Annotated in this window: 65 protein-coding genes; 24 read left to right on the top strand and 41 right to left on the bottom strand. The window is 45.2% G+C overall.

What is annotated here, in order from left to right; all coding sequences use genetic code 11:
- The first annotated feature begins 155 nt into the window (after window positions 1–155).
- Together E8M12_RS13455 and E8M12_RS13450 are read left to right on the top strand one after the other, a co-directional pair.
- Window positions 156–338, top strand: coding sequence for a YodC family protein (locus E8M12_RS13455; RefSeq protein ID WP_136736779.1), 183 nt, complete (start codon window positions 156–158; stop codon window positions 336–338).
- 2 nt (window positions 339–340) lie between these two features.
- Window positions 341–607 (top strand): DUF6953 family protein, encoded by a 267-nt coding sequence (locus E8M12_RS13450; RefSeq protein WP_136736778.1) that lies wholly within the window; start codon window positions 341–343, stop codon window positions 605–607.
- 374 nt (window positions 608–981) lie between these two features.
- Here the strand turns inward: E8M12_RS13450 and E8M12_RS13445 are convergent, their stop codons facing one another.
- The 4 genes from E8M12_RS13445 to E8M12_RS13430 all read right to left on the bottom strand — a co-directional run bounded on the left by E8M12_RS13445 (window position 982) and on the right by E8M12_RS13430 (window position 4,290).
- Window positions 982–1,434: a hypothetical protein gene (locus E8M12_RS13445; protein WP_136736777.1), complete on the bottom strand. Its 453-nt coding sequence runs from the start codon at window positions 1,432–1,434 to the stop codon at window positions 982–984.
- Between the two features lie 166 nt (window positions 1,435–1,600).
- Window positions 1,601–3,250 carry a chaperonin GroEL gene (gene groL, locus E8M12_RS13440; protein ID WP_136736776.1) on the bottom strand — a complete coding sequence of 550 codons (1,650 nt, stop codon included), beginning with the start codon at window positions 3,248–3,250 and terminating at the stop codon, window positions 1,601–1,603.
- An 82-nt stretch (window positions 3,251–3,332) separates the two neighbouring features.
- Window positions 3,333–3,623 carry a co-chaperone GroES gene (locus E8M12_RS13435; RefSeq protein ID WP_136736775.1) on the bottom strand — a complete coding sequence of 97 codons (291 nt, stop codon included), beginning with the start codon at window positions 3,621–3,623 and terminating at the stop codon, window positions 3,333–3,335.
- Window positions 3,624–3,783: 160 nt separating this feature from the next.
- Entirely contained in the window at window positions 3,784–4,290 is a 507-nt protein-coding gene (locus E8M12_RS13430) for an FxsA family protein (protein WP_136736774.1), read from the bottom strand.
- A 357-nt stretch (window positions 4,291–4,647) separates the two neighbouring features.
- Here E8M12_RS13430 and cutA point away from each other — a divergent pair, with 357 nt between their 5' ends.
- The 9 genes from cutA to E8M12_RS13385 all read left to right on the top strand — a co-directional run bounded on the left by cutA (window position 4,648) and on the right by E8M12_RS13385 (window position 13,246).
- On the top strand, window positions 4,648–4,992 hold the full coding sequence (gene cutA / locus E8M12_RS13425) for a divalent-cation tolerance protein CutA (RefSeq protein ID WP_246034145.1): 345 nt from the start codon (window positions 4,648–4,650) through the stop codon (window positions 4,990–4,992).
- A complete protein-coding gene (locus tag E8M12_RS13420; protein WP_136736773.1) occupies window positions 4,992–6,830 on the top strand; it encodes a protein-disulfide reductase DsbD in 1,839 nt (612 codons plus the stop codon). Before cutA ends, E8M12_RS13420 begins: the two co-directional genes overlap by 1 nt.
- Window positions 6,831–7,123: 293 nt before the next feature.
- Window positions 7,124–7,576, top strand: a complete 453-nt coding sequence (gene aroQ, locus E8M12_RS13415) for a type II 3-dehydroquinate dehydratase (RefSeq protein ID WP_136736772.1) — start codon at window positions 7,124–7,126, stop codon at window positions 7,574–7,576.
- A gap of 19 nt (window positions 7,577–7,595) precedes the next feature.
- Window positions 7,596–8,042, top strand: a complete 447-nt coding sequence (gene accB, locus E8M12_RS13410) for an acetyl-CoA carboxylase biotin carboxyl carrier protein (RefSeq protein WP_136736771.1) — start codon at window positions 7,596–7,598, stop codon at window positions 8,040–8,042.
- A gap of 23 nt (window positions 8,043–8,065) precedes the next feature.
- Entirely contained in the window at window positions 8,066–9,412 is a 1,347-nt protein-coding gene (gene accC, locus E8M12_RS13405; RefSeq protein WP_136736770.1) for an acetyl-CoA carboxylase biotin carboxylase subunit, read from the top strand.
- Between the two features lie 165 nt (window positions 9,413–9,577).
- Window positions 9,578–9,742, top strand: coding sequence for an oxidoreductase-like domain-containing protein (locus E8M12_RS13400; protein ID WP_169303142.1), 165 nt, complete (start codon window positions 9,578–9,580; stop codon window positions 9,740–9,742).
- A gap of 287 nt (window positions 9,743–10,029) precedes the next feature.
- Window positions 10,030–10,758 carry a hypothetical protein gene (locus E8M12_RS13395; RefSeq protein WP_136736769.1) on the top strand — a complete coding sequence of 243 codons (729 nt, stop codon included), beginning with the start codon at window positions 10,030–10,032 and terminating at the stop codon, window positions 10,756–10,758.
- A 686-nt stretch (window positions 10,759–11,444) separates the two neighbouring features.
- Window positions 11,445–12,158: a PEP-CTERM sorting domain-containing protein gene (locus E8M12_RS13390; RefSeq protein ID WP_136736768.1), complete on the top strand. Its 714-nt coding sequence runs from the start codon at window positions 11,445–11,447 to the stop codon at window positions 12,156–12,158.
- A gap of 431 nt (window positions 12,159–12,589) precedes the next feature.
- The gene (locus E8M12_RS13385; protein ID WP_136736767.1) at window positions 12,590–13,246 is read left to right on the top strand and encodes a hypothetical protein; all 657 of its coding nucleotides are present in this window, start codon (window positions 12,590–12,592) and stop codon (window positions 13,244–13,246) included.
- 157 nt (window positions 13,247–13,403) lie between these two features.
- Here the strand turns inward: E8M12_RS13385 and E8M12_RS13380 are convergent, their stop codons facing one another.
- The gene (locus tag E8M12_RS13380; protein ID WP_136736766.1) at window positions 13,404–15,998 is read right to left on the bottom strand and encodes an Ig-like domain-containing protein; all 2,595 of its coding nucleotides are present in this window, start codon (window positions 15,996–15,998) and stop codon (window positions 13,404–13,406) included.
- A 762-nt stretch (window positions 15,999–16,760) separates the two neighbouring features.
- Window positions 16,761–17,957 carry a multidrug effflux MFS transporter gene (locus tag E8M12_RS13375; RefSeq protein WP_136736765.1) on the bottom strand — a complete coding sequence of 399 codons (1,197 nt, stop codon included), beginning with the start codon at window positions 17,955–17,957 and terminating at the stop codon, window positions 16,761–16,763.
- Between the two features lie 130 nt (window positions 17,958–18,087).
- Here E8M12_RS13375 and E8M12_RS13370 point away from each other — a divergent pair, with 130 nt between their 5' ends.
- From E8M12_RS13370 to E8M12_RS13335, 8 genes are all read left to right on the top strand, one after another.
- On the top strand, window positions 18,088–18,900 hold the full coding sequence (locus E8M12_RS13370) for an MOSC domain-containing protein (RefSeq protein WP_136736764.1): 813 nt from the start codon (window positions 18,088–18,090) through the stop codon (window positions 18,898–18,900).
- Between the two features lie 169 nt (window positions 18,901–19,069).
- On the top strand, window positions 19,070–19,663 hold the full coding sequence (locus E8M12_RS13365; RefSeq protein WP_136736763.1) for an anthranilate synthase component II: 594 nt from the start codon (window positions 19,070–19,072) through the stop codon (window positions 19,661–19,663).
- 191 nt (window positions 19,664–19,854) lie between these two features.
- Complete coding sequence (locus E8M12_RS13360) at window positions 19,855–20,205, top strand: PilZ domain-containing protein (RefSeq protein ID WP_136736762.1); 351 nt, start codon at window positions 19,855–19,857, stop codon at window positions 20,203–20,205.
- A 268-nt stretch (window positions 20,206–20,473) separates the two neighbouring features.
- Window positions 20,474–21,679, top strand: a complete 1,206-nt coding sequence (locus tag E8M12_RS13355) for an aspartate aminotransferase family protein (protein WP_136736810.1) — start codon at window positions 20,474–20,476, stop codon at window positions 21,677–21,679.
- Window positions 21,680–21,705: 26 nt separating this feature from the next.
- The gene (gene astA / locus E8M12_RS13350; RefSeq protein ID WP_136736761.1) at window positions 21,706–22,722 is read left to right on the top strand and encodes an arginine N-succinyltransferase; all 1,017 of its coding nucleotides are present in this window, start codon (window positions 21,706–21,708) and stop codon (window positions 22,720–22,722) included.
- A gap of 9 nt (window positions 22,723–22,731) precedes the next feature.
- Window positions 22,732–24,201, top strand: coding sequence for a succinylglutamate-semialdehyde dehydrogenase (gene astD / locus E8M12_RS13345; RefSeq protein ID WP_136736760.1), 1,470 nt, complete (start codon window positions 22,732–22,734; stop codon window positions 24,199–24,201).
- A gap of 34 nt (window positions 24,202–24,235) precedes the next feature.
- On the top strand, window positions 24,236–25,033 hold the full coding sequence (locus E8M12_RS13340) for a DUF1338 domain-containing protein (RefSeq protein ID WP_136736759.1): 798 nt from the start codon (window positions 24,236–24,238) through the stop codon (window positions 25,031–25,033).
- A gap of 92 nt (window positions 25,034–25,125) precedes the next feature.
- Window positions 25,126–25,533, top strand: a complete 408-nt coding sequence (locus E8M12_RS13335) for an OsmC family protein (RefSeq protein ID WP_136736758.1) — start codon at window positions 25,126–25,128, stop codon at window positions 25,531–25,533.
- A 38-nt stretch (window positions 25,534–25,571) separates the two neighbouring features.
- On the opposite strand, the gene E8M12_RS13330 is transcribed toward E8M12_RS13335, so the two are convergent.
- Window positions 25,572–26,471, bottom strand: a complete 900-nt coding sequence (locus tag E8M12_RS13330; protein WP_136736757.1) for a phosphoribulokinase — start codon at window positions 26,469–26,471, stop codon at window positions 25,572–25,574.
- A gap of 213 nt (window positions 26,472–26,684) precedes the next feature.
- Here E8M12_RS13330 and E8M12_RS13325 point away from each other — a divergent pair, with 213 nt between their 5' ends.
- Window positions 26,685–26,957, top strand: a complete 273-nt coding sequence (locus E8M12_RS13325; RefSeq protein WP_136736756.1) for a hypothetical protein — start codon at window positions 26,685–26,687, stop codon at window positions 26,955–26,957.
- Window positions 26,958–27,043: 86 nt separating this feature from the next.
- On the opposite strand, the gene rplQ is transcribed toward E8M12_RS13325, so the two are convergent.
- The 28 genes from rplQ to rpsJ form a co-directional block, all read right to left on the bottom strand.
- Window positions 27,044–27,451: a 50S ribosomal protein L17 gene (gene rplQ, locus E8M12_RS13320; RefSeq protein WP_136736755.1), complete on the bottom strand. Its 408-nt coding sequence runs from the start codon at window positions 27,449–27,451 to the stop codon at window positions 27,044–27,046.
- Between the two features lie 42 nt (window positions 27,452–27,493).
- Entirely contained in the window at window positions 27,494–28,483 is a 990-nt protein-coding gene (locus E8M12_RS13315; protein WP_136736754.1) for a DNA-directed RNA polymerase subunit alpha, read from the bottom strand.
- A gap of 25 nt (window positions 28,484–28,508) precedes the next feature.
- Window positions 28,509–29,129: a 30S ribosomal protein S4 gene (gene rpsD, locus E8M12_RS13310; protein ID WP_136736753.1), complete on the bottom strand. Its 621-nt coding sequence runs from the start codon at window positions 29,127–29,129 to the stop codon at window positions 28,509–28,511.
- A gap of 27 nt (window positions 29,130–29,156) precedes the next feature.
- Window positions 29,157–29,546: a 30S ribosomal protein S11 gene (gene rpsK, locus E8M12_RS13305; protein WP_136736752.1), complete on the bottom strand. Its 390-nt coding sequence runs from the start codon at window positions 29,544–29,546 to the stop codon at window positions 29,157–29,159.
- Between the two features lie 14 nt (window positions 29,547–29,560).
- Entirely contained in the window at window positions 29,561–29,917 is a 357-nt protein-coding gene (rpsM, locus tag E8M12_RS13300) for a 30S ribosomal protein S13 (RefSeq protein ID WP_136736751.1), read from the bottom strand.
- A 121-nt stretch (window positions 29,918–30,038) separates the two neighbouring features.
- Complete coding sequence (gene rpmJ, locus E8M12_RS13295) at window positions 30,039–30,152, bottom strand: 50S ribosomal protein L36 (protein ID WP_009839384.1); 114 nt, start codon at window positions 30,150–30,152, stop codon at window positions 30,039–30,041.
- A gap of 15 nt (window positions 30,153–30,167) precedes the next feature.
- Window positions 30,168–31,493, bottom strand: coding sequence for a preprotein translocase subunit SecY (secY, locus tag E8M12_RS13290; RefSeq protein ID WP_136736750.1), 1,326 nt, complete (start codon window positions 31,491–31,493; stop codon window positions 30,168–30,170).
- 7 nt (window positions 31,494–31,500) lie between these two features.
- On the bottom strand, window positions 31,501–31,935 hold the full coding sequence (rplO, locus tag E8M12_RS13285) for a 50S ribosomal protein L15 (protein WP_136736749.1): 435 nt from the start codon (window positions 31,933–31,935) through the stop codon (window positions 31,501–31,503).
- A gap of 3 nt (window positions 31,936–31,938) precedes the next feature.
- Window positions 31,939–32,118: a 50S ribosomal protein L30 gene (gene rpmD, locus E8M12_RS13280; RefSeq protein WP_136736748.1), complete on the bottom strand. Its 180-nt coding sequence runs from the start codon at window positions 32,116–32,118 to the stop codon at window positions 31,939–31,941.
- Window positions 32,119–32,124: 6 nt separating this feature from the next.
- On the bottom strand, window positions 32,125–32,628 hold the full coding sequence (rpsE, locus tag E8M12_RS13275; protein WP_136736747.1) for a 30S ribosomal protein S5: 504 nt from the start codon (window positions 32,626–32,628) through the stop codon (window positions 32,125–32,127).
- Window positions 32,629–32,637: 9 nt separating this feature from the next.
- Window positions 32,638–32,991 (bottom strand): 50S ribosomal protein L18, encoded by a 354-nt coding sequence (rplR, locus tag E8M12_RS13270; protein WP_136736746.1) that lies wholly within the window; start codon window positions 32,989–32,991, stop codon window positions 32,638–32,640.
- 9 nt (window positions 32,992–33,000) lie between these two features.
- Window positions 33,001–33,534: a 50S ribosomal protein L6 gene (gene rplF / locus E8M12_RS13265; RefSeq protein WP_136736745.1), complete on the bottom strand. Its 534-nt coding sequence runs from the start codon at window positions 33,532–33,534 to the stop codon at window positions 33,001–33,003.
- 11 nt (window positions 33,535–33,545) lie between these two features.
- Window positions 33,546–33,938, bottom strand: a complete 393-nt coding sequence (rpsH, locus tag E8M12_RS13260) for a 30S ribosomal protein S8 (protein WP_136736744.1) — start codon at window positions 33,936–33,938, stop codon at window positions 33,546–33,548.
- 11 nt (window positions 33,939–33,949) lie between these two features.
- Window positions 33,950–34,255, bottom strand: coding sequence for a 30S ribosomal protein S14 (gene rpsN / locus E8M12_RS13255; RefSeq protein ID WP_136736743.1), 306 nt, complete (start codon window positions 34,253–34,255; stop codon window positions 33,950–33,952).
- An 11-nt stretch (window positions 34,256–34,266) separates the two neighbouring features.
- Window positions 34,267–34,806 carry a 50S ribosomal protein L5 gene (rplE, locus tag E8M12_RS13250; protein ID WP_136736742.1) on the bottom strand — a complete coding sequence of 180 codons (540 nt, stop codon included), beginning with the start codon at window positions 34,804–34,806 and terminating at the stop codon, window positions 34,267–34,269.
- Window positions 34,807–34,819: 13 nt separating this feature from the next.
- On the bottom strand, window positions 34,820–35,134 hold the full coding sequence (gene rplX, locus E8M12_RS13245) for a 50S ribosomal protein L24 (protein ID WP_136736741.1): 315 nt from the start codon (window positions 35,132–35,134) through the stop codon (window positions 34,820–34,822).
- 11 nt (window positions 35,135–35,145) lie between these two features.
- Entirely contained in the window at window positions 35,146–35,514 is a 369-nt protein-coding gene (gene rplN, locus E8M12_RS13240; protein ID WP_136736739.1) for a 50S ribosomal protein L14, read from the bottom strand.
- 715 nt (window positions 35,515–36,229) lie between these two features.
- Window positions 36,230–36,478: a 30S ribosomal protein S17 gene (gene rpsQ / locus E8M12_RS13235; protein ID WP_136736737.1), complete on the bottom strand. Its 249-nt coding sequence runs from the start codon at window positions 36,476–36,478 to the stop codon at window positions 36,230–36,232.
- Window positions 36,478–36,669 (bottom strand): 50S ribosomal protein L29, encoded by a 192-nt coding sequence (gene rpmC / locus E8M12_RS13230; protein WP_136736735.1) that lies wholly within the window; start codon window positions 36,667–36,669, stop codon window positions 36,478–36,480. The genes rpsQ and rpmC overlap by 1 nt, the downstream gene beginning before the upstream one ends.
- A complete protein-coding gene (rplP, locus tag E8M12_RS13225) occupies window positions 36,669–37,082 on the bottom strand; it encodes a 50S ribosomal protein L16 (RefSeq protein WP_136736734.1) in 414 nt (137 codons plus the stop codon). The genes rpmC and rplP overlap by 1 nt, the downstream gene beginning before the upstream one ends.
- A gap of 11 nt (window positions 37,083–37,093) precedes the next feature.
- Entirely contained in the window at window positions 37,094–37,789 is a 696-nt protein-coding gene (rpsC, locus tag E8M12_RS13220) for a 30S ribosomal protein S3 (protein WP_136736732.1), read from the bottom strand.
- 12 nt (window positions 37,790–37,801) lie between these two features.
- Entirely contained in the window at window positions 37,802–38,134 is a 333-nt protein-coding gene (gene rplV, locus E8M12_RS13215) for a 50S ribosomal protein L22 (RefSeq protein WP_136736731.1), read from the bottom strand.
- 11 nt (window positions 38,135–38,145) lie between these two features.
- Window positions 38,146–38,424 carry a 30S ribosomal protein S19 gene (rpsS, locus tag E8M12_RS13210; protein WP_135438210.1) on the bottom strand — a complete coding sequence of 93 codons (279 nt, stop codon included), beginning with the start codon at window positions 38,422–38,424 and terminating at the stop codon, window positions 38,146–38,148.
- Between the two features lie 18 nt (window positions 38,425–38,442).
- Window positions 38,443–39,267, bottom strand: coding sequence for a 50S ribosomal protein L2 (gene rplB / locus E8M12_RS13205; RefSeq protein ID WP_136736729.1), 825 nt, complete (start codon window positions 39,265–39,267; stop codon window positions 38,443–38,445).
- Between the two features lie 17 nt (window positions 39,268–39,284).
- Complete coding sequence (gene rplW, locus E8M12_RS13200; RefSeq protein ID WP_136736727.1) at window positions 39,285–39,587, bottom strand: 50S ribosomal protein L23; 303 nt, start codon at window positions 39,585–39,587, stop codon at window positions 39,285–39,287.
- Window positions 39,584–40,189, bottom strand: a complete 606-nt coding sequence (gene rplD, locus E8M12_RS13195; RefSeq protein WP_136736725.1) for a 50S ribosomal protein L4 — start codon at window positions 40,187–40,189, stop codon at window positions 39,584–39,586. Before rplD ends, rplW begins: the two co-directional genes overlap by 4 nt.
- Window positions 40,190–40,207: 18 nt before the next feature.
- Window positions 40,208–40,846 carry a 50S ribosomal protein L3 gene (rplC, locus tag E8M12_RS13190; RefSeq protein ID WP_136736723.1) on the bottom strand — a complete coding sequence of 213 codons (639 nt, stop codon included), beginning with the start codon at window positions 40,844–40,846 and terminating at the stop codon, window positions 40,208–40,210.
- A 16-nt stretch (window positions 40,847–40,862) separates the two neighbouring features.
- On the bottom strand, window positions 40,863–41,174 hold the full coding sequence (rpsJ, locus tag E8M12_RS13185; protein ID WP_044833274.1) for a 30S ribosomal protein S10: 312 nt from the start codon (window positions 41,172–41,174) through the stop codon (window positions 40,863–40,865).
- A 461-nt stretch (window positions 41,175–41,635) separates the two neighbouring features.
- On the opposite strand from rpsJ, the gene uvrA reads away from it, so the two are divergent.
- Entirely contained in the window at window positions 41,636–44,464 is a 2,829-nt protein-coding gene (uvrA, locus tag E8M12_RS13180) for an excinuclease ABC subunit UvrA (RefSeq protein ID WP_136736809.1), read from the top strand.
- 32 nt (window positions 44,465–44,496) lie between these two features.
- On the opposite strand, the gene E8M12_RS13175 is transcribed toward uvrA, so the two are convergent.
- The 3 genes from E8M12_RS13175 to E8M12_RS13165 all read right to left on the bottom strand — a co-directional run bounded on the left by E8M12_RS13175 (window position 44,497) and on the right by E8M12_RS13165 (window position 51,004).
- On the bottom strand, window positions 44,497–47,661 hold the full coding sequence (locus E8M12_RS13175; RefSeq protein WP_136736721.1) for an efflux RND transporter permease subunit: 3,165 nt from the start codon (window positions 47,659–47,661) through the stop codon (window positions 44,497–44,499).
- A 9-nt stretch (window positions 47,662–47,670) separates the two neighbouring features.
- Window positions 47,671–48,774: an efflux RND transporter periplasmic adaptor subunit gene (locus E8M12_RS13170; protein WP_136736719.1), complete on the bottom strand. Its 1,104-nt coding sequence runs from the start codon at window positions 48,772–48,774 to the stop codon at window positions 47,671–47,673.
- 199 nt (window positions 48,775–48,973) lie between these two features.
- Window positions 48,974–51,004 (bottom strand): oxidoreductase, encoded by a 2,031-nt coding sequence (locus E8M12_RS13165; RefSeq protein ID WP_136736717.1) that lies wholly within the window; start codon window positions 51,002–51,004, stop codon window positions 48,974–48,976.
- A 737-nt stretch (window positions 51,005–51,741) separates the two neighbouring features.
- Between E8M12_RS13165 and trmA the strand changes: the two genes are divergently transcribed.
- Complete coding sequence (gene trmA, locus E8M12_RS13160) at window positions 51,742–52,839, top strand: tRNA (uridine(54)-C5)-methyltransferase TrmA (protein ID WP_136736715.1); 1,098 nt, start codon at window positions 51,742–51,744, stop codon at window positions 52,837–52,839.
- A gap of 76 nt (window positions 52,840–52,915) precedes the next feature.
- Here trmA and fabR read toward each other — a convergent pair whose 3' ends face one another.
- Window positions 52,916–53,539: an HTH-type transcriptional repressor FabR gene (gene fabR / locus E8M12_RS13155; protein WP_136736713.1), complete on the bottom strand. Its 624-nt coding sequence runs from the start codon at window positions 53,537–53,539 to the stop codon at window positions 52,916–52,918.
- Between the two features lie 126 nt (window positions 53,540–53,665).
- On the opposite strand from fabR, the gene E8M12_RS13150 reads away from it, so the two are divergent.
- Together E8M12_RS13150 and E8M12_RS13145 are read left to right on the top strand one after the other, a co-directional pair.
- A complete protein-coding gene (locus tag E8M12_RS13150) occupies window positions 53,666–54,778 on the top strand; it encodes a fatty acid desaturase (protein ID WP_136736711.1) in 1,113 nt (370 codons plus the stop codon).
- Window positions 54,771–55,316, top strand: a complete 546-nt coding sequence (locus E8M12_RS13145) for a phosphoglycerate mutase family protein (RefSeq protein ID WP_169303141.1) — start codon at window positions 54,771–54,773, stop codon at window positions 55,314–55,316. The genes E8M12_RS13150 and E8M12_RS13145 overlap by 8 nt, the downstream gene beginning before the upstream one ends.
- Here E8M12_RS13145 and E8M12_RS13140 read toward each other — a convergent pair.
- Together E8M12_RS13140 and E8M12_RS13135 are read right to left on the bottom strand one after the other, a co-directional pair.
- On the bottom strand, window positions 55,311–55,784 hold the full coding sequence (locus E8M12_RS13140) for a hypothetical protein (protein WP_136736708.1): 474 nt from the start codon (window positions 55,782–55,784) through the stop codon (window positions 55,311–55,313). The two genes, E8M12_RS13145 and E8M12_RS13140, sit on opposite strands and share 6 nt — an antisense overlap.
- A gap of 338 nt (window positions 55,785–56,122) precedes the next feature.
- Window positions 56,123–56,236 (bottom strand): EF-Tu C-terminal domain-related protein (locus tag E8M12_RS13135; RefSeq protein ID WP_136736706.1); only part of this gene is annotated, 114 nt, incomplete at its 5' end.

Raw genomic sequence — 56,236 nt, 5'->3', positions numbered from 1 at the left:
GTACGGGGGGAAACTGGCAGCTTTAATGGTCGAGGTATGGTCTCAGATTTTTCACCATTGATAGTTTTTCTTTAAAAATAATGAAAACCCACTTGAGTTTTTTCTCTACGCCCCAAGTTAATAAAATGTTAACAATAAAGACTCAAGGAGGTCATATGAGCAACACAATTAAGTTAAAATCAGGAGACATCGTAATGCTAAAATCAGGTGGTCCTGAAATGACAGTTAAAGAAGAAGTCTCCCCAAATAACTATAAATGCCAGTGGTTTGCCGGTAAAAAGCTTGACATGGGGGTGTTCCCATTTGATTCTTTAACTACTATAACTGCCGAAGGATAGATATGACAGAAGTAGATGTTTCTTTATGGATGAAGGAACAGCTAGATAAAGATGGCTGTTTATATCAGGACGACGTAGTTGACTATCTTGTCAAATCAAAGGCTGAAATTCACCTGAAAGAAAACGCTGACGGCAACTTAGCGATACAAAGAAAAGTTCTTAATCAATTCCGTAAACATACTGGAGAGAGCGTTGTTTGGGTAAAGCCCGATAAGTACTGGAGATTTCGGGTCGCAGAAGATGAACCTGGCCGTGAAGCCAGAGGTTAACATCTGAGTGAATCGAGCTGTTTGTTTTTCAATAATAGAAGGCATTCAGCTCGTTATAACGCAGTGTTTTCAGCCCTGACCATGTCGCGAAAGTTCTCCCTGAACACTCAATATCTCTGCGTAACTCTCAGCAGACTCCAAGCTCCCGAACAGTTCTATCAGCGCAGCTTTGCGCTTCAACCTGATATGCAGTGATACCTGATGTTGTTTCTGTAGATAGAGCCAAGTAGCGACAAGTGCTCTAGGTGGTAATGAACGATGATTCTTCATGAGTAGCAATCCTTTGCTGTTGTGGACTCTACTTGAGCCTAGTAGCGCTCGAACCAATGTCCAGATTATGTACATGATGAATTTTCACCTGTCAGCCAACAGAATTAGAAACCACCGAACCTAGAGCCACGAGCTTTCTTTCTTTGCACCATTTCACGGCGTGCTTGAATCTGTGCTTCATCTCTGGCAGCCAGATCTTCTTTCGAAACGTCATCAGTTGGAAGGGCTAAAGGAACTTTAAACGAAATATTATTAATAGCTTTGCTGCTTTTAGCTGAATCTCCGCCAGCACTGAGAGTTAGCAAACTAGCAACATTAAGTTTCGCTTTTGCATCAGTTTCAGCTTCTTCTACTACGGTTACAGAAACGTCAAAATCAACTAGGAAAATGTTTTGTCCATTTGGTAGCACACCGAAATGTGAATCACCTGTATTTTCGGCTTTCTCTCTGTGGGCTGGATTAACAACCCCTCCTGAGTTTCGGATTTCTTCTTGAGCATCTTTAATTCCCGCAGAAATCTGTATGAGGGTTTCTTTCACAAATTCTTTTAATTCCATTTGAGTTTTGTTCCTTTGTTATATGTGACATTCGATAAATGATTAGTCCAAAAAAAAGGGACGTACCTTAGACTGTCTAAAAAACTGTCTAGAATACTGTCCCTTTTACTGTCTAGATGGGTATGTAAGCGATTGATTTACAAGGACTTAAAAAAGCTCTTGTAGTTTACATCATACCGCCCATGCCACCCATACCGCCCATGCCGCCCATATCAGGCATACCAGCAGCTGGAGCATCTTCTTTCACTTCAGTAACCATAGCTTCAGTGGTTAGCATTAAGCCGGCAACAGAAGCAGCAAATTGCAGCGCACTACGGGTAACTTTAGTTGGATCCAGGATACCCATTTCCAGCATATCACCGTAGGTGCTGTTACCTGCGTTATAACCAAAGTTACCTTCGCCATTGCGAACCGCGTTTAACACAACAGAGGCTTCATCACCGCAGTTAGTTACGATTTGACGCAGTGGCGCTTCCATCGCACGCAATGCAACGTTGATACCATGAGTCTGGTCTTCGTTAGCACCTTCAAGCGATTTCAGTTTATCGGCAACACGTACCAGGGCTGTACCACCACCGGCAACCACACCTTCTTCAACCGCAGCACGGGTTGCGTGCAGAGCGTCTTCTACGCGAGCTTTCTTTTCTTTCATTTCTACTTCAGTGGCAGCACCAACTTTGATGACCGCAACACCGCCAGCAAGCTTAGCTAAACGCTCCTGAAGTTTTTCTTTATCGTAATCTGAACTTGACTCTTCAATCTGGCCACGGATTTGCGCAACACGAGCCTGAATTTCAGCCTCATCACCGATACCATCGATGATTGTGGTGTTGTCTTTAGAGATAACGACACGTTTAGCCTGACCTAAGTCTTCCAATGTCGCTTTCTCCAGCTCCATGCCGATTTCTTCAGAGATTACGGTACCAGCAGTCAGAGTTGCGATGTCTTGCAGCATGGCTTTACGACGATCGCCAAAGCCAGGGGCTTTAACCGCAGCAACTTTAACAATACCGCGCATGTTGTTTACCACTAACGTTGCTAAAGCTTCACCTTCAACATCTTCAGCGATGATAAGTAACGGCTTGCCCGCTTTCGCTACCGCTTCCAGCGTAGACAACAGTTCACGGATATTAGAAATTTTCTTATCAACCAATAGGATGAATGGATTGTCCAGCTCAACTGCACCGCTTTCCTGGTTGTTGATAAAGTACGGAGACAGGTAACCGCGGTCAAACTGCATACCTTCAACCACGTCCAGCTCGTCGGATAGAGCCTGACCTTCTTCAACCGTAATAACGCCTTCTGTACCCACTCGATCCATCGCTGTGGCAATGATTTCACCAACAGTTTTGTCTGAGTTTGCAGAGATAGTACCTACCTGCTCAATCGCTTTGTTGTCAGCACATTTTTGTGACAAGCCTTTTAGCTCTTCAACCGCTGCAGTTACCGCTTGATCGATACCGCGCTTCAGGTCCATTGGGTTCATGCCTGCGGCAATAGATTTTAAACCTTCGGTAACGATGGCTTGTGCCAGAACGGTCGCTGTAGTTGTACCGTCACCGGCTTCGTCATTGGCTTTAGAAGCAACTTCTTTAACCATCTGTGCGCCCATGTTCTCAAACTTGTCTGCAAGTTCAATTTCTTTAGCAACACTTACACCATCTTTGGTGATTGTTGGACCACCGAAGCTTTTGTCCAATACGACGTTACGACCTTTTGGTCCCAACGTTACTTTTACTGCGTCAGCAAGAATGTTGACACCTTTTAACATTTTTACGCGAGCATCATTTCCGAATAATACTTCTTTAGCTGCCATGATAAATTCCTTAAATTGGTTACCGCGCGATTGCACGCATGAGTATTCTGTTTACTGAATAAAAGTTTTTCGATCGAGGCTATTACTCAACGATAGCCAGAATATCGCTTTCACTTAGAATCAATACGTCTTCACCGTCCAGCTTTTCAGTTTTGACACCGTAGCCTTCGTTAAAGATTACCTGATCGCCGACTTTCACATCTAAGGCACGAACTTCACCATTTTCCAAAATACGGCCGTTACCTACTGCGATAACTTCACCGCGAGTAGATTTTTCAGCGGCACTGCCGGTTAACACGATTCCGCCAGCGGATTTTGCTTCAACTTCCTGGCGTTTGATGATCACACGATCATGTAAAGGACGAATGCTCATTAATCTCTCCTGATTTGGTATTTAATGATTAACATACAAGTTGTTTAAGTGTTCAAATGGGGGTAAAAATTTTACTCTCAAGTCACCAAGGGCAATTTTTTTTGCAAAATTTAAAAAAAATAAAAAATTTGCAGTCCCTGTCGTTCCCAGAAGAAATTCTTCAATCTTTGCGCTCGTATTCGCCTTCAAGCGTTGATGGCTGACGAGGTTGATTTGAATCCGGATTTCCCGCAAAAGGATCATTATCGGGTTCGCTTATATCTTGCTGGTACGAACCAAACCCTTGTTGAAAGCCAAAGTGCTGGCCTTGCCTGGCAACCATATGAGGTTTTATTTTATTGACCAGGAATTGTCGTGATACCGGCCACAACAACAGCAGGCCTAAGGCATCGGTAATAAAACCCGGGGTCAACAAGGTCACGCCGGAGACCAGCAATAACACAGACGCAATGATTTCGTCGGACGGCATTTGTCCGCTCGCCAGTTTCGCTTGCATCGACTGCATGGTCGACATACCCTGCTGTTTAACCAGGGTTGCACCAAGCCAGGCGGTTAAAATAACCAGAGCAACAGTGGGTAATGCGCCAAGCACACTGCCGACATTGATCAACAGCAAAATCTCCAGCACCGGCACAAAAATAAACAATAAAAATAGAATTCTAAACATGAAGTGAGACAAATTTAATGGTGGACTGAAACAGATATGGGGATTTTCTGGTCTATTTCAACCTGGTTTCTTCTGGGATAAACTGTAATACCAATCATATTAAGTTTGTGCACAACTCAGAGTTAGGGCAGAGGTTCATTTGCAACATAGATTTCATTGATATAGTCATTCTATATTACTGAATATCTACGGCCGGAAATGAACCTCTGGTAAACTCCCTACGGGTGAGTTTTAAAGGCGTTTATCCTGCGTTACTGATTTTGACAATGGAGTAACCATTCTCTGCAATCAAAGCCTTGCATAAATGCCTTTAAATTCTCACTGAGTGAGCAATAATTTAATGTGATTGGTATAACCATGATAAAACCAAACTCGAGTGACTGCATGCATCAAGTGATTTTGTGTACCTGCCCGGATAAAAGCAGTGCCTTGTCCATCGCCAATGCGCTAGTTGACGAAAGGCTCGCCGCTTGTGTAAATATCCAGGAATCGATAACCTCCATTTACCAGTGGCAGGGCGAACGTCAACAGGATCAGGAAGTGTTGCTGATTATTAAATCGCGACGCGATCGGTTTACCGCACTCGAAAAACGAATCACTGCGATGCATCCTTATGATGTCGCAGAAATCATTGCCATGGATATTCAGCAAGGCAATGAGGAATATTTAAACTGGATAGACTCAACGGTGACAAAACAATAATGCGCGCTTTTCTTCGATTATTTGTATTACTTTTTTGTGTCGTAGGCACAGTAGCCCAGGCTCAAAATTCGCCCTTCGACACGTCGATGGATTCCTTGTTCTCCAACCAGGACGAATTCTTACCGGTCGATCAGGCCTTCCAGTTTGACTTCAACCAGCAAGGTAATCAGGTTGAAGTGTATTTCAATATCGCCGATGGCTATTACCTGTACAAAAGTAAGCTGAAATTTGATAGTGACTCCGCCGAATTTCAATTGCCGCTGTTACCACAGGGTGAAGAACAGGAAGATGAATTCTTTGGTATTCAGGAAGTCTATTATCAACAGCTGAAATTTAACCTTGGCATCGATAAGGCAACCGATGACAGCAGTATTACCCTGACCTATCAGGGCTGTGCCGCTAAAGGTTTGTGTTATCCGCCAACCAAGAAAGTCATTTATCTGTCGGCAGTCAATCAAGACAATGACAGTGCCGCAATTTTAGGCGCCATTGGTGCCGCCGGTGATACCGCCAGCAAAGATACTCAATCTGAAAATATTACGGCAACGTCAGCAACCACCTCCGATAGCGAGCAGTTTGAGCTCGCCTCCCTGCTTTCGGGCGACAATTTGCTGTTGATCCTCCTAACCTTTTTTGGCCTGGGAATTTTACTGTCGTTTACTCCCTGCGTGTTTCCCATGTACCCAATTCTGACCGGAATCATTGTTGGTCACGGCGATAAGCTTTCGACTGCTAAGGCCGCTTCCCTGTCAATGGCGTATGTGCAGGGGATGGCAATTACTTACACCATCTTAGGTGTTGTTGTAGCACTGGCTGGTGCCCAATTTCAGGCAGCGTTCCAACATCCGGCCATTCTGATTGGCCTGAGTGTTCTGTTTGTTGTGCTGGCCTTATCCATGTTTGGTGTATTCAACCTGTCGATGCCAGCGTCCTGGCAACAAAAACTGAACCAACTGAGCAACTCGCAAAAAGGTGGCTCTATGGTATCTGTATTTGTGATGGGGGCGATTTCAGGATTAGTCGCTTCACCCTGTACCACAGCCCCCCTTACCGGCATCCTGATCTATATAGCCCAGTCTGGTGATATCGTTCTTGGCGCAACAGCCCTATATGCACTAAGCATGGGCATGGGCTTACCGCTGCTTATATTAGGCAGCTCTGGTGGCAAGCTACTGCCCAAAGCGGGCAATTGGATGAATGTGATTAAGAACGTATTTGGACTGCTGTTACTGGCGGTACCCATTTTCCTGTTAGAACGGTTAATTCCCGAAAGTATCGGCAACCTGTTATGGGCGGCCCTGTTGCTGGCAAGCGCGACTTACTTTTACGTCGTCAATAATGATAACCGTAAGTCACCAGCAGGATTTTTCTGGGGTTTGCGTTCGTTAATCATTTTCCTGATGTTATTTGCTGGCGGACAATTGGCCTATCAAACCTTGTTTAGTGCTCCGCAGCAACAGGCTGCGGCTCACAAGGAGTTTGTAAAAGTGGCAACCATTGATGAGTTGAATTCGCAAATCACCAAAGCGAATGCCAATGGCCAGACCGTGATGCTGGATCTCTATGCCGACTGGTGCATCGCCTGTAAAGAATTTGAGAAGTACACTTTCCCACAAGCGTCGGTGCAACAGGCACTGCATAATACCGTGATGCTACAAGCAGATCTCACCGATTTGGGCAAACCTGAAAACCTGGCATTTATGGAACAATACGATGTGTTCGGCCTGCCCTCAATTCTGTTTTTCGATGAAAACGGCCAGGAGCTCGATAAAAACAGAGTCACCGGATTTATGGAGGCCGATAAATTCGCCGCCCACATTAACCAGATTTTCAATTAACCCCCAGTAAATGGGACTTGTTGTCCCTCCATTTTTGCCGAAAGTGCATGGTATACCGTTGCACTTCGGCAATTAGCGGTCACAAAAAACACCGCCAACCCCGCGAATTCAAAGGTTAAATTACAGCGAACGTCGGTGATTAGACCAGTATTTTGATGCTATATTCTTCGAAATCTCTATAATGTGCAGATAAATGCAAATTCTGATGGTTTTTTCATCATTTTTCATGTTGAATGACGTTAAAGACCAAAAAGCTCGGTAAAGAGCTATGAATTTCAGGAAGTTAGAGAATAATGACAGCAAAACATAATGTGCTTGTAATCAATGGTCCCAATTTAAATCGCCTCGGTTTGCGACAGCCACATATTTATGGCTCCCAGACCCTGGACGAGATCATTGAATCTCTGACTCAGAAAGCGGAATCTTTGAATATTGCACTGGATCATTTTCAATCGAATGCGGAACACGAGTTGATTGATCGAATCCACCAGGCTTCTGAGAAAACGGACTTCATCATTATCAACCCGGCAGCGTTCACCCACACCAGCGTGGCATTGCGCGATGCCCTGTTGAGTATTGATGTTCCTTTTATCGAAGTTCATCTGTCCAATATTCATAGCCGCGAACCATTTAGACATCATTCCTACCTTTCGGATATTGCCGAAGGGGTTATTTGTGGATGTGGCCCCCAAGGATACGCCATGGCGCTGGATGCCGCCGCACACTTTTTAGCACAGAATAATTAAAGATATATAAGGTACTGTAATGGATATTCGTAAAATCAAAAAATTAATCGAGCTGGTTGAAGAATCAGGTATCAGTGAGTTGGAAATTTCTGAAGGTGAAGAGTCAGTACGCATCAGTCGTGCCAGCTCAGTTGCTGCGCCTGTTGCTCCGCAAGCGTTTGTTGCGCCTGCCGCAGCTCCTGCGGCTCCTGCGCCAGCAGCAGAATCAGCACCTGCAAGTGCAGAAATCACCGGTCACGTTGTACGTTCACCTATGGTTGGTACTTTCTATTCGTCACCATCTCCAGATGCGCCAGCATTCGTTGAAGTGGGTCAGCACGTTAATGCCGGTGATACGTTATGTATCGTTGAAGCGATGAAAATGATGAACCAAATCGAAGCGGATAAGTCTGGTGTTATCAAGCAAATCCTGGCACAGAACGAAGATACCATCGAATTCGACCAACCATTATTCGTAATCGAGTAAGCAGGCGAAGGAAGGCTGATTCCATGTTGAAAAAAGTAGTTATCGCCAACCGAGGCGAAATAGCTCTGCGTATTCTGCGAGCTTGTAAAGAACTGGGTATCGAAACCGTTGCCGTCCACTCGACTGCAGATAAAAACCTTAAGCACGTATTACTGGCTGACGAAACTATCTGTATCGGAAAGCCGGCAGCGACTGACAGTTATCTGAATATTCCTCGTATTATTACCGCAGCAGAAGTGACTAATGCCGATGGCATCCACCCAGGATATGGTTTCCTGGCAGAAAACGCGGATTTTGCTGAGCAGGTAGAAGATTCAGGTTTTAGCTTTATCGGCCCCATGGCGGATAGCATTCGCTTAATGGGTGATAAAGTTTCCGCAATCCAGGCAATGAAAGATGCCGGCGTTCCTTGCGTTCCAGGCTCAGATGGCCCGTTAACAGACGATGCAGAAGCGAATCTTGCCCACGGTCGTCGTATTGGCTACCCAGTGATCATCAAAGCCTCTGGTGGTGGCGGTGGCCGCGGTATGCGCGTCGTACGTGAAGAATCTAATCTGCTGGAAGCGATTCAGTTAACCAAAGCTGAAGCACGCGCAGCATTTAATAATGACATGGTTTACATGGAAAAATTCCTGGAAAACCCTCGTCATGTTGAAATTCAGGTACTGGCTGACGGCCAGGGTAATGCTATCCACTTGGGTGAGCGTGACTGTTCAATGCAGCGCCGTCATCAGAAAGTGGTAGAAGAAGCACCTGCCCCAGGTATTAGTGAAGAGCTGCGTGCGGAAATTGGTAAGCGTTGTTGTAATGCCTGTATCGAAATCAACTATCGTGGCGCTGGTACCTTTGAGTTCCTATACGAAAATGGTGAATTCTACTTCATTGAGATGAATACCCGTATCCAGGTAGAGCATCCGGTTACCGAGATGATCACTGGTGTTGATTTGATCAAAGAGCAATTACGCATTGCCAGCGGTATGCCATTAAGCATCAAGCAGGAAGATATCAAGGTTCACGGTCATGCGATTGAATGCCGTATTAATGCAGAAGACCCGCGTACCTTTATCCCATCCCCGGGCAAGATAACGCGCTTCCACCCACCAGGTGGATTAGGTGTTCGCTGGGATTCTCACGTATATACAGAGTATTCGGTACCACCACATTACGACTCGATGATAGGTAAACTGATCACTTATGGTGAGAGTCGAGAAGTAGCGATCGCGCGAATGAAAAATGCCTTGAATGAATTAGTGATTGATGGCATTAAAACCAATATCACCCTGCAGGAAGACATCATGAATGATGCTGGCTTTGCGCGTGGTGGTGCAAACATTCATTACCTTGAAAAGAAACTTGCGGATATCGAATAATCGATACCGCCCGTCTCCTGACACGGTCAGATTTCTGTGAAATTGACTGAAAACTGTAATGAGATTGAAAACCCTGCTTGCAGGGTTTTTTTATGTCTGTTCAAATAGACCCTTAACTATTAACGGCACAATAATTCCTAAAAATAATTTGAGATTGAGATTTTCATGACCCAATCAACAACGACTCAACTGGAAAAACCACAACCACCCGCTGAAGGTGAATGCTGCGAAAGCGGTGTCTGCGATCCCTGTGTCTGGGATTTCTACTACAAAGAATTGCAACAATGGCGAATTCAACAAAGTGAGCTGCAAGCAGTTCAGGAAAAGTAATTGCAACTTACGTCGGGTCATCCAACAATTAAGGTTGACCCTGATATACATCTTCCTGCTTTCTTCTCAACCCCTCACCTCGCACCTGTCGATACACAAGATTTCCGCCGCATTTTAAAAATTATTTCCATAACCTGCTAATATCAAAAAAATACTATACTCGAAAGTATCTGATTTTATGTTCCGCTGAGTTGTGGCCTGGAGCACCAACTTGATAGATCAGCAAAGGAATAAGATTTGTTTTTATGGAGGGACTGAAACAAACAAAAAGAAACTGAGGAACATAAATGAAATTGGTATCGCCATTCTTTAAAACCATCTTGCTTATTCCAATCTTGCTGACATTAGCTATGATAAGCAATCCCGCAGCCGCCGTCTTAGTATCCCTGGATTTTAATGGTAACGATTGCTCCGGCGTATTCGACCCACAATTTGAAGAAAGCTACTTTCTTCGCACCGATCTCCCGAAAGGAGAAAGAAGCTTTGATGACTGCTGGATTTTTGCTGCAGACTTCCCGGATGAACTTATATCCCCGGTAATTGGAAAGTTTGAACCTTCTCAAAATGGCGGCTTTAATCTGAGCGATGTATCTGGCAACTTCCCTGATGTAGACGGCGGTGAATGGGAGTTCATGCTTGATGCTGATGGCGATTTATCCCAGGGCAATTGGACTTATAACCCTGACGAGGGTGAAGATGACCCAGGTATCCGTTTCTGGGTAGCCAAAGCAGGAGATGGTTTTACCTTATACTGGGAAGTTTCCGATGAAGACTACGCCAATTTATGCGGTGGTGGCGCCTCGGTAAACACCCTTGCCTGTATGAGTGCTGCCGAAACAATAACGGCGGGAAGCTGGGATACAGGCATGCAGGACTTGTCCCATATCACCTTTTACAACACGGGATTAGAACCCCCATCACAAGTTTCTGAAGGAAACACAACCGCCTTGTTTACACTCGGCCTTATCGGCCTGTTAACCGCTCGGCGGCAATCCAAAATAAACCGCCAAACCTGAAAATCTCTCCTTCAAAGGTTGTTTGGCTGCCTATCGGCAGCCTTTGTCATTATTGACGATGCCAGAATACTGAAAATCCCAAGACTAGATCCGGGGTATCGTCAACTCGTTAGTAAAAAGGCAAAAAGTTAACGTGAAGATGTGTCAACAATGTTGACACTGTGCCATTAATACATCCTTCTAAGCCAGCCACCTTCACCTCGCTACCAATTAACACAATATCTGGTTCAGATTGCGTAACGCCTCACAGGTCGTTAATTATTAGCCCAATAGTTGTTAAAAAAATTGACTGTTTCATATGTTGCCACAGATGCCCCAAGTTTCATCCCATTAGGACGATTGTTTAGTCCCCGAGCAAGGCGCCGTAACCACGTACCAACAGCACACCTAACATTGTCACTATCAAATCCGAATATATTTTAAATAGGTCACTTTTATCAATATTGATAAAAATGTCAGGGATCTTTACAGAACTAGCTACCCTGGCACTGAGCGAAAAAATAACCCACTGTAACATAAGGGTTTTTACACATTGGCATATGGTTTGCCTTATTAGATTGCTCGCGCTTTGAGCATGGATGTATGCCGTAAACGCCCGGCAAATCGTTACTTAGCGATTTCCGGTGCCGGTTAAATTGGTAAGGCATAAAAGACTTTTAACAAAAATAAATTTAAGGATACTACACATGAGTTATTCAAAAACTCTTATCAAACTAGTTGTACCAATTATTACTTCCCTATTGTTTTTATCAACACCAGCAAAAGCGGAACTAATTTCGGTCTTCATTGATTTAAGCTCCTCAGCCGGTAATAAAAATGACTGTTCGGGCTATTATGGGATCCCCTTTGATACCTGTAATCTTTTCGCAACAAATGCAAACGGAGAGGATGTAGACATATCACCAATTATTTCAAAGTTTGAATATGAGCCTACATCAGGCTCCGCAACTATCAACTCTCTCTATAGTAGCACCGTTGACGGCTACGAATGGGAGTTCTCTGATGGTGGTGATGGAGACTGGAGCACAGGTTCGTTTAAATATAACCCAGATGATGCCGCCGATCCTGGCATTCGCTTCTACGTGGCCAAAGCCAGTACCGGCTTTACCGTGCACTTCGATGTCGATGCCAGCGTCTTAGCAGGAGACTGTGCGACCTATGGTAACAACAGTTGGGAATGTATGAGCCAGGCAAATGTACTTGCATCTGGCACATGGTACAGCTGGGTGACCCCACTGAACGATATGGGGGACCCTCGAGGGCTGTCGCATATTTCCTTTTATGATACCACTAGAGGGCCCAATGAGCCTCCTCAAGAAGTTCCTGAGCCAGAGTCATTAGCGCTATTTGGTTTAAGCTTGCTTGGCCTGGTTGGTGTGCGTCGCAAATATAATTGCTAAGCATACTACCCATAACACTACTCTTTTAATCATTTAATTGTTTAATTGTTTAATTGTTTAATGCCAATTTAACCAATATGTAATCGGCACGAGGGGCAACCCTCGTGCTTCCTTTACACTCACAACTGTGAACTCAACGCCTAAACACCTGTCATATTTACTTTAGCTTTATGGTCATTCCTTAACACACCCGCCCCGTTTTCACCTTAAGCATTGCATAGTTATTAAAAAAGCAGACTGTCATCTATTTGAACATCCCCTTACCCAAAAAACATTTTCCTCCTCTACAGCCGTTATAATTCCAGCCTTAAAACTTTGGAATGATTAATGCATCAAGACGCATACCCTTGACGAGTTGGTAACGTCAAACCACAACTATTCACGACGACACGATGTATCTGTCTTGTAATAACCTCAACCAGGACTTTGATATGTTATCCAGAAAATCCTCTTTACTAACGAATGCTCTTGCCATGTGTTGCTTGTTTTTACTCTCTACCCCGGCAAGCGCTGCCTTAATCACATTGTATATTGATGGTTACAATGACTGCGCCGGCTATTTCGGGCAAGGCTTTGATAGCTGCTCCATTTTTGCCGCCGACGCGCCAGAGATTGAAATTTCATCGGTCATTGCCAAGTTTGGCGATGGCAATGAAACCAACGCAAGTAAATACCCAAGCATTGATGGCAGTGAGTTCAGTTTCACGCCAGGAACCTCAGGTAACTGGAGTTACACGCCGGAAGGCGATGATCCAGGTGTGCGATTTTGGGTCGCCAAAGCTGGCAATGGTTTCAATCTGTTTTGGGAAGTGTCGGATGAAGATTTTAATGCGACAGATGTGTGTAATATGGGAACAAATGCCAATACCTATGCCTGCATGAATGCGGCGCTCACCGTGACTTCAGGTTACTGGATTACACCATTAAATCGAGGCGGGCAACGTGCTGATTTATCACACTTAACTTTTTATAATGGTGAGGGGGACGTGCCTCCCCAGGAAGTACCCGAGACAAATTCCTGGCTATTATTAGGTGTGGCGTTGCTAAGTCTTACTGTATATAGTCGCCGTCCATGCACTACCGATTAACAAAGTCACGACAAAGGTGTGCAGGCAAAGTAGCGCCAACCGTCTCAAATATTAGGGATTGACTGCTAGCTGGATGAGGCTGGCTTGGTTGTCGCCCTTAGCTAGTATTTTACAGACAAAAAAAAGCCCCTTGCGGGGCTTTTTTATTAAACGATAATTACTGTTCCGTGTAAATCGTCATCTCAGCAGTCTCTGCCTGGTTACCGTTTTTGTCATAAGCAATCGCTTTTAAAGACTTGGCACCGTCAGACAATTTTGAAATATTAATCGTATGGGTATACGGATATTCAGTTTTTGTCTTAACCAGACGGCCGCGGAAGTAAATTTCAACTTTCTCAATACCGTCATTGTCTTCAGCCATTACATCGATAAACAATTCACCACTGTGCGTTGAATCAGCATACGGAGCTAAGATTTCTACCGTTGGATTCACACCGTTATCAGGTACGCTTGGTACTTCTGGCTCCGGCTCTGGCTCAGGTTGTGGCTCTGGCTCAGGTTCAGTCGGTGTACCCGGCTCAGTACCTTCAATCGAGTTATCAACATAAATTGTATGCTCTCCAGTATCTGCTACGTTACCCGCTGCATCATAAGCAACTGCGCGTAGAGTTTTTTCACCTTCACTCAGTCGTGAGATATTAATGGTAAACTCATAAGGACCAGCCTCTTTTGTTTTTACCAGACGACCGCGGAAGTATAATTCAACTTTAGTTACCGCAACGTTATCCTGTGCATCAACTTCAATATTCAGTTCACCACCATTGGTACTACCAGCCTGTGGAGTCACAATTTGTACATATGGTGCTTCTGTATCTACACCTGGTACTTCTGGCTCCGGATCGGTTGGTACTTCCGGTTCTGGATCCGTTGGTTCTGGATCAGTCGGCTCAGGATTCGTTGGTACTTCTGGCTCTGGCTGAGTATTATCGACCATCACGTTCAGTACATCCGTCGCTGTTGAATTACCCTTGGTATCGTATGCAATCACTTGCAACGTTTTATAACCCGAACCTAATTTTGAAATATTAATGCTGTGATTATAAGGTGCAGCCGTCAACGTTTTCACTAATCGACCACGGAAATAAATTTCCACTTTCTCTACACCGTCGGAGTCAACCGCATCAACCATTACGTTCAGTTCCTGACTCTGAGTCACGCTAACATCAGGAGACAACAATGTCAGTTTCGGACCATTACCATCTACCGGTACTTCTGGCTCTGGATCAGGCGTTACTTCGATTTCTGCATTTTTCACCATTACATAGTGGTTAGACGTCTCTGTAACATTACCTGCCGTGTCAGTTGCAACCGCGGTTAATGCATGCTCACCATCAGCCACCGTCGATGAATTCACACTAAATGAATATGGTGAACTGAAATCGGCACCGATACGCTGACCAGCAAAGTACAGTTCTACCTTCTTCACAGCTTCATTATCGGTCGCATTAACGTTAACACTAAACTGACCTTTAACTTCAGTATCCTGTTTTGGTGACGTAATGTTCACTTCAGGCGCCGTCTGGTCTAACTCTGGCTCCGGCTCTGGTACGTAAACGCTATCACGTAAAGCTGCACCGGCGTCAATTCGACCATGACCATATTTGTTACTGAAGCTACCAGAGAACATAGAATTATCCGCATTGTTTTCTAACAGGCTTTCTAATTCTGAGTTCTTCATTGTCGGGTTTGCCGCTTTCAGTACTGCTAATACAGCAGCCGTTGATGGCGCAGCAAACGATGTACCACTGGCACTACCATAACTACCATTTTTCGTCGTTGTCTGCAGACCCTGACCTGGTGCAGCAACATCAATACATGGACCATAGTTTGAAAAACTTGCGATACCATCACTTGAAGTTGATGCCGATACCGTAACAATGTACTTGTTGTCGGTACAACTCATGCTTTTACCTGAGTTACCTGCAGCTGCTACTACCAAACCACCTTTCTCATAGAATGATTTAGCCGCACCAGATACCGTCGCACTGTCGGTGATCTGATAACTTACGTTAGCAATATCCGCACCGTTATCAGCAGCCCAGCTTAATGCACGAGCAATATCAAACAAAGATGCAACACCATCACTACGGTTTGAAATTTTTACCGGCAATACTTTTGCTTCAGCCGCAATCGAAGCAACACCTTTACTGTTGTTGCTTACCGCCGCCACAACACCGGCTACTTTAGTACCGTGACCATTGGTATCGGTAGTATCCGTATTCTTACTGACAATGTTATAACCTGGCAGTAAGTTTGCTTTTAAATCTTCATGAGATTTATTTACACCGGTATCCAATACCGCTACTACAACACCTTTACCTTTCGACTTGCTCCAGGCTTCCGGCATATTAATTTTGTTTAAATGCCATGATTGCTTAGGATCGTTCATGGTAACCGCTTCAATCGATACCAGACGGTTTACCTCAGCATATTCAATATGCGGGTTAGCAGCCAATGCCTTTAAAATCTTGTCTTGCTGACCTTTTGGTACTTTTACCAGGTTAGCGCGAAGCTTTTGTTTTAGCTTCTTAGATTGCTTATCTTCTTTTTTCTCTAATTTAGCACCCTGCTTTTCCAGGATAGCTGCGAACTGTTCATCAGACAGACCCGCTTTAGGAGCGATAATCAACTCTCCTTCAGATACAGTATTCGCTTGCTCAGCTAATGCCGGGGCTGAAATTGCACCCATCAATACTGCACCAGATAAAACTTTTGCGATTTGTTTATTTAGTAACGTTTTCTCGAACAACATGTCCTTAGACCTCCTAAAAACTATCGAGTCATTCCCTGGTTGCCTGTTATATAAAGCGGCAAATTTTCTTTGGGTGACTCGCTCCTCAATGACTAACTGAGGAAAGTAATCGAACTTAAGTTCGATATTCGAAGTAACCTTCGAATGTGAATTTATAGGTAAGAGTGCTTGCCTCTTTACCTGCTCAAATTTCAATAGTTGCTATTTTAGGGGTTTGAATCTGATATTGATACTAATGTTACATTTACTTAACACAGGATTAATATAAAAGACCCAAACCGCTTGTGTTTTCTTACTATATCTAAATGAAACGTACTGTCTGTAAACAGTGTGAGGGGATTTGTTTTCAATCGAAAACCATGAGTAAACCAATTGTTACCCGAGGGGTGTTTTTGACGAAAATAGAGGTATCTGAGGCCTGGAACGTATATCGAAATAGCGGTTCTATCGCTAAACCAACAAACAGCCAGCGCAATAAAATAAGCATATCTAACTGTATTTATTATATATTTCTAAAAACATTGGCTTACTGACAATATTATTTGTCAGGTTGGCTAATATTTTCACTGCTTATATAGCCTTTGTAAAAACACTAAAAGCTAATTAACAAGCAGCGTTTACTGCGCTATTGGTGAGATTAAATATATCGAAGTGATAACAACAAAGAAATGTAACTTTTGTAACCGAATTGTTATTTTGTGCAACTAATAGGCAAAATGTGTAATAACTATCATTTTACACAGTTTAAACAACATTAATCATTCATTTGTTATTAGAAAATTTTAAAGTGGCGATTAAAACAACAGATATAAACATCAGCGAGGTAAATGGAACTGCGGTGTTCGTCGCGAACAGGGAGAGTATTGGACCTGCAAGGGAACCAATACCAAATTTAGCGGTTCCGATAACCGCCGTTGCCGTTCCAGTTTGCTCGGAAAAACGAATCAGAGTTAACGAGTCGGCACTTACGGCAATCAGGGACAGACAGCTCATCAAGGGTAATAAAGTGAGAACCGTAAATATTAGTGGCGCCGCCAACCAGTTTACCAATAACAGTAAGCCGGCAAATAATACCGCCAGCACTATCGCTCGCTTCATTATCCAGGCAGAGCCTTTGCGTGAGACCAGGCGGGTATTGGTAAACTGTGCCAGCATTAACGCCAGCACATTGGCAGCAAACAACAAACTGAAGGTCATTTCTGAAACCTGATAAACCCCCAGGTACACGGCAGGAATCGCAGTCAGGTAACAAAAAAACGCAAAGGCAGCCAACATGCTACAAAGGATATTGTTGCGAGCCTTATGATTACCAAGCACCAGTAAGTAATTGCGCAGAAACTGGCCGATACCGATGCGCCTGCCTGTATGCTCCATCTCGGGCAAATAAAAATAAGCACAAAACCATAAGACAATGCCGTAAAGCGCCAGCAGATAAAACATCCATTGCCAGTTACTGATCAGAAGGATGGCACTACCCAACGTAGGTGCCAGCATGGGCGCCAGCATCATGATCATACTCACATAAGACATGCCCTTGGCAGTGTCTTTACCATAAAACTGGCGGATAGTACCCGGCACAATAACGGTTGCAGCGCTACCGAAGAATGCCTGCAATGCCCGACACAACATAAAACCAGTTATAGATGACTGCATCGGCAGGAGCACGCTGAAAACGACAAATCCGGCAATCCCTGCAAGCGCCAGTCGGCGCCGACCAATCATATCGGCCAGAGGGCCAAACACCAGCAAGCCGAGAGAATATCCGGCCAGGTAAATACTCAGGGTATTTTGAACGCGGGCGATCGAAGTATTCAGTTGATCAGCAATTATCAGCATGGCGGGAAGGTACAAATCTATCGCCAGTGGTGTGATCGCAACAACCGCCGCCAGCAGGCTCAGCAGAGGCAAAAGATTCACAGTTTGAATATTTTCAGCCTGCGGACGTTGATTAATAGACATTGCTGTGTCCGAATTAAAGGGAATAATCGATTATACTTTTAATCTTAAGAAAGTTAGAAAAATAATAAGAATAATTATAAGGTTAACTTTCATATAATTGGTACGCTGTGATCATTAAAAGGACGTGGATATGCGTTGTACGATAAAAGATTTGTTTATTTACCCGATCAAATCGACGCGGGGTATCCGTCTCGATCACAGTAACGTTCAGGAATGTGGCTTAGCCTTTGATCGTCATTTTGTCGTAACAGATAGCTCAGGAAAATTTATTACCGGGCGAAGTAAAGCAAAAATGGTGTTGATAACAACCGAGCTGAGCACAATCGGTATCAGGCTAAATGCACCAGGGATGAATACGTTAACCCTGTCTTACCTGAGTTTTTCTAATGATTATCATCCGGTCAAAGTCTGGCAGGATGAACTCAAAGGTCAACACTGCAGTGCTGACGCGGACACCTGGTTAAGCGAATACCTGGGCACTGACTGCCGACTGTATTATTTCGGTCCGAATTCTGTCCGACACGTGGCAAATACTGCTCACCCGGTTAGTTTTGCCGATGGCTACCCCTTGTTGCTACTCTCCAGGGCATCGCTACAGGACCTGAACCGACGTTGTCCTGATTTGGTCAGCATGCAACAGTTCCGCCCCAATATTGTCGTTGAAGGTTGTGCAGCTTTTGCTGAAGATAGCTGGCATAAGATTCGCATTGGCGACGTTGAGTTTTTGGTCAGTAAACCTTGCTCACGTTGCATATTTACCACCGTAGATCCAAATAGCGCAACCCGGCACCAGTTAAAAGAACCTCTGGCGACGTTAAGTGAGTATCGACGTGGAAACGATGGTCAGATTTACTTTGGGCAAAATATCATCCCCCTCAATTCCGGACATATTAAGGTTGACGATGAAGTTGAGGTCCTTGCCGTGCAAGCAACGATGTTTTGATCGGATAATCGAACAGTAATACCAATTCCACTAAGTGTTTTCCCACTCAGGGGAATTATTGTAAACCTCCAATCCGCGCAGATATTTCTTTTGCTTCGAGTATAATTTGAGTTTAACGATAGCTAATGAAATAATCGCTCCCCTTTAACCGGGGCGTTACACCAAAATCATGCTTTTAATGATCGACAATTACGACTCTTTTACCTTTAATCTGGTGCACTATTTTCAACAACTAGGTCAAAAGGTCGTCACCATAAGAAATGATGAAATATCTGTATCCCAGGTCGCGCAGCTGCAACCAGATTACATCGTCATATCGCCTGGCCCCGGCGATCCAGATAGTGCTGGTGTATCGTTAAAAATTATCGAACAATTTGCCGGTGATATTCCTTTATTAGGAGTATGTCTAGGCCATCAGTCGATTGCCCAGAGTTACGGTGGTAAGGTCTCCAGAGCCCGCAGTGTCATGCACGGTAAAACGTCGAAGATAACCCATCAACAAAAAGGTCTGTTCCGGGAGCTGAGCAACCCATTAACGGTAACCCGATACCATTCCTTGATTGTTGAGACGGAGAACTTTCCCGATGAGTTGGAAATCACTGCCTGGACCGAGTCAGATACAGGCGGTATCGATGAGATCATGGCACTTCAACATAAAACTTTACCCATTTACGGCGTTCAGTTTCATCCGGAATCGATTCTCACCCATCAGGGGCTTAGTCTTCTGGAAAACTTTTTAAACGCAAATAAACGCCCGGGCTAATTGACTTTGACCCGGGCTCTGGGCTAGTGTTGGTGACTTATAATAAGTAGAGTTATTTAAAATTTTACAACGAGTGGCAACTGTCGATAGACCTCCCCCAAGTCTTGGTGGTTTTACCCATACCCCCATCTAACGCTAACTCATTGAATTGATTTTCTTTCTGGATAAAAATTTCAGAACAAGGTAATAAAATGGTCGTAGATAGACGTTTTCATCCAAGACATATCATCCAAGTCCCGGTCAGATTGCAACTACCTGGCAGTGACGACACCTATACCGGCAACAGCCTGAATATTTCCATATCTGGTATGCAGTTGCAGGTTCCTCAATACGTTACCGATGCGATCAAACGTTATTGTTCGGTACCACAGGAACTGACTCTCCATATTGAGACAGACGGGCAATCAGAATCTCTCGCCCTTCCGGCGCGTGTTATCGTTAACCGCAGAACCTCAAGCAATGAATACTTAATTGGCGTTAAATTTCGATCCATGCCAGCAGCTACACAACAAACTCTGCAAAATATTCTCAACCGCGCATAATTAATACCAGTCAAAATCAAAGCCAGCCACCAAAGAATAAAATATTCTTTGCATAAAAATTATCTAGAATATATATTTATTCAACTAAGTTGAATAAAAACCGTGAAGCTATTGTTTTTACTGGCCTGCGACCAGATTTACCAAAGACAAACCCGGCCGATTCTGGCATAATATTGGCCAATTTCGGAGCAACGTCAGGGCTGGCAAAGCTCCAGACGTACCCAAGAATATGAATGAATTATTGAGGATATAGAGAATGACTGAACAAATTTCAGCAAATCGAGAGTTATTTGATCACGTAATGGTGCCTAACTATTCACCTTCTGCTGTCATCCCGGTGCGTGGTAAAGGGTCTCGCGTATGGGATCAAAACAACAATGAATTGATCGATTTTGCTGGTGGTATTGCAGTAAGTTGTTTAGGTCATTGTCACCCTACCTTAGTAAATGCGCTAAAAGAGCAAGGCGAAAAAATCTGGCATTTATCCAATGTAATGACCAATGAACCGGCATTGCGCCTGGCCAAAAAACTGGTCGACAATACCTTTGCTGAAAAAGTTTATTTTGCCAATTCAGGTGCGGAATCTAATGAAGCGGCGTTAAAACTGGCGCGCCGCTGGGCACTGGACAACTATGGTGAGCAAAAGAGCCAAATCATTGCCTTTAAACAAGGCTTCCACGGCAGAACATTCTTTACCGTAACCGTTGGTGGTCAAGCGGCCTATTCCGATGGTTTTGGTCCTAAGCCAGGTGACGTAGTTCATGCCGAGTACAATGATCTTGACTCCCTGAAAGCACTTATCAGTGACAATACCTGTGCCGTAGTCATGGAACCTCTGCAAGGCGAAGGCGGAATCGTATCTCCAACTGACGAATTTGCTAAGGGCGTGCGCGAACTGTGTGACCAGCACAATGCGTTGTTAATTTACGATGAAGTGCAAACCGGCGTTGGCCGTACGGGCGAGCTATATGCTTACATGGGCCTGGGTGTAACCCCGGATATTTTAACCACAGCCAAAGCGTTAGGCGGTGGTTTCCCAATCGGTGCAATGCTTACCACAACTGATATTGCCAAGCATCTGAAGATCGGTACCCATGGTAGTACCTATGGCGGTAACCCGCTGGCCTGTGCAGTGGCAGAGGCGGCATTTGATACGGTTAATGACGAGAGCGTGTTGCAGGGTGTGAAGCACCGTGAGCAGCTTTTAAAATCCGGCCTGGAAAAGATCAACGAAAAATATCAGGTTTTCAGTCAAATTCGTGGTAAAGGATTATTGATTGGTGCGGTTCTGAATGACAACTATCAGGGGCGAGCCAAAGAATTTTTAAATGCCGCGATGGTTCAGGGCTTAATGAGCCTGGTCGCTGGTGCTAATATCATTCGCTTTACTCCATCACTGGTGATCCCAGAAGAGGACATTGCTGAAGGCCTGGCTCGTTTTGAACGCGCCGTCGCAACCATTGTAAACGGTTAATCTGTCCCTTAAATAAGAGAAACAAAATGATTATCGTACGACCGATTCGTAGCAGTGATTATGAAGTTTTACATCAGATAGCCGTTGAATCCGGGCATGGTTTTACCTCCTTGCCCGTGAACGAAGAATTGCTGACCAACCGGATCAACCGAGCCACCCATTCGTTTCATTCGACGCCATTACAGGCCGGTAATGAAGGGTATCTGTTTGTGATGGAAAATACCGAAACCGGCGAAGTGGTCGGCACCAGCGGTATTGAAGCTGCGGTGGGCCTGGATGATGCGTTTTATCACTATCACCTGGGAAAAGTGGTTCATTCATCCAGAGAGCTGAATATTTATAACAACGTCGATATTTTGTCACTCAATAATGACTACACCGGCGCCACCGAAATTTGTACCTTATTTCTGAAAGCGCCATATCGAGTGAACAATAATGGCCGGTTTCTTTCCAAGTTCCGTTTCCTGTTTATGGCGGAACATCCGGAGCGATTTAATAACACCGTAATTGCTGAAATGCGTGGTGTTTCGGATGCCAATGGTCGTTCGCCATTCTGGCAGTGGCTGGAAGAGCACTTTTTCTCGATGGACTTTCCTACCGCGGATTATTTGTCAGGTATTGGTAACAAGGCCTTTATCGCCGAGCTAATGCCCAAGTATCCTATCTATGTGAGCTTATTGTCTAAACAAGCTCAGGAAGTCATTGGCAAAGTGCACGATAAAACCGTGCCAGCATTGCGATTACTGGAAAGCGAAGGCTTTGTTAATCGCGGCTATGTTGATATTTTTGACGCCGGTCCAACGGTGGAAGCCGAGCTAAACAGTATCAAAACGGTGAGAAATTCAAGACGACTCAAAGTGAAATTTGGTTCGGTAAAAAACACCAGAAAATACATTATTTGTAATACTCAGGTCGCTGAATTCAGGGCGGTTCAAATGCCCATTGATATCGATGAAGAGCAGGATATTGCCATCATCGACAGAAAGGCTGCTGACGCGATATTGGTCAGTGAAGGTGACTGGGTAAGAGTATCGCAAAATTAAGAGGTTAATATGACGCACCCTGTACAATTTATTCATGGTCAGTGGCTTGAAGGCAAAGGCGCCGCCATGGCTTCCCTGAATCCGGCCAAAAATGAAACCATTTGGACCGGAACAGCAGCGACTGCTGAACAAGTCGACGAGGCGGTAAAAAGTGCTCGTCAAGCCTATGATACATGGGCCATGAGCGATTACCAACAACGCTTACAGATTGTCGAAAGATTTGCTCAACAGCTTGCCGACAATAAAGAATCGTTGGCGACTGTCATCGCTGAAGAGACAGGCAAACCTCTGTGGGAAACATTAACCGAAGTCGCGGCGATGATTGGTAAAGTCGGGATTTCAGTGAAAGCTTACCAGGAACGTACCGGTACGGTGGAAAACCCAATGCCGGGTGCAAAAGCCTTTATACGCCATAAGCCTCACGGCGTTGTCGCGGTATTCGGCCCTTACAACTTCCCTGGCCACTTACCCAACGGACATATTGTACCGGCGCTACTGGCAGGCAACACGATTGTTTTCAAGCCAAGTGAGTTAACGCCGAAAGTTGCCGAAGAAACAATGAAACTGTGGCAACAGGCGGGCTTACCAGAGGGTGTTATCAATCTCGTTCAGGGTGAAGTCGAAACCGGTAAAGCACTGGCTTCTCATCCTGGCATTGATGGTTTGTTTTTCACCGGTAGTTCCACTACAGGTCACTTGCTGCACGAACAGTTTGCTGGTCAACCTGGCAAGATCCTGGCACTGGAGATGGGCGGTAATAATCCACTGATCATTAAAGATGTGAAAGATGTCGATGCGGCCGTACACGATATGGTGCAATCCGCATTTGTCACCTCAGGACAACGTTGCACCTGTTCTCGCCGCGTATTTATCGAAAACGGTGCTCAGGGCGATGCTATTTTGAAACGCTTTATCGAGGTGAGCAGTCGTATCAAGGTCGGATTTTACGACGATCAGGAGCAACCATTTATGGGTTCAATGATCTCCGAGAAAGCCGCTCTGGGCATGCTTGCAGCACAGCAGGAACTGGTTGAAAAAGGTGCTAAGGTCCTGTTAGAGATGAAACACCTGACTCCGGGAACAGGCTTTGTGACTCCGGGAATCATCGATGTTACCGGTGTTGAGGGTATCGCTGATGAAGAACATTTTGGCCCGCTGGTTAAAATTTATCGTTATCAGGATTTCGATCAGGCAATCAATGAAGCCAATAATACGTCATTCGGTTTGTCTGCGGGCTTATTAGCCGATGATGAACAGGACTACCAGCATTTTTATACCCGCATTCGAGCCGGTATTGTCAACTGGAACCGTCCGATTACCGGAGCAAGCAGTGCTGCGCCGTTTGGTGGTATTGGTGCATCGGGTAATCACCGAGCTAGTGCATACTACGCGGCGGATTATTGCGCATACCCAGTCGCTTCAGTTGAAAGTGAGACCGTAACTTTACCTGAAAAACTCAGCCCAGGCCTGAGTTTTTAATTGACTATACCTGGTTACTTTTTAGGGGAATAAAATGACTTTGGCAGTAACAGAATTATTTGAAAACATCTGGAAAAATTACCTGTCGGTAACACCCTCTGCAATTCGTGTACATGAATTACTGGGTGCCGGTGAAGAGCTTATCAATGATCATGTGGCATATCGTACGTTCAACCTGGAAAAAGTTGGCATCGATAAACTGGCGGCGCCGTTACTGGCGTTAGGCTATCAAGCTAAAGGTGAATATCACTTTGAAGCGAAAAAGCTCTATGCCCGTCATTATGAACATGCTGATCCGACGTTACCTAAAGTCTTTATCAGTGAACTGCTGGTAGAGAAAATGAGTAGCGACGTGCAGGCGATTATTCACAAGATTGTCGAGCAAATGGATGCGCAGGCGACCCAAGCCGAAAACTTCCTGTATTCAGGTACTCATTGGCAGATTAGCTACGATGAATACCTGACCTTACTTAAAGAAAGTGAATATGCGGCCTGGTTGGCAGCCTGGGGTTACCGTGCCAACCATTTCACAGTAAGCATTAACCACCTCGAGGGCATTGACTGTATTAACCAGGTTAATGATATCGTCAGGGATGGTGGCTTCCGCCTCAACAGCTCAGGTGGTGAAGTGAAAGGTAGCCCGGACGTTAAGCTTGAGCAATCTTCCACCATGGCGGATGTTCATCCTGTTGTCTTTAGTGATCGCACGGCAGAAATCCCCAGTTGCTTTTACGAGTTTGCCAAACGTTATCCAATGGATTGTGGCAATATCTACACAGGATTTGTCGCCGCATCGGCTGACAAAATCTTTGAAAGCACCAATCAGGATTAACCAATTCTGAATAGCTCAAAGCCCGCTTTGTTGCGGGCTTTTGTTTTCTTATTCTGCTAACATTCGTCCGTTAAAAATAATTAAGGAGTATTATGAAAGCACAAGTGAAATGGGTTGGCGAAGAGATGTTCATGGGCATTTCGGAGAGCGGCCACACCGTAGTTATGGATGCCAACGCTGGAAAATTAGGTCCAAGCCCAATGGAAAATGTTTTACTTTCCTTAGGCGGTTGTTCGTCTGTCGATGTAGTGAGTATTCTTCAGAAAGCGCGCCAGGATGTGCAGGATTGCGTTGTCGAGTTAGATGGTACACGGGTCGATACCGTACCACGTCTGTTTAGCGATATTCATCTGCACTTTGTGATCACCGGTAATGATGTCAGCGAAAAACACGTTGAACGAGCTGTGGCTTTATCGGCCGACAAATACTGCTCTGTGGCATTAATGCTTAACAAAGGCGTTAGTATTACCCACGACTTTGAAATTAAAAAGCCGGCTTAATACCGGCTTTTTTGCAATATCTAAAGACAATAATCAGTTTACTGATCGCGAGTCCAGTCAATTTGCTGCCCTGCCGCCTGACGTTTCTCCATGATTTCTTCGATCAAAGGCTTTAATATCAGCTCCATTGCCAGGCCCATTTTCCCCCCTGGCACTACTAACGTGCTAACCCGTGACATAAACGAGCCATCAATCATTCGCAGATAAAACGGAAAATCGACATTCCTGGGGTCGCGAAAACGAATCACCACAAAGCTTTCGTCTTGCGAAGGAATAGCCTTAGCACTAAATGGATTTGAGGTATCTACGGTCGGCACCCGCTGAAAGTTAATATGAGTACGGGAAAACTGCGGCGTTATGTATTTAAAATAATCATCCATACTGCGTACGATGCTATCGCGCACCGCATCTTTGGAGTGCCCTCTTTGATTGGTATCGCGAAATATTTTCTGAATCCACTCGAGGTTTACAATAGGCACCATACCTATCAGTAAATCTACGTGTCTGCCCACATCAGCATCATCAGTCATAACGCCACCGTGCAGGCCCTCATAGAAGAGTAAATCCGAATCCTTGCCCAGCGTCTGCCAGGGGGTAAAAGTGCCCGGCATTTGATTGTACGGCACTGCTTCGTCAAACGTATGCAGGTAACGTCGCATTCTGCCTTCACCTTTCTCGCCAAAATCCGCAAACAATTTTTCCAGCGCCTTAAAGTCATTCGCCTGTTCGCCAAAATAACTGAACATTTTGCCTTCTTCGGTGGCTTTGCGTTTTAGCAGGTCCATTTCAGGACGGGTATAACGATGAAAACTGTCCCCCTCAACCACTGTGGCCCGGATCTCGAGGGAGCGAAAGATATGATCAAACGCTTCTGAAGTTGTAGACGTACCGGCTCCCGATGAACCAGTAACCGCGATAATCGGATTACGTAACGACATAAATGGGGGTTATCAATCACTTAAATTAGATCAGTTATACTGCAGTTGATGATGAAAGTGCAAGTTTTGCGGCAAAGAGCTTGTTGCACGAGAGCGAAGAAATGGGGGTTTATGGAATGTCAGGAAAGTAATATTGCGACGATATAAAGGGATTTATGGAATGTCGAGATATCATGGATGACTATATCTCTACGATATAAAGGGATTTATGGAATGTCGAGATATCATGGATGGCAATATCTCGACGAAGTATTTCCCTTTCAAAATACCCGTACCGCGAATCGATTATTTGTTCCATACATAATCGATATACCTGCGTCCAAGCAGGCAACCATCCATGGTTCGGGAGGAAATATACATGGACGTATTGAATGTCGAGATATCATGGATGGTAATATCTCGACGAAACACATCCATGTGCAAAATACCCGTACCGCGAATCGATTATTTGTTCCATACATAATTGATATACCTATATCCCTATAGGCACCTGCAAAGCTATCCGGGCATACATATGTCCATATAATAAAAAAGGAGCCTATTGGCTCCTTTTTCGATTCGAATAAATTCGATTATGCTTCAGCTGAAACTTCTTGAGTCTCTTCAACAGTTTCTTCAACTGCTGGACGATCTACAAGTTCAACGTAAGCCATAGGCGCTTTATCACCAGTACGGTAACCGCATTTAAGAATGCGAGTATAACCACCTGGACGCTCTTGGTAACGAGGACCAAGTTCGCTGAATAAAATACCTACTACTTCCTGGTCGCGAGTGCGGGCAAAAGCCAAACGGCGGTTTGCTACACTGTCGTTCTTGGCCAAAGTGATTAGTGGCTCAATAACGCGACGCAATTCTTTAGCTTTAGGCACAGTTGTCTTGATAACGCCGTGCTTAACTAAAGAGCTAGCCATATTGCGGAACATCGCCTGGCGATGACTGCTATTACGGTTTAACTGGCGACCGCTTTTACGATGGCGCATAAGTTAATCCTTATCTCTTAAACTATTAAAACGATGATCGACTTAGTCGTTATCAGCAATGCTTTCTGGTGGCCAGTTCTCTAGGCGCATACCTAAAGATAGACCACGAGACGCTAATACGTCTTTAATTTCAGTCAGAGACTTCTTACCCAGGTTAGGGGTCTTAAGAAGCTCGACTTCTGCACGCTGGACCAAATCACCAATGTACTGAATCGCTTCTGCTTTTAAACAGTTGGCTGAACGTACAGTCAGTTCTAAATCATCAACCGGACGAAGAAGGATTGGATCGAAAGCTGGTTTCTCTTCTTTAACTTCTTCTTCTTTAACGTCACGTAGATCAACGAACGCATCCAGCTGTTCAGCTAGGATGGTAGAAGCGCGACGAATCGCTTCTTCTGGATCCAGTGTACCGTTAGTTTCCATATCGATAACTAACTTGTCTAAGTCTGTACGTTGCTCAACACGAGCCGAGTCAACATCATAAGCAATTCTTTCAACAGGACTAAAAGAAGCGTCAACCAGCAAACGGCCAATTGCGCGATCTTCTTCTTCGGCATTGCGACGAGCAGAAGCAGGTACATAACCGCGACCCATTTCTACTTTAATACGCATACTGATTTCGCCGTCACCTGTCAGATGACAGATAACATGTTCAGGATTAGCGATAGTAACATCGCCATCATGCTGAATATCAGCGGCCAGTACAGGGCCCTGACCTGACTTAGTTAAAGTTAAAACTGCTTCAGTTTTGCCTTCTAAACCAACGGCCAGGCCTTTAAGGTTCAGCAGGATTTCGATGATGTCCTCTTGAACACCTTCTTTGCTGCTGTATTCGTGCAATACACCGTCAATTTCAACTTCAGTCACTGCACATCCTGGCATTGACGAAAGTAAGATGCGGCGTAACGCGTTACCTAAAGTGTGACCAAAACCACGTTCAAGTGGCTCTAAAGTTACCTTGGCACGAGTAGGGCTAACATTTTCGATACCCACTAACTTCGGCTTAAGGAATTCGGTTACAGAACCCTGCATTATTGTCCTCTCTTAAAGTTCAGCTTTATTTCGAGTAAAGCTCGACAATCAACTGTTCATTAATCTCTGCTGATAAGTCAGAACGATCAGGTATACGCTTAAATACACCTTCCATTTTCTTGTTATCAACTTCAACCCAGACTGGTTTCTCACGTTGATCAGCTAATTCTAAAGCAGCGATGATACGCGCCTGAGTTTTAGACTTTTCACGTACAGATACAACATCTTCTGGTTTAACAGCGAAAGATGGAATATTAACAACTTTACCGTTTACAACGATAGCCTTGTGGCTAACAAGCTGACGAGCTTCTGCACGAGTAGATGCATAACCCATACGGTAGACAACGTTGTCTAGACGCTTCTCTAAAAGTTGTAACAGGTTTTCACCTGTATTACCTTTTAGACGAGCAGCTTCTTTGTAGTAGTTACGGAATTGCTTCTCCAGCACACCGTAAATACGACGAACTTTCTGCTTCTCACGAAGCTGTACACCATAGTCAGAAAGACGACCGCGACGCGCGCCGTGCTGACCTGGAATAGTTTCGATTTTACATTTCGTATCAATTGCCCTAACACCACTTTTCAGGAACAAGTCTGTTCCTTCGCGGCGGCTAAGTTTTAGCTTAGGACCTAAATATCTTGCCATGTTCTTTCTCCAACTATCCTAATAGCGTTATACGCGACGCTTTTTAGGAGGACGACAACCATTATGAGGAATAGGTGTCACGTCAGTAATGTTGGTGATTTTAAAACCAGCAGCATTTAAAGCACGGATTGCAGACTCACGTCCTGGCCCCGGGCCCTTAACGAACACTTCAATATTCTTCAAACCAAACTCTTGAGCAGCTTTACCAGCACGGTCTGCAGCTACCTGAGCAGCAAATGGAGTTGATTTACGTGAACCACGGAAACCAGAACCACCTGCAGTCGCCCAAGACAATGCATTACCTTGACGGTCTGTCAGAGTTACGATTGTGTTGTTGAAAGATGCATGGATATGCGCCATGCCATCAGCAACTTGCTTTTTAACGCGCTTACGAGCGCGAGTTGGTGTTTTAGCCATGTCTAATTACCTCGTTACTTTTTAATCGGCTTACGAGGACCTTTACGGGTGCGCGCATTAGTCTTAGTGCGTTGACCACGTAGAGGTAGACTGCGACGATGGCGTAAACCACGGAAACAGCCAAGGTCCATCAGACGCTTGATGTTCATTGAAACTTCACGACGTAAGTCACCTTCTACGGTAAATTTCGCCACTTCTGCACGAAGCAAATCAATTTGTGCTTCGTCTAATTCACTGATCTTGGTAGATTCTGCGATACCAGCGTTCGCACAAATTTCTTTTGCACGAGTTGCACCGATACCGTAAATCGCAGTAATAGCGATTACTGCATGTTTACGATCAGGGATGTTAATGCCAGCGATACGGGCCACTAACACATCTCCTATATTAAGGTTAAAAGAAACCGGTTGAAAAGCCCGTTAGGATACTCAACCAGCATTATTTTTGCAAATTAAAGTGTCACCAATTAACAATTAATGACACTTTCCAAGATTAGCCCTGCCTTTGCTTGTGCTTTGGCTCACTGCAAATTACACGTACTACACCAGCACGCTTAACAACTTTACAGTTACGACAAATCTTTTTCACGGATGCACGAACTTTCATCTTATACTCCGTTACCTATCGGCCGTAGCCTTTTAGGTTTGCTTTTTTCAGCACATTGTCATATTGATGTGACATCAAATGAGTCTGTACTTGTGCCATGAAATCCATGATAACGACAACGATAATCAATAGTGATGTACCGCCGAAATAGAACTGAACGTTCCAAAACATCATCATAAACTCAGGAACCAAACAAATAATAGTAATGTATAAAGCACCTGCCAGAGTCAGGCGAGTCATTACTTTATCAATATATCTGGAGGTTTGCTCACCAGGACGAATACCCGGGATAAACGCACCAGACTTCTTCAAGTTATCTGCCGTTTCACGCGGATTGAAAACCAATGCCGTGTAGAAAAAGCAGAAAAAGATTATTGCTGCTGCATAAAGCATTACATACAGTGGCTGGCCTGGAGACATCGCAAGAGATACTTCTTGCAGAATATCAGCCATACCACCTTCGCCCTGTCCAAACCAGCTGGCAATTGTGCCAGGGAACAGAATGATACTAGAGGCGAAAATAGGAGGAATTACACCTGCCATGTTAACTTTCAATGGTAAATGCGTGCTTTGCGCTGCGAATACCTTACGGCCTTGTTGGCGCTTGGCATAGTTCACAACGATGCGACGTTGGCCGCGCTCGACGAATACCACAAAGAAAGTTACCAGGAAGACAACTGCTCCAATAATCAGTAATGCTAACAGGTGCAAATCACCTTGACGCGCCATTTCCGCTGTTTGACCAACGGCAGATGGCAAGCCAGCAACGATACCAGCGAAAATCAGGATAGAAATACCATTACCGATACCACGCTCAGTAATTTGCTCACCTAACCACATTAAGAACATGGTGCCGGTAACCAAAGAAACCATCGCAGTAAAGATAAAACCCGGACCTGGATTAATAACCAGGCCTGGCATCATACCCGGAAGTCCATTTGCAATTGCAAATGACTGAACCGTTGCCAGTAGCAAAGTGCCGTAACGGGTGTACTGACTGATCTTACGACGTCCAGCTTCACCTTCTTTCTTTAACTCTTGCATGCTCGGCACAATGTGTGTGCTGATCTGCATGATAATCGAAGCTGAAATGTACGGCATAATACCTAGAGCCAGTACAGAGGCCCGCTCAAGTGCACCACCGGAGAACATGTTAAACATTTCTGCGATGGTGCCCTTTTGTTGTTCAAACAACTGAGCAAGTACAGCGGCGTCAATACCAGGGATTGGTACAAATGATCCTAAACGGAAAACGATAATCGCTCCGAGTACAAACAATAATCTTTGTTTCAGCTCAGACAAACCGCCTTGAGCCTTACTATCCATTCCTGGTGTAGCCATAAGTGTACTATTCCTCTATTGTACCACCGGCAGCTTCAATTGCTGCACGTGCACCTTTTGTTACTGCCAGGCCACGAACCGTAATCTTACGGTTGATTTCACCAGACAACATGATCTTTGCAGATTCAATGTTACGAGTGATAATGCCTGCGTCTTTAAGCGCGTGAATATCAACAACATCGCCGTTGATTTGGTTTAATTCGTGTAAACGAACTTCGGCGCGAACCAAAGATTTACGCGACGTGAAACCAAACTTAGGTAGACGTTGCTTAAGTGGCATCTGACCGCCTTCAAAACCAGGACGAACACCGCCGCCTGAACGTGATTTTTGGCCTTTATGACCGCGACCACCAGTTTTGCCTAGACCAGAACCAATACCACGACCAACACGCTTCTTGGCTGTTTTTGCGCCAGGTGCAGGAGATAATGTGTTTAAATGCATTGTTTAGTCCTCCACCTTAACCATGTATGCAACCTTGTTAATCATACCGCGTACTGATGGAGTATCTTCTAACTCTACCGTATGACGGATACGACGTAAACCCAGGCCTTTTAAAGTTGCTCTATGAGTCGGTAAACGACCGATAGAACTTTTGATTTGAGTTACTTTAACAGTCTTAGCCATTGTCTATTACCCCAGAATGTCAGTAACGTTTAAACCACGCTTAGCAGCAACGGTTTCTGGCGATTTCATGTTCGCCAGTGCGCCGATAGTAGCGCGAACAACGTTAATTGGGTTAGTAGAACCGTATGCTTTTGACAATACGTTCTGTACGCCAGCAACTTCAAGTACTGCACGCATCGCACCACCGGCGATGATACCTGTACCTTCAGAAGCAGGTTGCATGTAAACTTTTGAACCTGAGTGCTTACCTTTAACAGCGTGCTGTAAAGTTGTGCCCTTAAGATCGATGTTTACGATATTACGGCGAGCCTTTTCCATTGCTTTTTGGATTGCAGCAGGAACTTCACGTGCCTTACCGTAACCAAAACCAACACGACCGTTGCCGTCACCAACTACAGTTAGTGCAGTGAAGCTGAAGATACGACCACCTTTAACCACTTTTGATACGCGGTTAACAGCGATTAGCTTTTCAGCGAATTCACTTTGTTGTGTATTTTCTACATTAGCCATTATCTACTCCTAGAATTTAAGGCCAGCTTCACGAGCTGCTTCTGCTAACGCTTTGATACGACCGTGGTATAGGAAACCTGAACGATCGAATGCAACGTCAGTGATGCCCTTGGCTGTCGCACGTTCAGCGATGGCTTTACCCACTGCTGCCGCTGCGTCTTTATTACCAGTGCCTTTCACTTCTTCACGAACAGCTTTATCTAAAGTTGATGCCGCAGCAATTACTTCAGAACCATTCGCAGCGATCAGTTGCGCGTAAATGTGGCGAGGAGTACGGTGAACGACTAAACGATTCGCACCCAGCTCGCTGATCTTTGCACGTGTACGTTTTGCACGGCGTAAACGAGATGTTTTCTTATCCATCGTATTACCCTACTTCTTCTTAGCTTCTTTACGACGTACCACTTCATCGCTATAACGAATACCTTTACCTTTGTAAGGCTCTGGCTTACGGTAAGCGCGAATATTGGCAGCCACCTGACCTACCAACTGCTTGTCAGCACCTTTCAGTACGACTTCAGTCTGGCTAGGAGTTTCAACGGTGATTCCCTTAGGAATCTCGTGGTCAACCGGGTGAGAAAAACCTAAAGAAAGGTTTAAGTTCTGACCTGCAGCTTTTGCACGGTAACCAACACCGTTTAAGATTAAACGTTTTTCAAAACCAGCGCTAACACCAACAACCATGTTGTTGATAAGAGCACGGGCAGTACCAGCTTGAGCCCAGGCACCTTTCTCGTCGTTAGCTACGTTAGTAACGATTGCGTTTTCTTCTTGAGAAACCACTACGTCACTGTGGATAGTACGAGATAGTTCGCCAACAGGACCTTTCACTGTGATGTCTTGACCAGATAACGTAACAGTAACGCCAGCAGGTACATTGACAGGTGCTTTTGCAACACGAGACATAATTCTGCTCCTTACGCTACGATACCGATGATTTCGCCACCAAGACCCGCATTGCGAGCGGCGCGGTCAGTCATCAAACCTTTAGAAGTTGAAACAATAGCAATACCTAAACCGGCAAGTACTTGCGGAAGCTCATCACGACCTTTGTATACACGCAGACCAGGACGAGAAACACGCTTGATTGTCTCGATTACTTCTTTACCTTCGAAATATTTCAAAGTTACTTCTAACTGAGGCTTAGCGTCAGCAGATACTTCAAAACCGTTAATATAGCCTTCTTCTTTCAGCAAGTTAGCAATTGCTACTTTTAGCTTGGAAGATGGCATAGTTACTGCAACTTTATGTGCAGCTTGACCGTTACGGATGCGTGTAAACATATCCGCGATAGGATCAGTCATCATAATCGCTTACTCCCTTACCAACTTGCTTTCTTAAGACCAGGAACTTCACCACGCATAGTTGCTTCACGAAGCTTGATACGGCTTAAGCCGAACTTACGTAAGTAACCATGAGGACGACCAGTAACGTTACAACGGTTACGTTGACGGCTGCTGCTCGAGTCACGAGGTAAAGACTGTAGTTTTAGTACTGCATCCCAACGCTCTTCTTCAGAAGAGTTAACGCTAGAGATGATCTCTTTTAGTGCACGACGCTTTTCAGCGTACTGGGCAACTAATTTCGCACGTTTTGCTTCACGTGCTTTCATAGATGATTTAGCCATAACTCTACACCTTATTTCTTAAACGGGAAGTTAAAGGCAGTCAGCAAAGCACGACCTTCCGCATCAGTCTTCGCAGTAGTAGTGATAGTAATATCCATACCACGAATCTTGTCGACTTTATCGTAGTCGATTTCAGGAAATATGATTTGCTCACGCACGCCCATGCTGTAGTTACCACGGCCGTCGAACGACTTAGGGTTCAAGCCACGGAAGTCACGGATACGAGGAACTGAGATTGAAATTAAACGCTCAAAGAAGTCCCACATGCGCTCACCGCGTAGAGTTACTTTTGCACCAATAGGGTAGCCTTCACGGATTTTAAAACCAGCAACAGATTTGCGAGCTTTAGTCACCATAGGCTTCTGACCTGAGATTGCAGCAAGATCATTGGTAGCGTTGTCTAATACTTTTTTATCAGCAATCGCTTCACCAACACCCATGTTAAGGGTGATCTTTTCAATCCGAGGGACTTGCATGACACTTTTGTATCCGAACTCTTTGGTCAGTTCAGCAACAACTGTATCTTTGTATAAATCATGCAGTTTCGCCATCGTTTACTCCAAATTAAACTAATTCGTTATTAGACTTGAAGAAACGGACTTTTTTACCGTCTTCAATTCTAAAACCAACACGATCAGCCTTGCCAGTAGCAGGGTTTTTGATCGCGACGTTTGATACGTCGATAGCAGCTTCTTTCTCAATGATGCCACCAGCTTGCTGTAACTGAGGTACAGGCTTCTGGTGTTTCTTGACTAAGTTGATGCCTTCAACGAAAACTTTACCTTCAGCTGTAAGAACTTTAGTGACCTTGCCACTTTTGCCCTTATCTTTACCAGCTAGGATTACAACTTCGTCGTTGTGACGAATTTTAGAGGCCATTATCAGACTCCTTATAGTACTTCTGGAGCTAATGATACGATCTTCATGAACTTCTCAGTTCTTAATTCACGTGTCACCGGCCCGAAAATACGAGTACCAATTGGCTGTAAGTTTGCATTTAGCATTACAGCCGCGTTGCCATCAAAACGAATGGCTGAGCCATCCTGACGACGAACGCCCTTTCTAGTGCGCACCACTACTGCATTCAGTACATCACCCTTCTTCACTTTACCGCGAGGAATCGCTTCTTTAACAGAAACTTTGATGATGTCGCCGATGCCAGCATAGCGACGGTGCGAGCCACCTAGAACCTTTATACATTGCACGCGTCGAGCGCCGCTGTTATCAGCAACGTCTAGCTGTGATTGCATTTGGATCATTTTATGTGCTCCGCTTTTGTTAAAATTCAAGGCTATTTCTAGCCCATCACTGCCTTAAACCGTTAATTCTGGCCATAACCTGGAATCAACGGGCGCGAGATTATAACACTAGATAACTAAAAGTGGTACTTTATTTAAGCAAAAATACCCTGATGTCAGTCATTAGCTTATATCATCTACCAGGCATTAATACTAACCACCCGAAATTTAAAGAAAAATTGCACTCGCTACGATTACATTTTATAACCAAAAAGCTGGGTTCCAGAGGCGGTAAAATTGCTTAAGCATCAATCGATAATTGATTAAAAAACAATGCGTTCATCGCCGTCATAAAAACCCATTAAAGTTATGCCTGGTATTTTAACAACTGGGCATTATTTGCGCAGTTGATGTTACAAAAAAGTTACGAGGAAAAAGGTGGAAGAATAAAGTGGAAGGTGGGGGTGGTAATTGGCGATATCCTGGATGGCTTTATCCCGGCTAAATACATCAGTGTAAACCCAAGCATCAGCTCGAAAATCGCTCCTGCATTTTCTATATACCTTTGTCCATACAGGCAACACTGCCGATATACCTATACCTATATCTATATAGGCAACTTACATCCCTGTAAACCCATGAATAAGACCATCCCTGTGATGCAGGGTACTTACATCCCTGTAAGCAAAAAACCCTGCCGAAGCAGGGTTTTTAAAGGTAACATTTAAAGCCTGAATTAAGCTTTAGTCACAACGTCAACCAAAGTCCAAGATTTGCTCTTAGAGATTGGTGCACATTCGCGAATTGTTACTACATCACCTTCGTTACATACGTTATTTTCATCATGCGCTTTCAACTTAGTTGAACGGATCATGAATTTACCGTAGATCGGGTGCTTAACACGACGCTCAATCAGGACAGTGATAGACTTATCCATTTTGTCACTGACAACGCGACCTTGTAGAGTACGAATAGTTTCGCTCATTATGATGCTGCCTTCTGTGAAATGATAGTCTTAACACGTGCGATATCGCGACGTACGTTACGTAGCAAGTGAGTTTGAGCCAGCTGACCTGTGCTTGCTTGCATGCGATAGTTAAACTGTTCGCGCAATAAGCTTAGTAATTCAGCATTAAGCTCTTCAATGCTTTTATCTTTAAGTTCGCTAGCTTTCATTACATTACCGTCCGAGTTACGAAAGTTGTTTTGAACGGAAGTTTAGCAGCAGCAAGAGCAAATGCTTCGCGCGCTAAGTCTTCTGAAACACCTTCCATTTCATAAAGAACACGACCTGGTTGAATTTGGCATACCCAGTATTCAACACTACCTTTACCTTTACCCATACGAACCTCTAGAGGCTTCTTGGTAATAGGCTTGTCAGGGAAAACTCGAATCCAAATTTTACCTTGACGTTTGATATGACGCGTCATCGCACGACGAGCCGCTTCGATTTGGCGTGCAGTCATACGACCACGAGCTACCGATTTCAAACCATAAGTACCGAAGCTAACTGTGTTACCAGTGTCTGCAAGACCACGGTTACGCAGTTTAAACTGCTTACGGAATTTAGTACGTTTTGGTTGTAACATTACTGATTCCCCTACTTACTGCTCTTGCCTTTGCCTTTTCTTTTAGGCTTAGCTGGTGCTTCTACCTGTGCAGGCATACCACCGATAACTTCGCCTTTAAAGATCCAGACTTTAACACCGATAATACCGTAAGTGGTATTCGCTTCAGCTGTTGCATAATCGATATCAGCACGTAACGTGTGAAGTGGTACACGACCTTCACGATACCATTCAGAGCGAGCAATCTCTGCACCGCCTAAACGACCGCTAACTTCAACCTTGATACCTTTAGCACCCAGACGCATAGCGTTTTGTACGGCGCGCTTCATCGCACGACGGAACATAACACGACGCTCTAACTGGCTGGTGATGCTTTCTGCAACTAGTGCAGCATCAGTTTCAGGCTTACGAACTTCAGCAATGTTGATTTGTGCTGGAACGCCGGCAATTTGAGAAACTTTCTTACGTAACTTCTCAACGTCTTCACCTTTCTTACCAATCACAACACCTGGACGGGCTGTGTGGATAGTAACGCGGATAGACTTAGCTGGACGCTCAATCACGATTTTAGATAAAGACGCACGCTTTAGCTCTTCAGATAAGTAAGCACGAACTTCGTGATCACCTTTCAAGTTATTTGCATAGTCTTTGCTGCTTGCAAACCAAGTAGACGCAAAAGGTTTAGTGATACCTAATCGAATACCGGTAGGATGTACTTTTTGACCCATACTAATACTCTCCTAGTTATCAGATACAACCACAGTGATGTGGCTGGTACGCTTAAGGATACGATCCGCGCGACCTTTCGCACGAGGCTTAATACGCTTCATTGTTGGACCATCGTCAACCATAATGGTTTTAACGTATAGTTCATCAATGTCTGCACCTTCGTTGTGCTCAGCGTTAGCGATCGCAGAGTTAAGAACTTTCTTAACCAATACAGCAGCTGATTTGTTGCTGTAAGTTAAGATTTCAAGTGCTTTCTCAACTTGCAAACCGCGGATTTGGTCAACGACCAAACGAGCTTTCTGAGCAGAACCACGGGCAAATTTATGTTTAGCAATAGCTTCCATTTAATTTCCCCTTATCTTTTCTTCGCTTTCTTATCAGCAGCGTGGCCACGATAAGTACGAGTTGGTGCAAATTCACCCAGTTTGTGACCAATCATTTCATCGGTAACAAACACAGGAACGTGTTGACGGCCATTATGGACAGCGATGGTCAATCCGATCATGTTTGGAATGATCATTGAGCGACGGGACCAAGTCTTAATTGGTTTCTTATTCCCGCTTTCCAAAGCTTTCTCTACCTTCGTCAACAAGTGTAGGTCAATAAAAGGACCTTTCTTGAGAGAACGTGGCATGGTAATTCCTCTTTATATTTACTTAGTACGACGACGGACAATAAACTTGTCAGTGCGCTTGTTCTTACGGGTCTTGTAACCTTTAGTAGGTACACCCCATGGCGATACTGGATGACGGCCACCTGAAGTTTTACCTTCACCACCACCGTGTGGGTGATCAACCGGGTTCATAGCAACACCACGAACGGTTGGGCGAACACCGCGCCAGCGTGAAGCACCTGCTTTACCCAGAGAGCGAAGCATGTGTTCAGCGTTACCAATTTCACCAAGAGTCGCGCGACAATCCGCTTCTACTTTACGCATTTCGCCAGAGCGAAGACGTACAGTTACATAAGCGCCGTCTTTAGCAACTAATTGTGCATAGGTACCAGCAGCACGTGCGATTTGAGCACCTTTACCAGGCTTAAGCTCGATCGCGTGAATAACGCTACCCAGTGGAACATTGCGAAGTGGCAATGTGTTACCAGTAGCGATAGGAGCATCAACACCAGACTGAACTGAATCGCCAGCTTTCAGGCCTTTAGGAGCCAGGATGTATTTACGCTCACCATCTGCATAAAGTACAAGTGCGATGTTAGCACTACGGTTTGGATCATATTCCAAACGCTCTACTTTAGCCGGGATACCGTCTTTATTACGTTTAAAGTCGATAACGCGATAGTGATGCTTGTGACCACCACCAACGTGACGAACTGTAATACGACCAGTATTGTTACGACCACCAGACTTAGAGTTTTTCTCTAACAATGGAGCGTAAGGCTTGCCTTTGTACAGATCCGGGTTTACCACTTTAACGACGTGGCGACGACCCGGAGAAGTAGGCTTACATTTAACAATAGCCATTTTAGTAACCTCTCCTATTACTCTGCGCCGCCGACGAAGTCGATGTCGCTACCTTCTTTAAGGGTTACGTAAGCTTTTTTCCAATCGCTACGACGGCCCATACGCATACCAGTGCGCTTCGCCTTACCCTTAACATTCAAAGTGCGAACACCTGTCACTTCAACTTCGAAAAGTTTCTCAACAGCTGCTTTGATTTCAGCTTTATTGGCATCTGTAGCTACTTTGAAAACAACAGTGTTGTTTGCTTCAGCAGAAACAGTTGCTTTTTCAGAAATGTTTGGTGCCAATAACACCTTCAACAAACGTTCTTCGTTGATCATGCTAACATCTCCTCAATTTGCTTAACTGCATCAGCAGTTACCAATACTTTCTCGAAACCAACCAGGCTAACAGGATCGATACCAGCAACGTCACGAACGTCAACTTTGTACAAGTTACGAGCAGATAAGAACAAGTTCTCATCAACTTCTGAAGTTACGATTAATACGTCTTTTAACTCCAGCTCTTTTAACTTGGCTACCAATTCTTTAGTTTTTGGTGTTTCTACCGCAAAGTTGTTTACTACAACCAGACGCTCCTGGCGTACTAGTTCAGAAAGGATGCTTTTGATCGCACCACGATACATTTTACGGTTAACTTTTTGGCTGTGATCTTGAGGCTTAGCAGCGAATGTTACGCCACCAGTACGCCAGATTGGACCACGAGTTGTACCAGCGCGAGCACGGCCAGTACCTTTTTGACGCCATGGCTTCTTGCCACCGCCGCTAACTTCTGAACGAGTCTTCTGAGCACGAGTACCTTGACGAGCACCTGCTGCATAAGCAACAACTACCTGGTGTACTAGCGCTTCGTTAAACTCACGTCCAAAGGTTGCTTCGGAAACTTCAAGAGCGCCTGATGCGTCTTTTAATGCTAATTCCATCACAAATCTCCTCAGACGTTAGGCTTTAACAGCTGGTTTAACAATCACGTTGCTGTTAGTAGCACCAGGAACTGCACCTTTGATAAGAAGCAGATTGCGCTCAGCGTCAACGCGAACTAATTCTAGGTTTTGAGTAGTAACTTTCTCAGCACCCATGTGACCAGACATTTTTTTGCCTTTAAATACACGGCCTGGTGTTTGACACTGACCGATAGAACCGTTTGAACGGTGAGAGATAGAGTTACCGTGAGTAGCATCTTGCATAGAGAAGTTCCAGCGCTTGATACCACCTTGGAAACCTTTACCTTTAGAGGTACCAGTAACATCTACCAGTTTGGTTTCATTTAAAACTTCAACAGTTAATTCACTGCCAGTTTCAACGCCTTCACCTTCACCGTCTGCTAAACGGAATTCCCACAGACCACGGCCTGCTTCGATACCTGCTTTAGCAAAGTGACCTGCTAACGGCTTAGTAACACGGTTAGCTTTCTTGCTACCAGTTGTTACCTGTAATGCGCGATAACCATCGTTTTCAAGAGTTTTCACTTGAGCAACGCGGTTCGCTTCAACTTCTACGACTGTAACTGGAACAGAAACGCCATCTTCAGTGAAGATACGAGTCATGCCCACTTTACGTCCGACTAAACCAATAGTCATAGTCAAAACTCCTCTATTAACCCAAGCTGATTTGTACGTCGACACCAGCAGCCAAGTCTAGACGCATAAGAGCATCAACAGTTTTCTCGGTAGGCTCAACGATATCAATCATACGCTTGTGAGTACGGATTTCGTACTGGTCACGAGCGTCTTTGTTTACGTGTGGAGAAATCAGAACAGTAAAACGCTCTTTGCGAGTAGGAAGTGGAATTGGACCACGAACCTGTGCACCAGTGCGCTTAGCAGTATCAACGATTTCTGCGGTAGATTGATCAATCAGACGATGATCGAACGCTTTCAAACGAATGCGAATTCTTTGATTTGACATGGAATCAAATCCCCAATTAAAAAGAACGAACAAAGTACAACTCATCACCTTCTTATTGAGAAGGGGAGTGTACCGCTTATATTATCATTCAACCCCAAATCGGGGTTGCTGTGGCTAGCAATCGCTTAGCTTATCCAAAGAACAAGTCGGTGGATGAACCAACCGAGCTAACAAACAAAACTTGCCTGAACCTGCAGACAAGTGCGCGTATTATACAGAAGCAACCCCTAAACGCAAGCATGATGATTAAAAAAACATCATACAAGGCTCCTGGCACCAGATCTTCTGGTTTATTGGTCGCTGTGATGGATACCACGCCTGGCAATCCAACTCTCTAATGTATAAGAAAAACTTCACGACCAGGGTTGGCAAAGATGATAATTGCGCAGTTAATGTGTCATAATGAAGGATTGTTAAATTCTCCCCGCGCGATAACGTGGGATAATAAAGTGGAAGTGGTTATGCAGGAGATTGAAGTCCGGGGCGCCCGTACTCATAACTTAAAGAACATAGATTTAACGATCCCTCGCGACAAACTGATTGTCATAACCGGGCTATCCGGTTCCGGTAAGTCGTCCCTGGCGTTTGATACGTTGTATGCTGAAGGTCAACGGCGTTATGTGGAATCCCTCTCCGCTTATGCTCGCCAGTTCCTGTCACTAATGGAAAAACCAGATGTTGATCACATCGAAGGTTTGTCGCCGGCGATTTCCATTGAACAAAAGTCCACGTCCCACAACCCACGATCTACCGTTGGCACCATCACCGAGATATATGATTACCTTCGTTTGCTTTATGCCCGGGTCGGTGAACCAAGATGCCCGGATCACCAGCAACCGCTTACCGCCCAAACCGTCAGTCAGATGGTGGACAAGGTATTAGCCCTTGAGGAAGGCACTAAAGTCATGTTGCTGGCACCTGTCGTTCAGGATCGTAAGGGTGAACATATCAAGTTATTGGAAAACCTCGCAGGACAAGGATACATCCGCGCCCGCATTGATGGCGAAGTCTGTGACCTGAGTGATCCGCCGGCCCTGGATCTCCACAAAAAGCATACCATCGAAGTGGTGGTCGACCGGCTCAAGGTACGGGATGATATCCAGCTGCGTTTGTCCGAGTCGTTCGAAACGGCCCTGGCACTTTCTGATGGCATTGCCACGGTAAGCTTTATGGACGATCCCGAGCGCGAACCGTTACTTTTCTCAGCCAATTTTGCCTGCCCTCAATGTGGTTATAGCATGGCCAAACCAGAGCCACGCTTATTTTCATTTAACAACCCTGCCGGTGCCTGCCAAAGCTGTGATGGTTTGGGAATTAAGCAGTTTTTTGATCCACACCGGGTTGTCGCCAATGCCGATCTGAGTCTTGCCGGAGGTGCGATTCGCGGTTGGGATAAACGTAATTTTTATTACTTTCAGATGCTCAAATCCCTGGCAGACCATTATGGCTTTGCGCTCGACAAACCATTCAAAGAACTCGAACAGGATGTGCAACACATTATTCTTAACGGTTCCGGCCGTCAGGAAATTGAATTTCGTTATATGAACGACCGTGGCGATATCGTGGTACGTAAGCACCCGTTCGAAGGCATTCTGGTGAATATGGACCGGCGTTATCGTGAAACTGAATCTAATGCGGTACGCGAAGAGCTAAGCAAATATCTAAATTCACAAGCCTGCCCCTCCTGCGAAGGTTCACGATTAAGGCTGGAAGCCCGCAATGTCTTCGTCGCTGATACACCGTTACATCAAGTCACCGAATATTCCATAGCCGATGCACAACAGTTTTTCAGCGAGTTGACCATGGAGGGCCAGAAAGGTCAGATTGCCGAAAAAATACTGAAAGAAATCAATGACCGATTAGGGTTTCTGGTTAATGTTGGCCTGAATTACCTGACTATGTCCCGTAGTGCCGAAACTTTATCTGGTGGTGAAGCACAACGAATAAGGCTTGCCTCGCAAATCGGCGCCGGCCTCGTTGGCGTGATGTATGTTCTTGATGAGCCATCCATTGGCCTGCACCAGCGTGATAATGAACGATTACTAAAAACCCTGATTCATCTTCGTGATCTCGGAAATACGGTTATTGTGGTAGAGCATGATGAAGATGCCATTCGCGAAGCCGATCACATTATTGATATTGGTCCGGGAGCAGGGGTTCATGGTGGTCAGGTTATCGCCCAGGGGGATTATCAAGCAATCGTAAATAGTAAAGACTCACTGACCGGAAAATACCTGAGTGGCAAAGAAAAGATAGACGTACCGAATAAACGTCACAAGGTTAATAAGGATGAGATGATTCATCTGAGCGGTGCAACAGGTAATAACCTGAAAGCCGTTGACCTGGAAATCCCGATCGGTTTGATGACCTGCATTACCGGAGTCTCTGGCTCCGGAAAATCAACCCTGGTCAATGATACGCTCTATAAAATAGCGCACATCGAGCTTAATCGCGCGACGCTGGATGAGCCTTCCCCATATAAGAGCATTACCGGCCTTGAGCACCTGGATAAAGTGATCGACATTGATCAAAGTCCAATCGGTCGCACCCCTCGCTCAAATCCGGCTACCTACACCGGAATTTTCACCGCTATTCGCGATATTTTTGCGGCCACTCAGGAATCGCGCTCGCGCGGTTATAAGCCCGGACGATTCAGTTTTAATGTCAAAGGCGGACGCTGTGAGGCCTGTCAGGGTGATGGCGTCATTAAAGTTGAAATGCACTTTTTACCCGATGTATATGTACCCTGCGATGTCTGTAAAGGTAAGCGGTATAACCGGGAAACCCTGGAAATTCGCTATAAAGGCAAAACCATCCACGAAGTTCTTGATATGACCATCGAAGATGCGTTTGAATTTTTTGCGCCGATTCCGGCGGTAAAACGTAAACTGCAAACCCTGATTGATGTGGGGCTGTCCTATATCAAACTCGGTCAGTCAGCAACGACTTTGTCCGGTGGTGAAGCACAGCGAGTAAAATTATCGAAAGAATTATCCAAGCGTGATACCGGTAAAACCCTGTACATTCTTGATGAACCGACGACCGGCTTGCATTTCCATGATATTCGCCAACTGTTGCTGGTACTGCATCGTCTTCGAGACCATGGCAATACCGTGGTTATTATCGAACATAACCTCGATGTCATTAAAACCGCTGACTGGATCGTCGATTTGGGGCCGGAAGGGGGCTCAGGTGGTGGCGAAATCCTGGTCACGGGCACTCCGGAAACGGTTGCCAAACATAAGGCTTCACATACAGGACGTTTCCTGGCCCCGATGCTGGCATCCTAATTGAGATGCCAGTGAGCCACGCAGGGGAAACATTATCCTGACTGACGTTGTTGTTCTGCAACCCTGGCCTTGTCAGCAACGTCAGCCGTTTCCGTTTTTGATCCCAGTTTTTCCCGGATAAACTGAAACATCACGAAGAACACTGGCACAAAAATACACCCCAGGAACGTCGCTGATACCATACCGCCCCAGACCGCATGTCCCATGGTATTACGACTGGCAGCACCGGCTCCGGACGCCAGTATTAACGGGGTAACCCCAAGAATAAAGGCCATTGCGGTCATCAGTACTGCCCGCATCCTTAATTTTGCCGCCTCAACAGCGGCACCAATTACCGACAACCCTTTTTCCTCGCGCAGGACTTTCGCAAACTCAACGATTAATATTGCATTGCGACACGCCATACCGATCATCAACACCAGGCCTATTTGTACATAGAGGTTGAGAGTGCCACTCATCAGGGTGACAAACAGCATAGAACCGAGCAGACCAATCGGGACACAAAGCATAATCGCAAACGGGGTTAACCAGCTTTCGTATTGGGCTACCAAAAACAGGTAGGTAACCAATACTGCCAGTAAAAACAATTGCATCATGCCGCCAGAGGTTTTCACCTCCTGATAGGTTTGCCCCGTCCATTCGTGCGCGTAGCCATCGGGTAAGCCTTCAGCAACTTCATTTATGGCAGCAATAGCCTCACCGGAACTGAAGCCCGGCGCCGGCACAACGATGATTTGGGTGGAATTGTAGAGGTTAAAACGTGCTGACACGTCCGAGCCAATCGCCGTTTCAAACTTGGCAAAACTGGAGAACTTAACCATTTCACCGGTTTTCGAGCGCACATACAGGCTTTCCAAATCGGACTCATCGTTTCGATATTTGGCATCCGACATAATATTAACCTGGTAATTTTTGCCGAATCGAGTGTAGTCATTAACATATCGCTTACCAAACAGGCTACCAATCGCGGTATTGATAGCAGCAGGTTCGAGACCCAGTAGCATTGCCTGCTCATAATCAATGTTCAACTCTAACTGCGGGACATTGGCGGTATACGTAGAAAACGCCACGGCGATTTCCGGTCGTTGCATCAACTCCCCAGCCAGCTGCATGTAAACGGGCCCTAAAGACTCGGTCGAACGTCCCAGGCGATCTTCGAGGATCATGGTCACTCCGGAAGTTGCTCCGAGGCCAGGAATGGCCGGTGTCGACATTACCAGGCTTTTGATTTCCCGGTTGCCCTGCATGATTTGCGTGGTCTGCGCCATGATGCTTGCCTGCGATAATTCATCCGTTTGCCGTTCTTCCCAATCATCGAGCGTCACAATTAACATCGCCGCATTGGTGGCGAGTGCCCCTTTGATCATACTAAAACCATTGGCGGTCACGATGCTTTTCACCCCGGGGATTTGTTTCATTTGATTGGTCAGGCTGTCCACTTCGGTAATGGTGCGGTCTAACGTGGATGCCTCGGGTAAGGATATATCGACAATAAAGTTACCTTTGTCCTCTTCCGGGATGAAGCCACCCGGCAGATTCGTACCCAGGTAGGCAATGTAAGCCATTAATGCGCCAAACAGGATCAGAGTAATCAAGATATGTCGGGATAGCATCCCAACCGTTGCACCATAACCTCCCATCATTTTATTGATAAAGGCATTGAACCAGCCAAGGGGACCTTTGGTCGGCAATGCCGAGGGTTTTAACATAATGGCACACAACGCCGGTGTCAGAGATAAGGCGACGACTGTCGAGATTATGGTCGATGCAACAATCGTGACACCAAACTGCTTATATAAGATACCAACCATGCCAGGCGCTAATGACACGGGCACAAACACCGCCATTAATACCAGAGCCGAGGCAATCAGCGGCGCTGTTACTTCTTTCATGGCTTTGGATGTCGCTTCCTTCGGTGGTAAATGCTCCTCGTGCATAATCCGTTCGACGTTTTCGATCACCACAATAGCAGCATCAACCACGACCCCAATCGCCAGGATCAGGCCAAACATAGTAATCGTATTGATATCCATGCCGAACATTTGCATGACCACAAAGGTTGCGACCAAAGACACAGGAATGGCGATAGCCGGAATGAGGGTGGCGCGAATGTTTTGCAGGAATAAAAAGGTAATAATCACCACCAATGCCAGTGCTTCGAACAGGGTGTCATACACTTCCGCCATGGAAGTTTTGATGAACAGGGTTGAGTCGTAGGCGATTTCGTATTCAATGTCATCAGGAAACCCCTGGCTGATAATTTCCATTTCCGCATGCAGGTCTTTGGCTACCTGCAGGGAATTTGCGCCAGGTGCCAGATAAGCGATCATTAATGGACTTTCCAGATCACCGAGCTTTGACATGGAATTGTACTTTTCTGCGCCTAACTCTACCCTGGCAAAGTCTTTAATGCGCACCAGGCTGCCGTCTGGTTCCGCCCTTACCACAATATTTTCAAAATCAGCGATGGACTTTAACCGTCCTCGTGTCTTAATCGTATATTGAAACACCTGCCCCTGCGGTGCCGGATTTTCACCAATTTTACCCGCCGAGATGGTGGTGTTCTGACTGGCAATGGCGGCAGTTACATCCAGTTCATTGATTCCCATTCCCGCCATCACTTCATTGTCTATCCACACACGTACCGAATAGTTTTTCTCGCCAATAATTTTTAATTCACCGATACCATTTACCCGGGCCAGGGAGTCACGCAGATTCAGTGACATGTAATTCGACAGGAACAAGCCATCGTAACTGCCATCTGGAGAAAATAAGTTGATGGTCAACAGCATTGACGGTGACACTTTTGCGACAGTGACACCAAGCTGCTTTACCTCTACCGGCAGCTTACTCATCGCTTTATTGACCCGGTTTTGTACCAGGGTTTGGGCAAGGTCCGGATCGGTGCCAATTTCAAAGGAGATACGAGACAAGTAAGAACCGTCATTTGAAGATTTCGAATCGATGTAGAGCATGCGTTCTACACCATTGACTTCCTGTTCGAGTACAGATGCTACGGTATCACGAATAGTGTTGTGATCAGCACCGGGATAAAAGGCGGTGATTTGCACCTGCGGGGGTGCCACACTGGGGTAAAGGGATACCGGCATATTCATAAAGGTTAATACACCGGCCAGGGTCATGATTATTGAGACGACAATCGCGAATTTAGGGCGATTGATAAAGAATTCGATCATTGCTGGCTCCTATTCCGCAACAGGAGTAACTGGCTGACCTTCCTTCGCCCGCAAAATACCGGAAACAATAATCCGGTCTCCTTCTTCTAAGCCTTCCTCTACGATCCAATCGGTGCCTACCCTATCGCCAAGCTTAAGATGTTTTTTACTGGCGACATTGTCATCATCCACGGCCATTACATAACGGCCTACCTGATCTTCCTGCACTGCTTTTTGTGGGATGGTGATACTTTTCGTGGATTTGCGGTCGGTCGCAATCAAGGTCACATTCTGTCCACCTAACAGAACCCCATCCGGGTTCGGGAATACCACCCGATAAGTTACGGTATTACTGCTTTCAGAAACTTCATGACCAATGTAATCGAGCTTGCCCTCATGCTCATAAATATCACCATTAGGAAGCTCCAGTTCAATCACTGAAATTTTTTCGGCTTTGGTGCCTTTTAATTTTGAAACAATGTCAAAATGACGTTGGGCACCAACCTGGCTGTAAACTTCGATTGCATCATTGGCGATAATTTCAATCATCCAGCCCAAATCAGGGTCCACCATGTCGCCGCGTTTGACTTTGGTAATGCCGGCCATGCCGTCGATGGGGGAAACCACATCGGTTTTCAACAGTTGTACTTCTGCTGCCTGCAATGCCGCATTAGCCGTTGCCAAAGCCGCTTTCGCCTGATCATATTCGACCTTCACGCGTTTGGTATCGAGTTTGCTTAACACCTCTTCTTCGGCCAGAGCCAGAGACATATCGTACCGAGTCTTTGCCAGCTCGACCGCAGCCAATGCCCTTGCTACCGCGCCTTTTTGTCGGGCAACTTCGGCTTTAAACGGTTCATCATCAATTTTAAATAATTTATCACCACGCTTAACTTCCTGCCCTTCGACCACAAAACGTTCGACGATACGGCCGGAAACTTCTGGATAGATTTCAACGGAGGACAGTGATGCCGTTTTCGCAGCATAACGGTGGGACATATTGAGCTTTTCAAGCTTGATTTCCATGACCCCTACTTCAGGAGGAGGAGCCTGTTTTACCTCCTGCTGTTTTTTTTCACAGCCAGCGGCAAGCACAGAGATGGTGAGGACAAGAGCAACACAGGAAAACCGCATATACAGACTCCAGAAATCTTAACCGAATCAAGTAATCGAAATATAAGACTGCAAGTTCCTGGTCTGGTCTGGTGCTCCCTGCGGTTAGAAAAGCCAGATTACCGGTAAACTTCTTTATATTCTTTCATCTACTAATACCAGTTTATACTAGACCAATATCCGAAAATTAAAATAAAGTTACCGGTAAAAATGAGAAAAATTAAATTGTTGCAGCCAGTTCGGCACCCTGGCGGATTGCCCGTTTAGCATCCAGTTCGGCAGCCACATCGGCACCACCAATAAGGTGGCAGTTTTCACCCAAATCTTTTAATTGTTGATACAGGCTATCGTTAGATTCCTGGCCGGCACAGACTATCACGTTATCGACTTCCAGAACCTTTTTCTCGCCCTGCAACGAATACACCAGTCCCTGGTCATTTATCTGCTCGTAATGCACCCCGGGTACCATATTGACATGATGGTTTTTCAGGGTATTTCGATGGATCCAACCGGTCGTCTTACCCAGGTTTGCACCCACTTTCGTCTCTTTTCGTTGCATCAGGTAAATCTCACGATCGTGTTTTAAATCATGGTCTATCGGTAATAACGCACCCGGGTTCTGATATTCGGTATCAATGCCCCAGGCCTTTAACCATCGTTGCTGATTTGTGGTCAGTGACTCCTGCTCGACCAGATAGGTGGCAACATCAAAACCAATGCCACCAGCTCCGATAATCGCTACTTTTTTGCCAACCGGTTGATGATGTTTCAACACATCAAGGTAACTCAACACTTTAGGATGATTGATACCCGGAATATTTGGTGTGCGTGGGTTAATGCCGGTCGCAAACACCAGCTCATCGTACCCTCGGGTACGTAATGACTCGACGTCCTGATAGCTATCTAAATGAACGTCTACATTGTGTTCTTCAAGTTGCCGTTTAAAGTACCTCAACGTCTCAAAGAATTCCTCTTTGCCTGGAACTTGCTTGGCATAATTAAACTGCCCACCAATTTCACTGGCACCGTCGAACAGGGTTACTTTGTGACCACGCTGGGCGGCGTAACAGCTAAACGCCAGACCGGCGGGTCCGGCGCCAATAACGGCAATATTTTTCGGCTCTGGCGTTTTCGCGAAGGTAAGTTCGGTTTCATAACAGGCCTGGGGGTTGACCAGGCAGGTTGCCCGCTTTTGTTCAAATACATGATCCAGGCAGGCCTGGTTACAACCAATACAGGTATTAATATCATCAGCCTGACCAGCTGCGGCTTTATTGACAAAATCTGGATCGGCAAGGAATGGCCTCGCCATGGAAACCATGTCAGAGTGCCCCTCTGCCAATACCCGCTCGGCCACATCCGGCATATTTATTCGATTGGTCGCCACCAGAGGTACGTTGACTTCCCCCATCAGGCGCTTGGTAACCCAGGTAAACGCTGCTCTTGGCACACTGGTGGCTATGGTAGGTACCCGTGCTTCATGCCAGCCAATCCCTGTATTGATTATGGTTGCCCCTGCCGCTTCTATGGCTTTAGCCATCGTCACAATCTCATCCCAGGTATTGCCACCTTCGACTAAATCCAACAATGACAGACGGAAAATAATAATGAAGTTTTTGCCGACTTTTTCTCTGACCGCTTTAACGATCTCAACACCGAGTCGCATCCGGTTTTCAATACTGCCACCCCATTTATCGGTGCGGTGATTGGTGCGTTTACAGCTAAACTGATTGATCAAATAACCTTCAGAGCCCATGATTTCGACGCCATCATAACCGGCCTCCTGCGCCAATTTTGACGATTTTGCGAAATCCTTTATGGTCGAATGAATTTTTCGTTCCGATAACGCCTTTGGTTTAAATGGATTAATCGGCGCTTTGATGGCGCTAGCCGACACGGAAAACGGATGGTAGGCATAGCGCCCCGTATGTAATAATTGCAGACAAATTTTAGTGGGATACTTGTGAACCGCGTCAGTAATCGCCTTATGCTTGTTTACATGCCAAAACTTACTCAGCTCTGATCCCATCGGCGCCACCCGGCCACGAAAATTAGGGCTAATGCCACCCGTAACAATCAGACCCACATCGCCCTTCGCCCGCGCTTCATAAAAGGCCGCCAACTTTTTAAATCCCTGCGGCTCTTCTTCCAGGCCGGTGTGCATAGACCCCATCAGTACACGATTTTGCAGGGTGGTGAAGCCCAAATCGAGCGGAGAAAGTAAGTGAGGATAAGGAGTTGTGTTTGTCATTGTATACCTAACATCAGACCTGTTGTATTGAACTCATTAAACCAGAATAACTTCAATATTAAAACACTTGTTTGAAAATAACTGACCTAGTCGCAAAAAGCGAAGGCCCGGCTGTGAATCAATGTCTTCGATAATTCAGCAATCACACTACACTTATACCAATCACATTAAGTTTGTGCACAACTCAGAGTTAGGGCAGAGGTTCAGTTACAACATAGATTTTATTGATATAGTCTTTCTATATCAGAGCGTATTGACCTTTGCTGGCCGAACTTTGTTCAATTAAGTGCCTATTAATAGTGAAAGTGTTGGGCCTATCAGCACACCTATTGTAAGAAACCGCACCATTGAATTCTACGAACAGCGTTTGTTTTGAATCTGGCCCGCGTTTTTTCGATTTACCGTACAATGAGTACGCTAAATTGAAAAATCCTTGCCCAAACTCCAAACAATTCGCTGCAAAATTGCCCCGAAAGATAAACACGCTCTAATGAAATATAGGGCCGGAAATGGGCCTCTGATAAACTCCCTACGGGTGAGTTTTAAAGGCATTTATCCTGCGTTACTGATTTTGACAATGGAGTGACCATTCTCTGCAATCAAAGCCTTGCCTAAATGCCTTTAAATTCTCACTGAGTGAGCAATAATTTAATGTGATTGGTATTATAGTAACCCAGAGTTTCAATTTCCCCCGAATTTGGCTAAAATTCGCCCCCAAATTTGCAGCAGGTATGGTTATGTTAAGCCACATTCATCCAGACAACTACGACAGCCAATTGGCAACAAAACAAGCAGCAATGCAGGAACTATTCTCCGAATTTTCCGTGCCGGCTCCCCAGGTCTTTCGCTCCGAACCACTCCATTATCGTCTGCGCGCAGAGTTCAGGGTCTGGCACGAAGGTGATGACCTGTACTACATCATGTTTGATCAACAGACCAAGCAGAAGTTTCGTGTCGATCAATTTGCCGCTGCCAGTAATATCATTAATCAGGCAATGTCGGCGTTACTCGATGATATCCGCGATAAGGACATACTTCGGCGTAAACTATTCCAGGTCGACTTTCTGTCGACTTTAAGTGGCGAGTTATTGATTAGCCTGTTGTACCACAAACCACTCGATGAACAGTGGCAGGCCGAAGCCAGGCAGCTCAACGAGCGATTAAACCGTCTTGCTGAGATTTCCATCATTGGCCGGGCTCGTAAGCAAAAAGAAGTTATCGGCAAAGACTATGTGACCGAAGTACTCAATGTCGATGGTCAGCAGTTTCGTTACCATCAGGTTGAAAACAGCTTTACCCAGCCAAACGGCGGGGTGAACGAGAAGATGCTAAGTTGGGCACGCGCTGCCACAAAGAATATCGGTGGCGATCTGGTTGAGTTGTATTGCGGCAATGGCAATTTCAGTATCGCCTTAGCCGAGAATTTTGACAAAGTGCTGGCAACCGAGATTTCCAAGAGTTCTGTAGCATCCGCACAAATCAATATCGCCGATAATGCGATTAACAACCTGACAATTATCCGTATGTCGAGCGAGGAATTCAGTCAGGCGATGAATAATGAGCGCAATTTCCGACGCCTGGAAGGACTAGACCTGAGTCAGTACGGCTACCAGACAGTATTGGTTGATCCACCTCGAGCCGGCCTGGACCCTGATTCCGTCGAGCTGGTTAGCCGCTTCGATCAAATCCTATATATTTCCTGCAATCCACACACGTTGAAGGATAATCTGGCAACATTGCATAAAACCCATGAGATTGAGTCCTTTGCGCTATTTGATCAGTTCCCCTACACCGATCATATTGAATGTGGCATGGTGCTCAAGCGTCGTAAATAGATTTAATATCAATTCCACTAAGTGTTTTCCCTGTCAGTGAGAGATTGGTATAAGGTTCAAATCAGCTGCTACCTAGTCAGCTGATTTGACCGGTTTTTCGCAGGTGCAGGTCCATCGCTCCGCGGGCTATAAAACGCAGTTGTTTAATGGTTCGTTCGGTTAACTCTTCAATTTCGCTTTTATCCGCATCCAATGCTTCCGCACCAGCACTAAATACAACCGTTACTGCGGCATTTGCCTGTATAAAACTGGTATCTGCATCGAGATTGTTTGCCTGTTGCAGGTAGTCACACAGCTCCATGGTAAAATAGCGAATTTCCCGATTAACGGCAGCCCGAAACGCTTTTGACGTTCCCGAACGTTCCCTCAGCAATAGCCGAAATACGTTTGGATTCGCTTCGATAAACTCCATAAACGTCTTCACCGAAATTTGAATTACCGAACCGCCCTTTTCAATCCGTTGTCGGGCCTGGCGCATCAGTTGCCTTAACGTCAAACCCGCTTCATCAACTAATGTCAGCCCCAGTTCATCCATATCACGAAAATGTCGATAGAAAGATGTCGCTGCCAGACCGGCCTCTTTGGTGACCTCACGAAGGCTTAAATTGGAAAAGCTGCGTTCTGCACTTAACTGACTCAAGGCGGCATCAATCAGTAATCGCCGTGTTTTTTCTTTTTGTTGCGCTCTAATCCCGGACATTAAAAGGACTCCCTAAATTTGGTGTACAAATAGTAACACAAGTTTTTACAACTGTGCTTGACTCGCTTGTGGTAAAGGCTAAAATAGCGAACACTTGTACACTCAATTTTCGATTTAGAAATACCCATGACAAAACCCCCTTTAATCTGGCTGAATATCGTTATATTCGCTACCACATTTTTAATCGCACTGGTTGTCGTTCCGTATCGTGCCATTACTCATGGTTTTGACACCTTTGAAATTCTGACCGCCATCGCCTGTTTTTGTTACTGTGGTATGTCAATTACCGCCGGTTACCATCGTCTTTGGTCGCACCGCACCTATAAAGCACATGCTTCGCTGCGCTTTATCTACGCCATCGGTGGTGCCTTTGCCCTGCAAAATAGCATCTTACACTGGTGTTCCGATCACCGCGTACACCACAAACATGTCGACAACAATGACGTCGATCCCTACAGTGCCAAGCGTGGTTTCTGGTTTTCCCACATTGGCTGGATGATTCGTGAACATCAGGGTGACGCCTACTCAAATTATGATAATGCCCGCGATCTGCAAAAAGAAAAAATTGTCGTATGGCAACACAAATATTATGTACCCCTGGCGATCGCCACAAACTTCGGAATCCCATTGGCACTGGGCTGGTTACACGGCGACATCATTTCCAGCTTGTTATTAGCCGGGGTATTACGACTGGTACTGAGTCATCACACCACATTTTTCATTAATTCCCTGGCTCATATCTGGGGTAAACAGACCTATACCGATAAAAACACCGCCCGGGATAATGGCATTCTGGCGTTTTTCACCTTCGGTGAGGGCTATCATAATTTTCATCATATTTTCGAGAACGACTATCGCAATGGTATCCGCTGGTACCAGTACGATCCGACGAAATGGCTGATTAAAGGGTGCAGTTACCTTAACCTCACCACAAATCTGCGCAAAACGCCGGAAGATAAAATTGCGATGGCAAAAGCTAAGATGCAACTCACTGTGTCGAAAGTAAAGCTGGAGAACAAGGTAAATGCCGATGAATTGTTGGCAAAACTACATCATGAATACGATATTCTGGTGGAAAAAATGTCGCAGTTTTACCACGCTAAAAAACAATTGATTGCCGATAAAAGCAATTTACTGGAAGCTGAAAAACAGGCCCTGCTTAAGCAATACGAGGAACTTAAATCCGCGTTTGCCGAGCAGCGCAGACATTGGAATGCCTTCACTGCTCAGTATGCGTAATCAGTCTGTTGCAATGCCGAAAAGCCTGTTGCTCATCGGCATTTTTCTTATCGCAGGATTAATATCAGTTAAAGCCAACAGTCAGGAATCTAGCGGTTCTACGGGATTTAGCATCTATTTAATTCGTCATGCAGAAAAGCAATCGACGCAACAAGATCCCGCATTAACGACATGTGGAATACAACGCGCAAATCAATATGCCGCTGATTTCTCTGCAGTTGAATTGCAAGCTGTGTACAGCAGCGATTATCTGCGTACCCGACAAACCGCCAATCCGATTGCCAGCCACCAGCAGTTGCAACTTGTTGTTTATGATCCCAGGCAGTTAAAAGATTTAGCAACACGATTAATCAGTGAACAACGTACCGCCCTGGTAGTTGGACACAGCAATACCACGGCCGTTCTGGCAGGGATGCTGGCAAATCAGGAGCTTGGCGAATTTTCCGAAACGGAATATGATCGGATTTATCGAGTGGATTTTAAAAAGGGCCAGAGAAATATAACTCTGACCCGACAAGAATTTACCTGCTCTTTATAGCTGAGACGGGTGGGTAGAGTTTCCTTTTTCAATAACTTCAACTTTTAACACCCGGAACGGCTTACCCCACATCTGGATGGTTGCGACATCTCTATCTATGTAACCATAAAGTTTTAGTTTGGCACCGCGTTGATGATATTTTTTGTCCAACCCCATGGGTAACAGGTTTTCGCCATCTTTACTGGTAAAGCCAAAAAAGCCACCTTCAAACTCATAATAATTTAATGTCCCTTCATACCAGGCGTTCATTGGCTTCTCCGGATTTTTAATCTCTTCTACAGGAGGTGTTTTATCTGCATATTGCACTTGCACATTTCGCTCTTTCTGAGATGCACCCGATTGTAATTTTTCCGTTGCATAGGCCGTCAATGCTAAAAACAGCGCCGCCCCAGACAGAACAGCGACTTTACTTCGATTCATCATCCACTCCTTATTTTCACGATATATCGCGTTATCTAATCTAGACACTAGCAAAGCCTCAAAGTTCAGACAAGGGAAAGCAGTGTAAAGCTGTAAGACGAAAGCTGTAAGCTTTAAGTAGAAAGCTGTAAGAAGCTATAAGGCTGTAACGCTTTAAAGCTGTAAGCAGAGAGCTGTAAGCTGTAAGAAAAGGCATGTGACGCTAAGTTAAACCTAAAACTACTTACGGCTTATAGCTTGCGGCTTGTAGCTAACTTCAGTTACCCAAAGCAACTTACGGCTTATAGCTTACGGCTTATAGCTTACGGCTTAAAGCTCCGATTGATTTTCAATCGTGCATAAAAAAAGGCCGCGTTATGCGACCTTTTTTCGGCAGTTATCAAAAATTATTCAATAATTTTTGATACAACACCAGCACCTACGGTACGGCCACCTTCACGAATAGCGAAGCGTAAACCTTCGTCCATCGCGATTGGGTTGATTAGCTCAACAACAAACTT

The organism is Thalassotalea mangrovi (genome assembly GCF_005116735.1).
Taxonomy (GTDB): Bacteria; Pseudomonadota; Gammaproteobacteria; order Enterobacterales; family Alteromonadaceae; genus Thalassotalea_A; species Thalassotalea_A mangrovi.
Note: the sequence above shows the minus strand (reverse complement) of the source record. Positions and strands in the feature narration are given on the sequence as shown.

Bases quoted from the DNA above. Each gene is read 5' to 3' on its own strand.
- E8M12_RS13455 (WP_136736779.1), top strand. From the start codon at position 156: ATGAGCAACACAATTAAGTTAAAATCAGGAGACATCGTAATGCTAAAA.
- E8M12_RS13450 (WP_136736778.1), top strand. From the start codon at position 341: ATGACAGAAGTAGATGTTTCTTTATGGATGAAGGAACAGCTAGATAAA.
- E8M12_RS13445 (WP_136736777.1), bottom strand. From the start codon at position 1,434: ATGGAATTAAAAGAATTTGTGAAAGAAACCCTCATACAGATTTCTGCG.
- groL (WP_136736776.1), bottom strand. From the start codon at position 3,250: ATGGCAGCTAAAGAAGTATTATTCGGAAATGATGCTCGCGTAAAAATG.
- E8M12_RS13435 (WP_136736775.1), bottom strand. From the start codon at position 3,623: ATGAGCATTCGTCCTTTACATGATCGTGTGATCATCAAACGCCAGGAA.
- E8M12_RS13430 (WP_136736774.1), bottom strand. From the start codon at position 4,290: ATGTTTAGAATTCTATTTTTATTGTTTATTTTTGTGCCGGTGCTGGAG.
- cutA (WP_246034145.1), top strand. From the start codon at position 4,648: ATGATAAAACCAAACTCGAGTGACTGCATGCATCAAGTGATTTTGTGT.
- E8M12_RS13420 (WP_136736773.1), top strand. From the start codon at position 4,992: ATGCGCGCTTTTCTTCGATTATTTGTATTACTTTTTTGTGTCGTAGGC.
- aroQ (WP_136736772.1), top strand. From the start codon at position 7,124: ATGACAGCAAAACATAATGTGCTTGTAATCAATGGTCCCAATTTAAAT.
- accB (WP_136736771.1), top strand. From the start codon at position 7,596: ATGGATATTCGTAAAATCAAAAAATTAATCGAGCTGGTTGAAGAATCA.
- accC (WP_136736770.1), top strand. From the start codon at position 8,066: ATGTTGAAAAAAGTAGTTATCGCCAACCGAGGCGAAATAGCTCTGCGT.
- E8M12_RS13400 (WP_169303142.1), top strand. From the start codon at position 9,578: ATGACCCAATCAACAACGACTCAACTGGAAAAACCACAACCACCCGCT.
- E8M12_RS13395 (WP_136736769.1), top strand. From the start codon at position 10,030: ATGAAATTGGTATCGCCATTCTTTAAAACCATCTTGCTTATTCCAATC.
- E8M12_RS13390 (WP_136736768.1), top strand. From the start codon at position 11,445: ATGAGTTATTCAAAAACTCTTATCAAACTAGTTGTACCAATTATTACT.
- E8M12_RS13385 (WP_136736767.1), top strand. From the start codon at position 12,590: ATGTTATCCAGAAAATCCTCTTTACTAACGAATGCTCTTGCCATGTGT.
- E8M12_RS13380 (WP_136736766.1), bottom strand. From the start codon at position 15,998: ATGTTGTTCGAGAAAACGTTACTAAATAAACAAATCGCAAAAGTTTTA.
- E8M12_RS13375 (WP_136736765.1), bottom strand. From the start codon at position 17,957: ATGTCTATTAATCAACGTCCGCAGGCTGAAAATATTCAAACTGTGAAT.
- E8M12_RS13370 (WP_136736764.1), top strand. From the start codon at position 18,088: ATGCGTTGTACGATAAAAGATTTGTTTATTTACCCGATCAAATCGACG.
- E8M12_RS13365 (WP_136736763.1), top strand. From the start codon at position 19,070: ATGCTTTTAATGATCGACAATTACGACTCTTTTACCTTTAATCTGGTG.
- E8M12_RS13360 (WP_136736762.1), top strand. From the start codon at position 19,855: ATGGTCGTAGATAGACGTTTTCATCCAAGACATATCATCCAAGTCCCG.
- astA (WP_136736761.1), top strand. From the start codon at position 21,706: ATGATTATCGTACGACCGATTCGTAGCAGTGATTATGAAGTTTTACAT.
- astD (WP_136736760.1), top strand. From the start codon at position 22,732: ATGACGCACCCTGTACAATTTATTCATGGTCAGTGGCTTGAAGGCAAA.
- E8M12_RS13340 (WP_136736759.1), top strand. From the start codon at position 24,236: ATGACTTTGGCAGTAACAGAATTATTTGAAAACATCTGGAAAAATTAC.
- E8M12_RS13335 (WP_136736758.1), top strand. From the start codon at position 25,126: ATGAAAGCACAAGTGAAATGGGTTGGCGAAGAGATGTTCATGGGCATT.
- E8M12_RS13330 (WP_136736757.1), bottom strand. From the start codon at position 26,471: ATGTCGTTACGTAATCCGATTATCGCGGTTACTGGTTCATCGGGAGCC.
- E8M12_RS13325 (WP_136736756.1), top strand. From the start codon at position 26,685: ATGTCGAGATATCATGGATGGCAATATCTCGACGAAGTATTTCCCTTT.
- rplQ (WP_136736755.1), bottom strand. From the start codon at position 27,451: ATGCGCCATCGTAAAAGCGGTCGCCAGTTAAACCGTAATAGCAGTCAT.
- E8M12_RS13315 (WP_136736754.1), bottom strand. From the start codon at position 28,483: ATGCAGGGTTCTGTAACCGAATTCCTTAAGCCGAAGTTAGTGGGTATC.
- rpsD (WP_136736753.1), bottom strand. From the start codon at position 29,129: ATGGCAAGATATTTAGGTCCTAAGCTAAAACTTAGCCGCCGCGAAGGA.
- rpsK (WP_136736752.1), bottom strand. From the start codon at position 29,546: ATGGCTAAAACACCAACTCGCGCTCGTAAGCGCGTTAAAAAGCAAGTT.
- rpmJ (WP_009839384.1), bottom strand. From the start codon at position 30,152: ATGAAAGTTCGTGCATCCGTGAAAAAGATTTGTCGTAACTGTAAAGTT.
- secY (WP_136736750.1), bottom strand. From the start codon at position 31,493: ATGGCTACACCAGGAATGGATAGTAAGGCTCAAGGCGGTTTGTCTGAG.
- rplO (WP_136736749.1), bottom strand. From the start codon at position 31,935: ATGCATTTAAACACATTATCTCCTGCACCTGGCGCAAAAACAGCCAAG.
- rpmD (WP_136736748.1), bottom strand. From the start codon at position 32,118: ATGGCTAAGACTGTTAAAGTAACTCAAATCAAAAGTTCTATCGGTCGT.
- rpsE (WP_136736747.1), bottom strand. From the start codon at position 32,628: ATGGCTAATGTAGAAAATACACAACAAAGTGAATTCGCTGAAAAGCTA.
- rplR (WP_136736746.1), bottom strand. From the start codon at position 32,991: ATGGATAAGAAAACATCTCGTTTACGCCGTGCAAAACGTACACGTGCA.
- rplF (WP_136736745.1), bottom strand. From the start codon at position 33,534: ATGTCTCGTGTTGCAAAAGCACCTGTCAATGTACCTGCTGGCGTTACT.
- rpsN (WP_136736743.1), bottom strand. From the start codon at position 34,255: ATGGCTAAATCATCTATGAAAGCACGTGAAGCAAAACGTGCGAAATTA.
- rplE (WP_136736742.1), bottom strand. From the start codon at position 34,806: ATGGCGAAACTGCATGATTTATACAAAGATACAGTTGTTGCTGAACTG.
- rplX (WP_136736741.1), bottom strand. From the start codon at position 35,134: ATGGCCTCTAAAATTCGTCACAACGACGAAGTTGTAATCCTAGCTGGT.
- rplN (WP_136736739.1), bottom strand. From the start codon at position 35,514: ATGATCCAAATGCAATCACAGCTAGACGTTGCTGATAACAGCGGCGCT.
- rpsQ (WP_136736737.1), bottom strand. From the start codon at position 36,478: ATGAGCGAAACTATTCGTACTCTACAAGGTCGCGTTGTCAGTGACAAA.
- rpmC (WP_136736735.1), bottom strand. From the start codon at position 36,669: ATGAAAGCTAGCGAACTTAAAGATAAAAGCATTGAAGAGCTTAATGCT.
- rplP (WP_136736734.1), bottom strand. From the start codon at position 37,082: ATGTTACAACCAAAACGTACTAAATTCCGTAAGCAGTTTAAACTGCGT.
- rpsC (WP_136736732.1), bottom strand. From the start codon at position 37,789: ATGGGTCAAAAAGTACATCCTACCGGTATTCGATTAGGTATCACTAAA.
- rplV (WP_136736731.1), bottom strand. From the start codon at position 38,134: ATGGAAGCTATTGCTAAACATAAATTTGCCCGTGGTTCTGCTCAGAAA.
- rpsS (WP_135438210.1), bottom strand. From the start codon at position 38,424: ATGCCACGTTCTCTCAAGAAAGGTCCTTTTATTGACCTACACTTGTTG.
- rplB (WP_136736729.1), bottom strand. From the start codon at position 39,267: ATGGCTATTGTTAAATGTAAGCCTACTTCTCCGGGTCGTCGCCACGTC.
- rplW (WP_136736727.1), bottom strand. From the start codon at position 39,587: ATGATCAACGAAGAACGTTTGTTGAAGGTGTTATTGGCACCAAACATT.
- rplD (WP_136736725.1), bottom strand. From the start codon at position 40,189: ATGGAATTAGCATTAAAAGACGCATCAGGCGCTCTTGAAGTTTCCGAA.
- rplC (WP_136736723.1), bottom strand. From the start codon at position 40,846: ATGACTATTGGTTTAGTCGGACGTAAAGTGGGCATGACTCGTATCTTC.
- rpsJ (WP_044833274.1), bottom strand. From the start codon at position 41,174: ATGTCAAATCAAAGAATTCGCATTCGTTTGAAAGCGTTCGATCATCGT.
- uvrA (WP_136736809.1), top strand. From the start codon at position 41,636: ATGCAGGAGATTGAAGTCCGGGGCGCCCGTACTCATAACTTAAAGAAC.
- E8M12_RS13175 (WP_136736721.1), bottom strand. From the start codon at position 47,661: ATGATCGAATTCTTTATCAATCGCCCTAAATTCGCGATTGTCGTCTCA.
- E8M12_RS13170 (WP_136736719.1), bottom strand. From the start codon at position 48,774: ATGCGGTTTTCCTGTGTTGCTCTTGTCCTCACCATCTCTGTGCTTGCC.
- E8M12_RS13165 (WP_136736717.1), bottom strand. From the start codon at position 51,004: ATGACAAACACAACTCCTTATCCTCACTTACTTTCTCCGCTCGATTTG.
- trmA (WP_136736715.1), top strand. From the start codon at position 51,742: ATGTTAAGCCACATTCATCCAGACAACTACGACAGCCAATTGGCAACA.
- fabR (WP_136736713.1), bottom strand. From the start codon at position 53,539: ATGTCCGGGATTAGAGCGCAACAAAAAGAAAAAACACGGCGATTACTG.
- E8M12_RS13150 (WP_136736711.1), top strand. From the start codon at position 53,666: ATGACAAAACCCCCTTTAATCTGGCTGAATATCGTTATATTCGCTACC.
- E8M12_RS13145 (WP_169303141.1), top strand. From the start codon at position 54,771: ATGCGTAATCAGTCTGTTGCAATGCCGAAAAGCCTGTTGCTCATCGGC.